At 40.4% G+C, this 53,949-nt stretch carries 50 protein-coding genes, 5 tRNA genes and 3 pseudogenes; 37 read left to right on the top strand and 21 right to left on the bottom strand.

Annotated elements, in window-relative coordinates; translation table 11 throughout:
* Positions 1-154: 154 nt before the first annotated feature.
* A complete protein-coding gene (locus tag HC723_RS10255) occupies positions 155-1,285 on the top strand; it encodes a GGDEF domain-containing protein (protein ID WP_153447280.1) in 1,131 nt (376 codons plus the stop codon).
* Between the two features lie 47 nt (positions 1,286-1,332).
* Here HC723_RS10255 and HC723_RS10250 read toward each other — a convergent pair whose 3' ends face one another.
* Positions 1,333-2,520: a sugar efflux transporter gene (locus HC723_RS10250; RefSeq protein WP_153447279.1), complete on the bottom strand. Its 1,188-nt coding sequence runs from the start codon at positions 2,518-2,520 to the stop codon at positions 1,333-1,335.
* 199 nt (positions 2,521-2,719) lie between these two features.
* Here HC723_RS10250 and HC723_RS10245 point away from each other — a divergent pair, with 199 nt between their 5' ends.
* From HC723_RS10245 to udp, 3 genes are all read left to right on the top strand, one after another.
* Positions 2,720-4,258: a bifunctional GNAT family N-acetyltransferase/carbon-nitrogen hydrolase family protein gene (locus HC723_RS10245; RefSeq protein WP_190338992.1), complete on the top strand. Its 1,539-nt coding sequence runs from the start codon at positions 2,720-2,722 to the stop codon at positions 4,256-4,258.
* Positions 4,259-4,394: 136 nt separating this feature from the next.
* Positions 4,395-4,811, top strand: coding sequence for a CBS domain-containing protein (locus tag HC723_RS10240; RefSeq protein ID WP_153447277.1), 417 nt, complete (start codon positions 4,395-4,397; stop codon positions 4,809-4,811).
* Positions 4,812-5,092: 281 nt separating this feature from the next.
* Positions 5,093-5,863: a uridine phosphorylase gene (gene udp / locus HC723_RS10235; protein ID WP_153447276.1), complete on the top strand. Its 771-nt coding sequence runs from the start codon at positions 5,093-5,095 to the stop codon at positions 5,861-5,863.
* 131 nt (positions 5,864-5,994) lie between these two features.
* Here the strand turns inward: udp and HC723_RS10230 are convergent, their stop codons facing one another.
* Positions 5,995-7,155: a Card1-like endonuclease domain-containing protein gene (locus HC723_RS10230; RefSeq protein ID WP_153447275.1), complete on the bottom strand. Its 1,161-nt coding sequence runs from the start codon at positions 7,153-7,155 to the stop codon at positions 5,995-5,997.
* Positions 7,156-7,581: 426 nt separating this feature from the next.
* Between HC723_RS10230 and hinT the strand changes: the two genes are divergently transcribed.
* The 14 genes from hinT (at position 7,582) to HC723_RS10160 (ending at position 17,054) form a co-directional block, all read left to right on the top strand.
* On the top strand, positions 7,582-7,932 hold the full coding sequence (hinT, locus tag HC723_RS10225) for a purine nucleoside phosphoramidase (protein WP_153447274.1): 351 nt from the start codon (positions 7,582-7,584) through the stop codon (positions 7,930-7,932).
* A 97-nt stretch (positions 7,933-8,029) separates the two neighbouring features.
* Positions 8,030-9,415, top strand: a complete 1,386-nt coding sequence (locus tag HC723_RS10220; protein WP_190338995.1) for a COG3014 family protein — start codon at positions 8,030-8,032, stop codon at positions 9,413-9,415.
* Positions 9,412-9,804: a YcfL family protein gene (locus HC723_RS10215; RefSeq protein WP_153447273.1), complete on the top strand. Its 393-nt coding sequence runs from the start codon at positions 9,412-9,414 to the stop codon at positions 9,802-9,804. The genes HC723_RS10220 and HC723_RS10215 overlap by 4 nt, the downstream gene beginning before the upstream one ends.
* Positions 9,805-9,815: 11 nt before the next feature.
* A complete protein-coding gene (gene lpoB / locus HC723_RS10210; RefSeq protein ID WP_153447272.1) occupies positions 9,816-10,406 on the top strand; it encodes a penicillin-binding protein activator LpoB in 591 nt (196 codons plus the stop codon).
* A gap of 43 nt (positions 10,407-10,449) precedes the next feature.
* Entirely contained in the window at positions 10,450-11,346 is an 897-nt protein-coding gene (locus tag HC723_RS10205; protein ID WP_190338991.1) for a phosphotransferase, read from the top strand.
* Positions 11,347-11,515: 169 nt separating this feature from the next.
* A complete protein-coding gene (ycfP, locus tag HC723_RS10200) occupies positions 11,516-12,055 on the top strand; it encodes an alpha/beta hydrolase YcfP (protein WP_153447270.1) in 540 nt (179 codons plus the stop codon).
* A 402-nt stretch (positions 12,056-12,457) separates the two neighbouring features.
* Positions 12,458-13,747 carry an NAD(P)/FAD-dependent oxidoreductase gene (locus tag HC723_RS10195; RefSeq protein WP_190338990.1) on the top strand — a complete coding sequence of 430 codons (1,290 nt, stop codon included), beginning with the start codon at positions 12,458-12,460 and terminating at the stop codon, positions 13,745-13,747.
* Positions 13,748-14,291: 544 nt separating this feature from the next.
* The gene (locus HC723_RS10190; protein ID WP_153447268.1) at positions 14,292-14,567 is read left to right on the top strand and encodes a hypothetical protein; all 276 of its coding nucleotides are present in this window, start codon (positions 14,292-14,294) and stop codon (positions 14,565-14,567) included.
* A 475-nt stretch (positions 14,568-15,042) separates the two neighbouring features.
* Positions 15,043-15,116: transfer RNA gene (locus HC723_RS10185), tRNA-Cys, on the top strand.
* Positions 15,117-15,142: 26 nt separating this feature from the next.
* Positions 15,143-15,218, top strand: a tRNA-Gly gene (locus tag HC723_RS10180).
* A 114-nt stretch (positions 15,219-15,332) separates the two neighbouring features.
* Positions 15,333-15,419: transfer RNA gene (locus tag HC723_RS10175), tRNA-Leu, on the top strand.
* 31 nt (positions 15,420-15,450) lie between these two features.
* Positions 15,451-15,526 (top strand) — tRNA-Gly (locus tag HC723_RS10170).
* Positions 15,527-15,607: 81 nt separating this feature from the next.
* Positions 15,608-15,681 (top strand) — tRNA-Cys (locus HC723_RS10165).
* Between the two features lie 164 nt (positions 15,682-15,845).
* Entirely contained in the window at positions 15,846-17,054 is a 1,209-nt protein-coding gene (locus tag HC723_RS10160; protein ID WP_190338989.1) for an integrase domain-containing protein, read from the top strand.
* Between the two features lie 94 nt (positions 17,055-17,148).
* Here HC723_RS10160 and HC723_RS10155 read toward each other — a convergent pair whose 3' ends face one another.
* Entirely contained in the window at positions 17,149-17,544 is a 396-nt protein-coding gene (locus HC723_RS10155; protein ID WP_190338988.1) for a GNAT family N-acetyltransferase, read from the bottom strand.
* Between the two features lie 344 nt (positions 17,545-17,888).
* Between HC723_RS10155 and HC723_RS10150 the strand changes: the two are divergent.
* A pseudogene (locus HC723_RS10150) lies at positions 17,889-18,821 on the top strand (IS30 family transposase).
* Between the two features lie 36 nt (positions 18,822-18,857).
* Here HC723_RS10150 and HC723_RS10145 read toward each other — a convergent pair.
* From HC723_RS10145 to tnpA, 8 genes and pseudogenes are all read right to left on the bottom strand, one after another.
* Entirely contained in the window at positions 18,858-20,069 is a 1,212-nt protein-coding gene (locus HC723_RS10145) for an MFS transporter (protein ID WP_190338987.1), read from the bottom strand.
* On the bottom strand, positions 20,062-20,679 hold the full coding sequence (gene purN / locus HC723_RS10140) for a phosphoribosylglycinamide formyltransferase (RefSeq protein WP_190338986.1): 618 nt from the start codon (positions 20,677-20,679) through the stop codon (positions 20,062-20,064). The genes HC723_RS10145 and purN overlap by 8 nt, the downstream gene beginning before the upstream one ends.
* Positions 20,676-21,965: an amidohydrolase family protein gene (locus HC723_RS10135; RefSeq protein WP_190338985.1), complete on the bottom strand. Its 1,290-nt coding sequence runs from the start codon at positions 21,963-21,965 to the stop codon at positions 20,676-20,678. Before HC723_RS10135 ends, purN begins: the two co-directional genes overlap by 4 nt.
* 27 nt (positions 21,966-21,992) lie before the next feature.
* Positions 21,993-22,544: a DUF84 family protein gene (locus HC723_RS10130; RefSeq protein ID WP_190338984.1), complete on the bottom strand. Its 552-nt coding sequence runs from the start codon at positions 22,542-22,544 to the stop codon at positions 21,993-21,995.
* Entirely contained in the window at positions 22,534-23,403 is an 870-nt protein-coding gene (locus tag HC723_RS10125) for a thymidylate synthase (protein WP_190338983.1), read from the bottom strand. Before HC723_RS10125 ends, HC723_RS10130 begins: the two co-directional genes overlap by 11 nt.
* A 444-nt stretch (positions 23,404-23,847) precedes the next feature.
* Positions 23,848-25,391 (bottom strand): annotated as a pseudogene (tnpC, locus tag HC723_RS10120) (IS66 family transposase).
* A gap of 202 nt (positions 25,392-25,593) precedes the next feature.
* Positions 25,594-25,803, bottom strand: coding sequence for an IS66 family insertion sequence element accessory protein TnpB (tnpB, locus tag HC723_RS10115; RefSeq protein ID WP_190338982.1), 210 nt, complete (start codon positions 25,801-25,803; stop codon positions 25,594-25,596).
* Positions 25,800-26,123 (bottom strand): IS66 family insertion sequence element accessory protein TnpA, encoded by a 324-nt coding sequence (tnpA, locus tag HC723_RS10110; RefSeq protein ID WP_190338981.1) that lies wholly within the window; start codon positions 26,121-26,123, stop codon positions 25,800-25,802. Before tnpA ends, tnpB begins: the two co-directional genes overlap by 4 nt.
* Positions 26,124-26,182: 59 nt before the next feature.
* Here tnpA and HC723_RS10105 point away from each other — a divergent pair, with 59 nt between their 5' ends.
* From HC723_RS10105 to HC723_RS10065, 9 genes are all read left to right on the top strand, one after another.
* A complete protein-coding gene (locus HC723_RS10105; RefSeq protein WP_342365711.1) occupies positions 26,183-26,485 on the top strand; it encodes a YciI family protein in 303 nt (100 codons plus the stop codon).
* Positions 26,486-26,699: 214 nt separating this feature from the next.
* Entirely contained in the window at positions 26,700-27,200 is a 501-nt protein-coding gene (gene radC / locus HC723_RS10100; RefSeq protein ID WP_190338980.1) for a RadC family protein, read from the top strand.
* Positions 27,197-27,658, top strand: a complete 462-nt coding sequence (locus HC723_RS10095; protein WP_190338979.1) for a DUF2787 family protein — start codon at positions 27,197-27,199, stop codon at positions 27,656-27,658. Before radC ends, HC723_RS10095 begins: the two co-directional genes overlap by 4 nt.
* Before the next feature lie 19 nt (positions 27,659-27,677).
* Entirely contained in the window at positions 27,678-27,938 is a 261-nt protein-coding gene (locus HC723_RS10090; RefSeq protein WP_190338978.1) for a hypothetical protein, read from the top strand.
* A 76-nt stretch (positions 27,939-28,014) separates the two neighbouring features.
* Positions 28,015-28,650: a hypothetical protein gene (locus tag HC723_RS10085; protein WP_190338977.1), complete on the top strand. Its 636-nt coding sequence runs from the start codon at positions 28,015-28,017 to the stop codon at positions 28,648-28,650.
* A gap of 220 nt (positions 28,651-28,870) precedes the next feature.
* Positions 28,871-29,131, top strand: a complete 261-nt coding sequence (locus tag HC723_RS10080) for a hypothetical protein (protein WP_190338976.1) — start codon at positions 28,871-28,873, stop codon at positions 29,129-29,131.
* A gap of 124 nt (positions 29,132-29,255) precedes the next feature.
* A complete protein-coding gene (locus HC723_RS10075; protein WP_190338975.1) occupies positions 29,256-29,714 on the top strand; it encodes a DUF2787 family protein in 459 nt (152 codons plus the stop codon).
* Positions 29,715-29,845: 131 nt separating this feature from the next.
* Complete coding sequence (locus tag HC723_RS10070) at positions 29,846-30,799, top strand: LPD25 domain-containing protein (RefSeq protein ID WP_238925448.1); 954 nt, start codon at positions 29,846-29,848, stop codon at positions 30,797-30,799.
* Positions 30,800-31,248: 449 nt separating this feature from the next.
* Positions 31,249-31,881 (top strand): hypothetical protein, encoded by a 633-nt coding sequence (locus HC723_RS10065; RefSeq protein ID WP_190338974.1) that lies wholly within the window; start codon positions 31,249-31,251, stop codon positions 31,879-31,881.
* Positions 31,882-31,949: 68 nt separating this feature from the next.
* On the opposite strand, the gene HC723_RS10060 is transcribed toward HC723_RS10065, so the two are convergent.
* The 5 genes from HC723_RS10060 to HC723_RS10040 form a co-directional block, all read right to left on the bottom strand.
* Entirely contained in the window at positions 31,950-32,543 is a 594-nt protein-coding gene (locus HC723_RS10060; protein WP_190338973.1) for a YagK/YfjJ domain-containing protein, read from the bottom strand.
* Between the two features lie 491 nt (positions 32,544-33,034).
* Positions 33,035-33,754 (bottom strand): YagK/YfjJ domain-containing protein, encoded by a 720-nt coding sequence (locus HC723_RS10055; protein WP_190338972.1) that lies wholly within the window; start codon positions 33,752-33,754, stop codon positions 33,035-33,037.
* 127 nt (positions 33,755-33,881) lie between these two features.
* Positions 33,882-34,310, bottom strand: a complete 429-nt coding sequence (locus tag HC723_RS10050; protein WP_190338971.1) for a helix-turn-helix transcriptional regulator — start codon at positions 34,308-34,310, stop codon at positions 33,882-33,884.
* 84 nt (positions 34,311-34,394) lie between these two features.
* Positions 34,395-35,294, bottom strand: a complete 900-nt coding sequence (locus HC723_RS10045; RefSeq protein WP_190338970.1) for a hypothetical protein — start codon at positions 35,292-35,294, stop codon at positions 34,395-34,397.
* Between the two features lies 1 nt (position 35,295).
* A complete protein-coding gene (locus HC723_RS10040) occupies positions 35,296-36,381 on the bottom strand; it encodes a hypothetical protein (protein WP_190338969.1) in 1,086 nt (361 codons plus the stop codon).
* A gap of 256 nt (positions 36,382-36,637) precedes the next feature.
* On the opposite strand from HC723_RS10040, the gene HC723_RS10035 reads away from it, so the two are divergent.
* Positions 36,638-37,390: a hypothetical protein gene (locus HC723_RS10035; RefSeq protein WP_190338968.1), complete on the top strand. Its 753-nt coding sequence runs from the start codon at positions 36,638-36,640 to the stop codon at positions 37,388-37,390.
* A 297-nt stretch (positions 37,391-37,687) separates the two neighbouring features.
* Here the strand turns inward: HC723_RS10035 and HC723_RS10030 are convergent, their stop codons facing one another.
* The 3 genes from HC723_RS10030 to mfd form a co-directional block, all read right to left on the bottom strand.
* The gene (locus HC723_RS10030; protein WP_153448171.1) at positions 37,688-38,224 is read right to left on the bottom strand and encodes a GNAT family N-acetyltransferase; all 537 of its coding nucleotides are present in this window, start codon (positions 38,222-38,224) and stop codon (positions 37,688-37,690) included.
* 66 nt (positions 38,225-38,290) lie between these two features.
* On the bottom strand, positions 38,291-39,055 hold the full coding sequence (locus HC723_RS10025) for a peptidoglycan binding protein CsiV (RefSeq protein WP_153447267.1): 765 nt from the start codon (positions 39,053-39,055) through the stop codon (positions 38,291-38,293).
* 65 nt (positions 39,056-39,120) lie between these two features.
* On the bottom strand, positions 39,121-42,627 hold the full coding sequence (mfd, locus tag HC723_RS10020) for a transcription-repair coupling factor (RefSeq protein ID WP_190338967.1): 3,507 nt from the start codon (positions 42,625-42,627) through the stop codon (positions 39,121-39,123).
* Between the two features lie 420 nt (positions 42,628-43,047).
* Here mfd and lolC point away from each other — a divergent pair, with 420 nt between their 5' ends.
* From lolC to lolE, 3 genes are all read left to right on the top strand, one after another.
* Positions 43,048-44,259, top strand: coding sequence for a lipoprotein-releasing ABC transporter permease subunit LolC (gene lolC, locus HC723_RS10015; RefSeq protein ID WP_190338966.1), 1,212 nt, complete (start codon positions 43,048-43,050; stop codon positions 44,257-44,259).
* A 67-nt stretch (positions 44,260-44,326) separates the two neighbouring features.
* Entirely contained in the window at positions 44,327-45,100 is a 774-nt protein-coding gene (gene lolD / locus HC723_RS10010) for a lipoprotein-releasing ABC transporter ATP-binding protein LolD (RefSeq protein ID WP_153447265.1), read from the top strand.
* Between the two features lie 2 nt (positions 45,101-45,102).
* Complete coding sequence (lolE, locus tag HC723_RS10005; protein WP_194704530.1) at positions 45,103-46,359, top strand: lipoprotein-releasing ABC transporter permease subunit LolE; 1,257 nt, start codon at positions 45,103-45,105, stop codon at positions 46,357-46,359.
* A 301-nt stretch (positions 46,360-46,660) separates the two neighbouring features.
* Here the strand turns inward: lolE and HC723_RS10000 are convergent, their stop codons facing one another.
* On the bottom strand, positions 46,661-47,170 hold the full coding sequence (locus tag HC723_RS10000; protein WP_190338965.1) for a DUF2062 domain-containing protein: 510 nt from the start codon (positions 47,168-47,170) through the stop codon (positions 46,661-46,663).
* Between the two features lie 8 nt (positions 47,171-47,178).
* Here HC723_RS10000 and HC723_RS09995 point away from each other — a divergent pair, with 8 nt between their 5' ends.
* From HC723_RS09995 to kdsB, 5 genes are read left to right on the top strand one after another with little or no spacing between them, the layout of a single operon-like run.
* Complete coding sequence (locus tag HC723_RS09995; protein ID WP_190338964.1) at positions 47,179-49,521, top strand: DNA internalization-related competence protein ComEC/Rec2; 2,343 nt, start codon at positions 47,179-47,181, stop codon at positions 49,519-49,521.
* A 30-nt stretch (positions 49,522-49,551) separates the two neighbouring features.
* Entirely contained in the window at positions 49,552-51,318 is a 1,767-nt protein-coding gene (gene msbA, locus HC723_RS09990) for a lipid A ABC transporter ATP-binding protein/permease MsbA (protein WP_153447261.1), read from the top strand.
* A 42-nt stretch (positions 51,319-51,360) separates the two neighbouring features.
* Complete coding sequence (gene lpxK / locus HC723_RS09985) at positions 51,361-52,359, top strand: tetraacyldisaccharide 4'-kinase (protein WP_190338963.1); 999 nt, start codon at positions 51,361-51,363, stop codon at positions 52,357-52,359.
* Positions 52,349-52,528, top strand: coding sequence for a Trm112 family protein (locus HC723_RS09980; RefSeq protein ID WP_153447259.1), 180 nt, complete (start codon positions 52,349-52,351; stop codon positions 52,526-52,528). Before lpxK ends, HC723_RS09980 begins: the two co-directional genes overlap by 11 nt.
* Positions 52,528-53,280, top strand: a complete 753-nt coding sequence (kdsB, locus tag HC723_RS09975) for a 3-deoxy-manno-octulosonate cytidylyltransferase (RefSeq protein ID WP_190338962.1) — start codon at positions 52,528-52,530, stop codon at positions 53,278-53,280. Before HC723_RS09980 ends, kdsB begins: the two co-directional genes overlap by 1 nt.
* A 105-nt stretch (positions 53,281-53,385) precedes the next feature.
* Here kdsB and HC723_RS09970 read toward each other — a convergent pair.
* A pseudogene (locus HC723_RS09970) lies at positions 53,386-53,823 on the bottom strand (arsenic resistance protein); the annotation flags it as partial.
* Positions 53,824-53,949 lie beyond the last annotated feature (126 nt).

The following is a 53,949-nucleotide window of genomic DNA, read 5'->3' as shown; positions in this document are numbered from 1 at the left end:
AGGCCGATTGCCTCTTCTTTAAATTCTTTCGTATAAGTTCGATATTGACGTTTTGTATTCATATTCACCTCGATTGATTATCGTATTATCCACAATCAAGGTGTCCAGATCGATTAGACCAGAATAGATACAAAGTTTAAAGAGAAGCGAAACTATGGCTCAAGTACATCAAACATTGTCTGAACAATTAAGAATTGGCGAACATGAAATTGAACGTCGTAAGTATTTTATGGGATTTACAGAACAAGATAGTGATTTACTTAAATCATCACGTTCTTGGGTAGAACCATTAGTGCCAGCACTGGTTAATGAATTCTATATATTGCAAACTTCAATTCCTGAAATCTCCTTAATTATTGGCGATAGAGAAACGTTAAGTAATTTGCATAATAGTATGAGCCAATATGTATTGGATCTGTTTAGTGGAGACTATCAATCTGAATACGTCGATAAGCGATTACGCATTGGTAAAATTCATCACCGCATTGGCCTAAGTCCGAAGTTGTATTTGTCGGGTATTAATCAGCTGCAATTATTAATTGAAGATATGATCGATGATAATGCAGGAGAGTATGATATCGATTCGCTCGCGCTTAAACGAGCGGTACGTAAATTATTGTATTTTGATAATCAATTTGTGTTTGAGACTTACATTGCGGCATTGCAAAATGAAGTTGAAATCGTCAATACCCAACTTGAAAAATATGCTGCAAGCTTAGAAGACCAAGTTGCGCTACGTACTCGTCAATTGACTGAATTATCGATGCGAGATCCATTGACCAATTTATATAATCAACGCGCGTTTTATGAACAACTTGAAAAAGATGCCGCGATAGCACAACGTAGCGAAGGTTATTTTTCACTACTATTTATTGATATTAATAAATTTAAACAAGTGAATGATACCCATGGGCATAAAGTCGGTGATGAGGTATTAGTTGCAGTGGCGAAAGCTATTGAATCAACGGTTCGCAAAGCAGAAACTGCAGCGCGTAACGGCGGTGATGAATTCTGTATTTTATTACCTAATACCAAAGTTGAAAACTTGACCTTTTATTGCGATCGCTTATTTGCTGAATTCGATAAAATCAAGCCACTCGATATCACATTAAGTGTCGGTGGGGCCGAAATTTCACCTGAGAATGGTTTTGATATTGAAAACTTAGTGCATCGTGCGGATAGAAAGATGTATGAAGCGAAACAATTAGCCCATAAATCAGGTAAGAGTGAGCTGATATTAGACTTATCATCCTTCAATAAAAATAATAGTATAACCACAGTCTAGCGCTTAAGAATAAGCGTTGACTGTGGTTTTTTTATGGCTTTTTACTGCTAGGCTTTTGCTTCTTTTACCGTCCACATCGCTAACAGGGCGACAAGAGTCATGGCTGCCGAAACAAAAAACACCGCATGAAAACCAAAGTACTCAGCTATGCTGCCAGCAAATGCGCCGCCTAATATTCCGCCGGTTTTAATCGCATTAGAGTAAAGAGTGGTAACTTGCCCCATTTTCTTGGGTTTAAGATCTTGGAAAAAAGAGATCCCAAGCGCCGCCGTTACGCCAATAAATACCCCATTCAGAATTTGCAACGCGATAAAACCGCTTAAGCTGGTGTTGACTATGATGCCAACATAAAACAAAGCACCGGCGACAATCGAGACCATCATCATAGGTTTTTTGCCAAACCGTGCCGCATAGCTGCCACATAACAACATGATTGGAATTTCAATAAATGCGGCGGTTCCCATCATCCAACCCGCCACGGCCGAGTCCATGTGTAAATTGGTCGTGATGTACAGCGGCATACTGATCAAATACATATTATTCGAGCAATACATAAACACGAATGCAATCGAGAGCAGCATAATATTTTTGTCTTTCCACAACGATTCATCGATCTCTGTTGGGTTTTTAGGGGTGGGCTCTATGGTTGGAAAAGTTTTGTGGATCACGATACATAAAATAACAAACATAAATGCAGCTAATAAAAACAGCTGAGTAAAACCAAACCCAGTGGCAATAAAGAACGCGATCGGTGGGCCAATCACCCAGCCTAAGGAAATTTGGGCTCTCAGTACGGTGCTGAATTTTTCGGAAGGTTTGGTGCTGCGATCTAGAATTTCTCGTGCTAAAGCAAAGATTTGCGGAATAGAGGCAGAAGTGGTGCTAATAAAAATAGCCGAGCAGGCGAGTAATACCCAATAATTACGGTTGAAGGCAAAGATCATAAAACCCAGTGCGCCCATGATGTTACATACTAAGATTAAGCGTTTTCGATCAATACCATGATCCGACCACCAACCGATCACTTGGCTGATTAGCACGCCAGAAATGGTCATCACCATAAAGAAAATGCCGATCAATAATGGGCGAGCGCCAACTTCTTCCGAGATGAATAAACTCATTACCGGCGCGGTAAAAGCCCCTGCAATCCCAACAAAGAAGCAACTAAAGAGCAAAGAGGTAGTGATACGATCGGGTTGAGAACCGGGAAAGAACGAATAGATTAAGCGTTTCATAATAGCAACATGTCGAAGAAAAATTCGCCGATAGTTTAGCAAGATCAATAATCTAAACCTACCACTAATTGATAAGTGTGGAGGTAATGATGATTAAATAAGCAAACAGAGAATGAATTTCTCATAAATCCTTGTTTGCTCACTGGAAATTTTTAATCTAGATTGCATAATGGAATAAGAATACAAGGAAGGAATACTAATGGACGAAAATAATACCCCGTTACTTAATCTTAGGATTGTCACCCCAGAAGATTATCACGAGCTCGCGGCATTAATGGATTTGGTTTTTCCAGATGTGGGCGGCGCTTGGCCAGAGTCCACCATTATGGAACTGGTGACCCAATTTCCTGACGGCCAAATTTGCCTAGAAGATGACGGCAAAATTATTGGCGCCGCGTTAACCATTAAAGTCGATTACTCGCGTTTCTCTTTGCCACATAAATACACCGATATCGTCGATTTAAAAAATGTTGCACAACATAATGTTAAAGGCGATGCGATTTATGGTTTGGATGTATTTGTGCACCCAGATTATCGAGGGTTGCGCTTAGGCCGTCGTTTATATGAAGCGCGAAAAGAATTATGCCGAGCCGCTAACTTAAAAGCGATTTTAACCGGTGGTCGAATTCCTGGCTTTCAACAATATTCCGATCAAATGAAGGTCAGCGATTATATTGAAAAAGTGAAACGTCAAGAACTGCACGATCCAATTTTGTCATTCCAACTTTCCAATGATTTTGATGTTAAACGCTTGATGCGCGGTTACTTACCAGAAGATGAAAAGTCACAAGGTTATGGCACGCTACTTGAGTGGGATAATATTTTTTATGAAGAAGAATTAGAATCAATCCACCAAAATGAAAAAAGTATTGTCCGAATTGGGGTGGTACAATGGCAAATGCGTCATGTGATGTCGCTAGATGATTTGGTGAATCAGGCAGAATTCTTTATTACCTCGTTAGCGAATTATCAGTCCGATTTTGCCTTATTCCCAGAATTTTTCAGTGCGCCATTAATGGGACTGGCACCAGATCTTCGCTCGGTTGAGGCTATGCGTTATTTGAGTGAATATTCAGGCGAAATTATCCAACGATTCTCGCACCTCGCAGTGACCTATAATATCAATATTATTTCTGGCAGCTTGCCGGTTCAACAAGATGGCAAGATGTATAACGTCGCTTATATGTTGCATCGTGATGGCAGTATTGAAGAGCAATATAAGATCCACATTACCCCGCATGAAGAATGGGATTGGGTAATCGAAGGTGGCAATCAAGTTAAAGTGATGGAAACCGATGCCGGAAAAGTAGGTATTTTGATTTGTTACGATGTTGAATTCCCAGAGCTTGGCCGAATGTTGGCCGAACAAGGGGTGCAAATCTTGTTTGTTCCATTTTGGACCGATACTAAAAATGGCTATTTGCGAGTGAGAATTTGCGCCCAGGCGCGCGCGATCGAAAATGAATGTTATGTAGCGATAAGTGGCAGCGTTGGTAATTTACCTAGAGTCGACAACGTGGACATTCAATATGCGCAATCGGCGGTATTTTCACCATCGGATGTGTATTTCCCCCATGATGCCATTATCGCCGAAGCCGATCCTAATACCGAGATGATGATTTATGCCGATGTGGATCTGTCTAAATTGAAGTTATTACACAGTGAAGGTTCCGTGACCAACCTAAAGCATCGTCGCCCAGATTTATATCAATTTACAAAAACCAACCCTAAAGCTTAAAACGTAAATTATCATTGATTGAGTTTGACGATAGATAAAATAGTTAAAATCCATTTAGTAAAATCAAGAAATTAGACGACACTTAAGTTAGGGCAGCAAAAATGCCCATCACAGATAATGAATGATAGGAGTGCTTATGGCATCTTTAAAAGTACGAGATTATATGCGTCCACGTGCAGTGACATTTACCGAAGATATGTCACTGTCAACGGCGATGGAAAAAGTATTAAATGCCATCAATATTGGTGGGCCTGTTATTAACGATAACCATGAAGTCGTCGGATTTTTATCAGAGCAAGATCTTCTCAATCGCTTAGTGCAAGTCAGTTACCACTGCCAAGATACTCATACAGTGGGTGATTGCATGAATAGAGAAGCGCTGACCATTAGCCCTGAAATGTCCGTTTTAGCCTTAGCCGAGATGATGGAAGTTGGCAAACCTAAAGTGTATCCAGTAGTGGAAAATAAAAAGCTAGTGGGAATAATTTCACGCCGTGAAGTGTTAAAAGCGGTCAGTGATAATTATGATACTTGCTTTAAAAAGCCAGTATAGATTTAAGCTTCGAGTCTTTAAGCTCCAACAATGCCACTGATTGTATAAGTGCCTTTAGACACAAGCCGAAATAATTATTCGGCTTGTTCTATTTTGTGGTGATGCACAGCGCGCCAATTATGAGAGGGCAACCGATTAGCTATGTATGTCATTAATGTCGCTCATTGATAGATGTGAGCATGATCACTCAATCGTCCTCGGTTATTGACTAGATTAGGGCTAAGCAATTTTTTGAATAAAACGGTTGTATTTACCAACCTATTTTTTGTAAGGAGTCATCCGTGACAGCATCGAACTCTTCAAACGTATTTCATTTAGGCATTAACCAAAGCGACTTAAATGGCGCAACCTTAGCCATCATTCCTGGCGATCCGGGTCGTGTTGAGAAAATCGCACAATTAATGGATGAGCCTGTATTTTTAGCCAGTCACCGTGAATATACTGTTTTTCGTGCCAAATTAAATGGTAAGCCAATTGTGGTCTGTTCAACCGGTATCGGTGGTCCGTCAACGTCTATTGCGGTTGAAGAATTAGCCCAGCTTGGGGTGCGTACTTTCTTACGTGTTGGCACAACCGGTGCGATCCAATCACACTTAAATGTGGGTGATATGATCGTGACTACTGCCTCTGTTCGTCTTGATGGTGCCAGTTCGCATTTTGCTCCAATCGAATTTCCAGCGGTTGCCGATTTTGATGTTGCCACTGCGATGAAGCAATCTGCACAAGAAGCTGGCGCGGTCGTACACACCGGCATTACTGCATCAAGCGATACTTTTTACCCAGGACAAGAGCGTTACGATACTTTCTCTGGTCGTGTGCTTTCTCGCTTGCAAGGCTCAATGGATGAGTGGCAGAAAATGGGTGTATTAAATTTTGAAATGGAATCAGCGACCTTATTTACCATGTGTGCAAGTTCAGGCTTACGCGCAGGTTGTGTGGCGGCAGTGATTGTAAACCGCAGTCAAGAGGAAATCCCAGATCAAGAAAAACTCAAAGCGGCAGAGAACAACTCATTACAAATTGTGATCGGTGCAGCTGCAAAGTTGATGTAAGTATCTTTGTTTAGTGTTTAAGGCAAACAAAAATGCCCTGACTTTAACTAGAAATAGAGTTAAGTCAGGGCATTTTTTCAGTTAAAATTTTGAATGGTTCAAAACGGTTGCCAAAAAAGAGTATTTTTTAGTTATAACTCTTCTTGGCCTCCTGCGTCATTAAACCAATTTGTTAAGTAAGTTTTGAGATCTTTAAGCTCATCAGGGCCAATTAGAGCTAAACCTAAATCTTGTGCCCGTGATATATCATTATGTCGCATAGGACGAAAACTGACGAGCATGGCGCGGGCTTGTAAACCACCTAATAGATCACGTAATGATTCCAGTTTATACAGAGTATCATCGCCATCATCACGCATGCCTTTGGTTTTACATTCGATAATGTGCAGCTTGTTATTAACCACAGTAGCAACATCTAGTTCATTACGAACCTCACGATCACCAATTTCACGATAGACTTGAACGTTTAAAGAGTGGTCTTGAATGGTTGTTAACTCATCTTGGATTTCGCATACAATATTGTGCACATAATTTTCTAGCCATTCACCATTAGAAAAACGACGCGCATCTTCATTATGGAAGGTGAGAGTACCGTTTTCATAAGTGGCTAATTGAATATCGACTAAATCACTCAACAGCATATCGAGTTCTTTATAACCTTGCTGCTTTTCAGTTAAGGCTACATCGAGTTTTTGTTCCTTACGACAAGTGGTGGCGAGGTAGTTAAGGGTGGCTAGACCTGGGCCGAGTTCTAAAGCATTATTGGCCCAGCGTTTACATAGAGTGTGTAACTTTGCATCTAAAGAGGTGGGGATTTCGGTGACAGGAAATTCGCAGCGAGCGCCAAAAATAGTCAGGTAATCACTGATGCGAATATGATCTTGTACTTGTCGGTCTTCAAGAGAATCAGGATAAAGCCAGCACTGTTTATCACTAAAAGGTTCGACCACAAAAATTGGCCAATTATAGCTGCGAAAAACTTCATAAACCGAGAGTAGGCGGTGTCTTAAACCACAACTGGCATTAAACTTGATGACCTTTTCACGTGTAATAAGCTGCTCGGCAAGTTTTTTAACATGACGTTTGATTTCTGAAGTATCAACAACACTTGAGATTTCAAAAAATTCAGAGGTTAATCCACGATAGCTTAAAACAAAAGCTAATCTTTCATACATTTTAAATTGGCGACGATCACCAATAAAAATCATATGGCTGCATTCAGATCGGCTATCAAGTAGTGGAGTAATTAGTCTCACAGGATCTTGGTCTATAATACCAATGCAAGTCGCCATATCATTTCCTTCTGGGCCGAGTTGGCCATTTTAATCAAAATACGGGTCATTATCTTTGCTGTACATCTAAAATGAAATTATGGAAAATGGTACAAAAAAAGATAACTACGTTTAATCAATATGGGGCTGATCTCATTGAATTACAAGTGTATTCAATATGAATTAACCCGATAGCGGTTAGGCTAATGGTGCTTATTGCTATTTCTTCAATCGAGTTAGCCAAATAGACAGCACAAATACCCAGAGGTTCAGCCTAAGAGTGAAATTATCTCAGATATTTTATCTATAAAAGTTAAAATAGCGCAAAATTGTTATAGTATATGATTAAGCTAAGCTAATAAGTTCAATCGATATTTTTTTGAGCTTGAGACTTAAGTATTAATTACTATGAGTGGACAATACAGTTCTGGTCACATGGAGAGCAACATGGCGGAAGAAACCTTATTTAGTAAAATTATTCGTAAAGAGATCCCTGCCGATATTTTATATCAAGATGATTTAGTGACGGCGTTTCGTGATATCAATCCGCGTGCACCAAGCCACATCCTGATTATTCCGAATAAAATCATTCCAACTACCAATGATGTGGAAGAGGAAGATGAAGCCTTAATGGGGCGTTTATTTACCGTAGCTAAAAAGCTAGCTAAGCAAGAAGGGATTGCAGAAAATGGCTATCGCCTGATAGTGAACTGCAATGCTCATGGTGGCCAAGAAGTGTACCATATCCATATGCATTTAGTTGGTGGTCAACCGTTAGGGCCGATGCTGGTTAATTAATTTTTGGTTTAGCAACGAAAAGCACATGAATAAATTAAAAACATCACAATTAAATGTAAATAGACATTGGTTTGGTTTCGCACTGTCACATTGCCGTATGGCGCTAGTGTTGGTGGCAACCTTGTTTTTATCTGCCTGTGCCAATTTATCTGCTGGTAATTTGTTTAGTCATTATTCGGCGCAAAATCACGATGCCTACAAAAATGTGATGGTGGGTGACTATCAAGAGGCGGCGGAAGAGTTAAAAGAGTCTGACGTCGGTGGCCCTATCTTGAGCAATATGGAGAAAGGGCGGGTGACGTTCTTAGCTGAACGCTACCCCGATAGTTTTTCTGCCTTACAACTTAGTGATAAAGCGGTCAACACCTTAGATCAACGTGCTACGGTTTCCGTCAGTGAAAGCGCCAATCAAGCCGGCTCGTTAGCAACTAATGATAATTTAACCACTTACGAACCGGCTGATTATGAGCTCGGTTATTTGCATTTGTATTTAGGCTTAAACTACTTACAACAAAATGATTTGTCAGGGGCATTGGTTGAAATGCGTCGCGCCAATCAAGTGCAGGAAAAAGCGCAAAAACGCCGCGAAAAAGAACTAAAAGAAGCTCAAGCTGATATGGCAAGTAACGGTGTAAAGCCAAATGTGGGTAGCGTGCTTTCAAAATATCCCGCTGCCGGCAATACCTTACAAGCGGTGCAAAATGCTTATTTACTCTATTTATCGGCATCATTATATGAAGCTGGCGATCAGTTAAACGATGCGTATATTGATTACAAACGAGCGCTGGCGGTTTACCCAGAAAATAAACAAATTATTGAAGCAACACTGCGCGTGGCGAAGCAATTAGGGATGCGCCAAGATCTAAGTATGCTAACCAAACAATATGGCGAGCCGAAATCTATTCCGAAAGGCCAAGGTCAAGTGGTTATTTTAGATGAGCAAGGGATCGTAGCGGCAAGAGATAACTGGCGTTTAAACCTGCCATTATTCAATAGCCGTGACCAAGTGAAAATTTATAGTGTGACCTTACCATATTATAAATCCATTCCTAACCAACATTTTAATGCTATCCAATTAGAAGGACATTCGTTAACACCAAGTTTACTTGCTGATACCAATGTAATGGCAAAAAATGATCTATCGGAACGGATCCCTGCCATGGTATTAAAGCAAGGTTTACGTTTATATGTTAAAGACCAAATGCGTCATCAAGCGGCAAAAAATGATGATTCAGGCATTGCGAATATCATCGTTAATATTTGGAATGTCGCCACCGAACAACCAGATACCCGCAGTTGGCAAACGCTACCAGGAAAAGTGTATAGCAGCAGTATTAATTTACCAGCAGGGGATCACGCCGTTACTATAGGGGCAAAATCTTATACATTACCGGTAAAAGCGAATCAGAGAATGTTGGTATGGGTTTCAAGACAGGGAAATTCAGTTACTATGTGGCATAAGCAATTAGGAGAAATCGAATGAAAAAATGGATGATTGCCTGTTTCGCTGTCATAGCGTTAGCAGGGTGCTCAAGTAATAATACTTCGGGTTTAAGAATAGACAGTAGCAGCCAACAAGTGCTTTATGGTGATAGCGAGCTTGATAGTCGTTTAAGCATCAAAGATATTAGCACCAAAAATTTGAACGGCAATACGCGCGGCGTGGTGCAAGTTGAAAGCAAGTACAAAGGTGACCAACAGCTTCAATACCGCTTCTACTGGTATGATGAAGATGGAATTGAAGTTAATGCCAAACAAGGTGCATGGCGTCAGTTTATCCTACGTGGTTCAGAATCAATCAGTTTATCTGAAGTATCGGTGAACCCGAATGCGAAAGAGTTTCGTATTCAAATTCGCCCACAAGATCAATAAGGAAGTTTGTAATGAAAAAAAGTACCATAGTATTATTAAGTCTAGCGGTCGTGTTAGGCGGTTGTGCGAATAAAGTAGAATATGGTGATGCCAATGCAGCAGAAACCACTACGGTCGATTTCGGTTCAACCGATCTACAAAAAATCGCCAATGAAATGGTCGATAGCATGTTAGCGTCAGGCTCGGTTGCCGCGATCACCAAAGACAGCCGTCCGATTGTGTTTGTCGATAACATTAAAAACAAAACCAGTGAGCATATTGATACAGAATCTGTTACCGATTCGGTCAGTACTAAAATGCTAAACTCGGGTAAATTCCGTTTTGTTGATATGGATAAAGTGGAAACCGTGCGTAAGCAACTGAACTTCCAAAATAATGATCAACTTGTAGACCAAAGCAGCGCGATCAAGTTCGGTCAAATGGTCGGTGCGCAATACATGCTGTACGGCAATCTGTCTAGCATTGTAAAAGAAGCCGGCAGCGACAAAGATGTTTACTACAAAATGACCATGCGTTTAATGGACTTGAAAACCGGTCTGATTGAATGGGCGGATGAAACCGAAATCCGTAAGCAAGAGTCTAAAAGCTTCTTTGGCATGTAATGTCAGTGCTTAAAGATGTCAGAAGTTGTCGATAGACATGGTTATGAATAGTTGGCAACAAGCGCTTAAACAAGAGCCAAATTTAAGCGCGCTACTGCAACATCTGACCAAACCACCGGTGAGCGCGATAGCTCTGACCGGTGGTTTAACCAATCAATGCTGGAAAATAACCACCGATTGCGGCAAACACTTTGTATGGCGACCTTACTCAGCCTCTACCGCACAACTGTCGTTAAACCGTACCGATGAATACCAGATATTACACGCGTTGCAAGCTGCCACATTCTCTCCGAAAGTGGAGTGTTTACTCGAGCAAGGGTTATTACTTGAATGGGTAGAGGGTGAAAATCTAAACTGCGCTAGCCACGATGAATCGCAGCGTCATGTTATGCACTCGTTAGCCAAACTACATCTCTATTCAATCCCTGATACATCTTATTTAGCCTCAATTAATACATTTGATTATCAAGCCTGTATTGAAGGTTATTGGCAACAACTTCCGCCACATCAGCGCACATCACTCCAGCGACAACGATTAGACTATTTCTCTTCTAAAGTGAATGTTTTATACGCGCGGAGCTTAGCGTTCGCACCACAGTGTTTATGCCATTTTGATTTAGGGATCTATAATATGATCCAACAGCCAGATTCGAGCGTGGTGGTAATTGATTGGGAATACGCTGCACTTTCAACCCCGATAGTCGATTTAGCCACAAGCGTATTGGCGGGGCAGTTTGATGTACTAAAAAGTGTTGAAAGCTATGCAAGTCATCAAGATATCGATAAAAAGCAGTGGTTTAATTTAGTCAATCAATGGATACCGTATTTACGCTTTATGGCAATGTTATGGCATCAACTTGCACTTAATCTTCATGCTAGACAATCGGATAAAGATGCGATTAAAATATTGAATCATCAATTAGAATTAGATGGTTATTGAGTTTGGGCGAGTAGTTTTAGGTTGTCGTTTAAACCAAACAAGCAACACAGATCACTTTTTATTACTTTATAGAAAAATAAATACACAATCAGCCGTTTAAAACCTTAATAATCATGGTAGATTGAAGTGATTAAAGGAAAGTGCACATTCAAGAACTGAGGATGGTTCAATGATAATTTATTTACATGGCTTCGACAGTACAAGCCCGGGAAACCACGAAAAAGTACTGCAACTTCAATTTATTGATAGCGATGTGCGATTTGTAAATTACAGCACCCAACATCCAAAACACGATATGCAGCACTTACTAAAAGAAGTGTCTAAATTGGTTGAAGAAAGCAAGGATGATGCGCCATTGATCTGTGGTGTAGGCTTAGGTGGATACTGGTCGGAACGCATTGGCTATTTATGCAATATTAAGCAAGTGATTTTTAATCCCAACTTGTCACCAGAAGATAACATGCAAGGACGAATAGATCGCCCTGAAGAATATACTGATATTGCCACTAAATGCATCAGTGAATTCCGAAGTAAAAACAAAGACAACTGTTTGGTGATTTTGTCTAAAACCGATGATATTCGTGATAGTAATCTAACCAATGAAGCGCTTTCTCCGTATTACACTATCGTATGGGATGAGAAAGAAGGGCATAAATTTAAAAAAATCTCACAGCACCTACAACAAATAAAAAACTTCAAAGCAAAATAGAAAATCATCTGTTTTCGTACAAAAAAAGAGCTGGCATTGGCTCTTTTTTTGTTTCTGCCATATTATTCATACCGATTTCCTCCTTTTTTATTGATCCTAATTTTTGTGTGGATATAATGAGCCAGATCAAATTTTTGATGTTTACTATGATAACTTAATAAAATAACGATCTATATCAATCAATACGACCCATTTTCTTTCTCAGTTATAGGTTCTTTACTTATCGTTATGTTGCTGCTGTTATCGAAAGCAAAATGGCGAAACAAGATGAAGACTGTAGACTGGAATACTCCTTTTTAGTATTGAAAGACCCAAATTTATTGGATTGGCATTTGTCGGTTACCGAGATAATCGATTAATGCCAAACAAGCCTGTTTTATTATTATCATTTAGGAGTGTCAAATGACGCGGATTGTAGTTGTTGGTGGAGGCGCTGGTGGTTTAGAGTTAGCGACAAAGCTAGGTCGTACATTAGGACGTAAACGTCGTGCTGAAGTTACATTGGTCGACCGTAAAACCAGCCACCTTTGGAAGCCATTATTGCATGAAGTTGCCACGGGTTCGTTAGATGAAGGTGTGGATGCATTAAGCTACCGTGCGCATGCAAAAAATCATCATTTCGATTTTCAAATGGGCAGCCTCAATGCTATCGATCGTGATAGTAAAAAAATCACATTGAGTGAAATTCGTGACGAACACGATGAATTATTAATTCCAAGTCGAGAAATTGAATACGATATTTTAGTGTTGGCGATTGGTTCAACCTCTAACGACTTTAATACCCCAGGTGTACGTGACCACTGCATTTTCTTGGATAGCCCAGAACAAGCGCATCTTTTCCGTAAAGAAATGAACAATTTGTTTTTAAAATTGCATGCACATCATGGTGAAGGCAAAGTTGATATTGCGATTGTAGGGGGCGGCGCAACCGGCGTTGAACTTTCAGCAGAACTGCATAATGCCATTAAAGAATTACATACCTACGGCTTTGAAGACCTTGATTCTAGTAAATTAAACATTAATTTGGTTGAAGCGGGTGAGCGAATTTTACCTGCATTACCCACGCGTATATCGGGCGCAGCACATAACGAACTGGTGAAGCTAGGGGTTAATGTTCGCATTCAGACTATGGTCACTCAAGCGGATCAACATGGTTTAACCACTAAAGATGGTGAGCATATTCCTGCTCAGTTAATGGTGTGGGCAGCAGGGATCAAAGCGCCTGACTTTATGAAAGATATCGCAGGGCTTGAAACAAACCGCATTAATCAATTGGTTGTTAAGTCTACTCTGCAAGCCACACGTGATGAAAATGTGTTTGTCATTGGCGATTTAGCCTCTTGTCAGCAAGCCGATGGATCTTTTGTGCCGCCACGCGCGCAAGCTGCCCATCAAATGGCCAGTCGAGCTTACAATAATATCGTAGCTAAAATTAACGACCATGATCTTAAAGATTACGTGTATAAAGATCATGGCTCATTAGTCTCATTGAGCCGCTTTTCGACGGTAGGCAGTTTAATGGGCAACTTAACTAAAGGTTCGATGATGATAGAAGGGCGTATTGCTCGTGTTGTCTATATTTCATTATATCGGATGCACTTGGTGGCATTACATGGTTGCTTTAAAACCGGCTTAATGATGCTAGTTGGCCGTATTAACCGGGTATTAAGACCAAACCTGAAATTGCACTAAATGTTAAACTAAGCTTCATTATAAAATATCTAATCATATATTTGATTAATAAGTTAGGGGGATCTGTGAATTACGCAGCCCCCCCTTTTTTAATTTTGACTTTTATTCTTTTGATATGGATTGTCGATGGAATAGTTACCGTTTTATAAAAAGCAATGAGTTTATCGCGACTGTAATAGTTAAAAAGTCCCTCGTCACAAATGTAAAAGTAAAGTAAATTCAATGTTGATAAATTGTTTTGATTTCGGTAGTGTCATTGCGTTTAAATTAAGGGTGATATGATAAAATGCAGTAAAAACAAGGATGAAGCTAGAGAGAGTAATGCTATTGTTAGCGATGTTAATAGGATTGACAGCGTGTACATCTCAGGATGATATAGTCGAATCAAAAGAACCTAAATGGGAAAATATCGAAATAACAGGTGATGGCACAGGTTACTATTACTGGGATGAGGGAAAGCCGGCAATAAAAATAAAATGGCACTATTTATAAGGCCAAGTTTAAAAAAATTGAGATTGGCGGTAATTTTGGCAACAAGTGTGAAATGTTTATATTCGATCATAAAGTGTTCGGTTGTTATGTTTTGCATCCAAAGGAAATCATCAATAAAGATATCTATATTGGAATGTGTGATACAGAAAATTTCGATCCTGATATATTAGCTTGCGAGTTGATGGAAAATTATAACATCAAAAAACTACGAATTAAGTCCGTTTCTCGCTCGGGAGGGATAAAAGAAGTGTGGTTTGCACATCCCCCAGAAATTATTCCTGAAAAATATCTTGATGGGCGAATAAAAACCTTATCTGTATTTAGGTAGATATTTATTGCTCACTAAAGGCTTACTCGCAACTCAAATTGGTCATCTTCTGCTTTAGGGGAAATGACCTGTTTTCCGTGTGAATGTTTGTGTTAAAGAGTGATAGCTAAAAAAGCATGTTAGATATTGATAACCAGAGCTGAATCGATATGCTTGGATACAGATAATAAGTGTAGTACTAGGATTACACGGTGATCTAAGAGGTAGGGAAAACGCTAGAATTCGTGTTTAACCTGTTTTTAACCAGAAAGACGTTGGAAGCAAAGCAATATAATTTTCATATTATAAGCTGTTAACACCTCGTTTTTGCTAGAAATTTGACCAAATTAACGGTTTTTGTTTATAAAGTCGGCAAACGAATTAAAAATTAAAAAATAGTGTTGACGTACCTGTCGGAATCCGTAAAATGCCACCCCGTACTCAAGAGGAACTTCACACAGTCTGAATGGTTGTGAAAAGTGAATCTACAAGGTAAGGCGCCTTGGCAGAGTGGCTATGCAGCGGATTGCAAATCCGTGGACCTCGGTTCGACTCCGGGAGGCGCCTCCAATTACTTTGATGAGTTACAACGGAACGCGACACTAGCTCAGCTGGTAGAGCGCAACCTTGCCAAGGTTGAGGTCACGAGTTCGAGCCTCGTGTGTCGCTCCAAAAATTAATATGTCATTGCGTAGCGATGGTAGAAGTTTGCGATATTGAATGTGAGTTCAATATCAAGATGGTGTCTTAACTTTTCAGTTAGGCGCATCGCAATAAGAATTGCGTGCCCTGGTGGTGGAATTGGTAGACACAAGGGATTTAAAATCCCTCGGCGTTCGCGCTGTGCCGGTTCAAGTCCGGCCCGGGGCACCATCTATTAAAAAGTCTGTAGCAATACAGCAACGCGACACTAGCTCAGCTGGTAGAGCGCAACCTTGCCAAGGTTGAGGTCACGAGTTCGAGCCTCGTGTGTCGCTCCAAATAACTAAGCCCTAACAGTTATGTTAGGGCTTTTTAATTCAAACACTATGATCAAATTATCATGGTGAGTAAAAAATAATGGCGCCTTGGCAGAGTGGCTATGCAGCGGATTGCAAATCCGTGGACCTCGGTTCGACTCCGGGAGGCGCCTCCAAACTCATAAATATAGACGTCTTAGAACGTCTTTTTTTATGCCTAAAATCTAGCAATATCAGGCTCTAATGTCTCTTAATGTCTTAATTGCTTGCTGTAGTGCTTAGATTAAAAGGTACATCATTGGGTACATTGTCGTTATCTTAAACGACTCGGTGTACCATCATGGCAAAACAAGTAAAACCACTAAACGAAACCCAAATTAAGAACGCAAAACCAAAAGAGAAAGAATATATCTTATCGGATGGTTATGGCCTACGCCTTCGCATTAAAGTAAATGGAACCAAAACATGGCTCCTTAACTACACCCATCCTATTTTGTCTAAGCGTGTCAACTTTACGCTTGGAAGTTACCCCATCACTTCTTTGAAGTTAGCGCGTGAAAAAGCACGAGAAGCTCGCGAATTAATTGAACAAGGTATCGATCCTAAAACCCATCGTGATCAATCTAATCATCAAGAAGAAATTCGCTTAAATACAACCTTAAGTCATGTTATGCATCAATGGCTTGAGATAAAAAAGGCCATGGTTTCTTTAGATCATGCTGCTAGCATCCAACGATCTTTAGAGCTACATGTTCTACCATCATTAGGTGCTGTACCTATTTCAGATATTACCCCACAACTTGCCATTCGAGCCCTTAAGCCTCTAGAGCGTAAGGGTAATTTAGAAGCACTACGCCGTTTATGTCAGCGTTTAAATGACATCATGAAGTTTGCACGTAACAGTGGTTTGATTCAATTTAATCCATTAACTGACATTAAAGAGGCGTTTAAAAAGCCGCAGACGGAAAATATGAAAACCTTACCACCAGAAGCGTTACCCAACTTAATGCGTGCGCTCTCACGCGCTCGTATTCACTTTACCACGCGTTGTTTGATTGAATGGCAACTTCATACCATGGTGCGCCCGGGAGAGGCCGCTGGGGCGCGTTGGGATGAAATTGATTGGGATGACAAACTATGGCGGATTCCAGCAAAGCGTATGAAACGTAAACGTGATCATATTGTTCCTTTAACTAGACAAACTTTGACTATCTTACAAGAAATGAAAGCGATTAATGGACATGGTCGCAGTGACTTTGTATTTGCTTCTTATAAAGATGCCAGTCGTCATTGTTGTAGTGAAACCGCTAACATGGCAATCAAACGGATGGGATTTAAAGGAGTGTTGGTTTCTCATGGCTTACGAGCATTGGCGAGTACAACACTCAATGAGCAACCTCAATTTACAGGGGATTTGGTGGAAGCAGCATTAGCGCATGTTGATAAGAATAAAGTGCGAGCCGCTTATAACCGCAGTCAGTACGTTGAGCAACGTCGAGACATGATGCAATGGTGGAGTCATCATATTGCCAAAGCTATAAAGATTTAACCAGTATCAATAAAAACCCAACAGTAACCGATCTTTAGGGAGGGGTATTAACAGAATATCCCCCCTTCAAACACACATTATTTAGAACTATAAATTATCGGCTTCTCTTTAAAATAAATGCATTGTCAGCTTTCGATAAACCGATATGTGGATAATAGTTTATAGCTCCAGCGGCTGAAAGCAATATTAAAGACACTTCTTCACCAATAGCTTCTTGAACCATGCTAATAAGATGCTTACCTATACCTTTTCCCTGGTACTTTGCGTCTACAGCTAGGTCGGATAAATAACAACAATAGCTAAAGTCTGTTAGTGCACGACAGACACCAATTAGTTTATCTTCATCCCAAGCCGAAAATGTTAAGTTGGCCCCATTTAACATCCGTTTTATACGAGGAATATCATTGCTAGGTCGGATAATACCTGAAGAGTCGAAGAGTCTAGCAACGTCATGAGGATCTAAAGGATAGTTATGACGATAATTAATCATGAGGAACTAACTCCTGAAATTACGTGATCTTGTTCACTTTACATTTTCCTGAATAGATATATGCCCAGTACAGGAAGAACTATATAGCTTACTCCTAGTATTTCAACAGCATTACATACTATCGAGTTCACCGCAAATGCTAACGCCATTTGTGAGCATGAATATACCGCACCAGCTTAGCCACGTTTGTCTGTGAATGGGGTCATTGATATTGCGGAAGCGCAAAGTACAATGAATGTGCCTGATTTCAGATAATAACTACGACATTCATGGAATGGTGTAGAAGAGGAAGCCAACTGCTGAAAGTGGTACGCTCTTCTCGCCAAAGAAACAAGCGGACTACAATGAATTATCAGCAGTTGACGAGGGAAGACGATACCAGATTTCTGCCCTTTTAGAACAGGGAATTTCAATTTCTGAAATTGCCAAAACCATAAAATGTCACCGCTCAACTCTCTATAGAGAGTTGAGACGATGCGGTACAAAAGAACAGTATTCGCCAGATACAGCCCAGCAACTATCTAAGGTAAAGCGATTAAACGCATCTAAGTATCGAATACCGCAACAACGTGTGGAATTTATTGAGTTTTTAATAACGCAAGACTGGAGTCCAGAGCAAATATCTCACGTTCTTACTCGTATTGGAGAAAAAGTCAGTCATGAATGGATTTACCGTTTTATTGTCTGCAATAAACGTCAAGGCGGTAAACTGTTTCGTCATTTACGCCAAGGTCATAAACGCCATAGAAGAGGCAAGAAAGATAAAGCTCCCGCAATAAAAAATGCCATTTCAATAGATGAAAGACCCAAAGATGTCGATAATCGTACACGTTTTGGTGATTAGGAAATTGATACAGTTCTTGGTAAACATGGTACGGGCGCTATTGTCACAATCTTAGAGCGAGCCACACGGTTTTATTTAGTAAAAAAAGTGTCTTCAAAATCAGCAGAAGATGTGACCAGAGCGACGATAGACTTCTTACGGCCATTCAAACGATTTGTTCATACTATAACGGCCGATAATGGCAGAGAATTTGCTGTTCATATGGAAATAGCTCAAACCTTAGAAGCCGATGTGTATTTTGCTCACCCTTATAGTTCTTGGGAGCGCGGTGCTAATGGCCTGTTGAGACAATATATCAGGAAAGGAACAGATTTACGGTCGGTGAGTTATGATGAAGTTGAGCGAGCCCAACTTCGGATAAATTATCGTCCAAAGAAGTGTTTAGGGTTCAAGCAACCAACATCATTTTGCTAAAATGATGTTGGTTGCTTGATATTACAAATGTCGCAGTTCGGAGTTGAATTCGGGTCTATACCAAAGTGGGTTTTGGCTTAGATGTAGTATCAGGTTCTGATAAAGAAACCTGACGATAAGCAAGTATTGCGAAATACAATCCCATTATGCAACATAAAAATGCGAAGATAAATACTGCGGAATATCCAAATAGAGATACAATTATTCCACCTATAAAACCTGAAAATAAAATACCAATATCAAAGCAAGATTCATAAGTACTAAGAGCAAGTCCTATATTTTCATCTGGCATGCTTTTTAAAGCTGGAAGAGCAAGTAATGGGTATACCATAGATAAGCCAAACCCCGTAAGGAACGATCCTAACATTGCCATATAAGGTTCATATGATATACCAATCAATAATAATCCACCTGCTTCAATAAGAAGTGAAAATAAAGTCATTTTCAAACCGAAACTGTCAGCTTTCCAGCCAAGAGTCAATCTTGATATTACGTATCCAATTCCAAATAACGCAAGTGCAAGAGCAGCGTGCTCTCCCCAATTATTTTCTATAAAATAAAGAACTAGGAATGTTGTGATAGCGGCATAACCAATATTAGCTAGTGAAAACCCTGAACCAGCTTTCCATATTCTCTTAACTGCAAATAAGAGCGTCGCATGTTTTTTTTCAGGATGGACATCTACAGGTCTTACAAGCATAACAATAATAAAACCTAATAAAGGCAATAAGCTCATGATTAAAGCAGAGAAATTGATTCCTGAGTTATAATAAGACCATGTGCCTAAGTAATTTCCAATCGCCAGACCAAGAAACATTGCGATGCCAACCCAAGACATAATTTTTCCAGCATGTTTCTTTCCTACAAGACCAATGGGCCAAGTCCCACTACAAGTAAATATCAGGCTTTCCCCGACCCCCATAATAAGTCGTGAAAAAATAATGATAGCAAATGAAGCTTTTCCAGGAACTAAAAATGCAAACGCTAGATAGCATGATAAACCTGCAAAGACTGTTAAGAAAAGTCCAACAATCATTCCTTTTTTAGGACCATGATTATCAGAAAAACGACCAGAATAAGCACGAGAAAGTAGAGTTGATATTGATTCGGTGGCTACGACTAGGCCAACATAAAATGCAGAGTACCCCAATACTTTATTTACATACAAAGGTAATATAGCAAGAGATAGTCCGAGGCTTACAATTGCAAGAAAAAGTATACTTGCAATAAGACTTGCAGCAATTATATCATTTTTTATTTTATACATTTGTACACTCTTCATAAATAACTTGATTGTCAATTAGCTCTATTTTTCCTTCAAGAAAAGCATAAACTGCTCGGTATATCATTTCTTTTTCTGCATCTATAATTACTTCACGAAGACTAGACTCTGTCATGTTACTAGTAATTCTCACAGGTTCTTGATCTATGATCGGGCCAGCATCCACTTCATCATTAATAAAATGTAATGTTGCCCCTGTTACCTTAAGGCCAGCTTGTAGTGCTTTTAGTTGTGCTTTATCCCCAGGAAACGCCGGAAGTAGCGAAGGGTGAGTATTCATTGTTTTATGACCAAATTTTTTAACAAATCCTGGTGAAAAAATACGACGAAAACCACCAAGAATAATCAAATCAACCTTAGACCTATTTAGATATTCTGCAATTTTATCTTCAAATTCAGAGCGCTCCATAAAATCACGGTGACTGACTTTAATAGTTGTTAAGTTTGAAAAAATTGGATTATCATCTGATGAAAAATTATGATTATTTGTTAAAATAAGACTAAGCTCAGCATCAACATCACAATCCTTAATTGCTCTTTGCACAGATGTTAGAAGGCTCCCTCTTCCTGAGAATAAAAAAGCAACTTTTTTCATGTTATTATCATCCTTCTTAATTTAGAAAATTTCAAATCATTATTGTTTAAAAATTTATTAGTGAATATTCCGTGATTAATAATTGTTTCACCATTTACAATTACCTGACTAGGTTTTTCATTTTTTAACATATTTAGCAATGATATTGGTGTATTTATATAACCGGTATCAATTTCATTTATATTGAAAAAAATAAAATCTGCTTTGAATCCTACCTCAATTCGGCCAACATTTGATATACCTAAAGACTTAGCACCCCCTTCTGTTAATATAGAAAGAATTGTTGAGGCATCAACTTTTCGACTAAAATCAGAATCGCCATGATGATAAAGACTGAAAAAGGCATCAAAAATTAGATCATTTGCAGGATTAACCATTGCAGCATCAGTACCAATACCAACTGTAACATCCGGTAATAAAGAACTTAAAGGTAAAGTCCCTGCCCCAACAAAGCTATTACTTACAGGGCAGTGTATGATATTACATCCACTTATTTTTAGAAGTTCTAAATCTTTATCTGAAAGATAGCAACTATGAATTAGAGTCGTATTTTTGTCGAGGATATTTAAGCTATCTAATCGTTCAATACCACTAATATGATATTCATTTTTATGTGACTTAACTTGGTGTAAACCTTCATGGATATGCAGGGTAAATTTTTTATTTTGGATGTGAGCAAGCTCATGTAGCCTTATTAAAAGAGTATCATCAGCAGAAAGTTCGGAAGCCGTTGCTGGAGACAAAGTAATCAATTCTTGTTGATATTTATTTTCAGCTTCTAAATATTCTTGAATAATCACTTCCACGGGTTTATTTTTCGGGCTCTTTCCACTACCTATCCATGTATTATTCTGACAAAAATTTATAACACAACGACACCTTATTTGACGTACTGCTAGAACATCACTTTCAATTCGGCTAGTAAACACACCAAATGTGGTTACTCCATTTTTTAAAGCGCTCATTAGAGATTTAAGAGAAGAAATATATTGCCCATCTGAACTTTCTAATTCGTTGTTTTTATGAACGGAATCGAGAACAACATCAATAGGAGAAGAATCTAAAGTAGAACCATAAATTTCTTTACTAGGGTGCAAATGTGCATTTACTAAACCTGGTAACATGATTGTATCTTCAGATGAAATAATTTTTTCATTTTCACAAGGATTCAGACATTTATCAATAGAAACAATATATCCATCAATAACTCTAACATCTCCTTTAGATAGCTTCATTGTATTTGAATCAAGGTAACTTATGTTTTTTAATAAAAAACTTTTAGGCATAGGTTAATCCTATAAATACTAAATGTATTAACTGAATGATTTATCAACGGAAACAGAACCAAATGCGCACTTTAGGGCAGTTTCAAACTCATGAACACGCGTATATAATCCATTTGTCAAAACACCATTAGTACCTAGTTTATCCATATTTGATTTAGTGATACTAGGGTATGCTTCTAATACTATATCTGATAGTTTTATATCCCTTGAAAGGCGTGATGATATTATTTTAGGAAGCATAACCTTTCCACTACAACCATAATAATATTGATTGTTTTTTATATTTTTTATAACTGCCCATCCATAAACAAAACTTCCAAAAGATTTTTTTTCTATTAATCCTTCAAGAGCAATAATAAAATCAAATTTATCTTCATAGTTATTTTCCATGTTTTCTATTCGTACATGGCACCCCTGGATGGCCTCTTCATCAGTTTCAGGTGTTTCACTCACTCCAGAAGACACATTATGATGAATGAAACTAAAATTAGCATATAATTCAGAGCAAATACCTCTTGCTGCTGAAACCTTTGCTTCATTATTTGAACATAAAGCGATAGATAATTGTTTATTCTGCATGAGACTTAATCCATTTTATAATATTTGTATGATCACTACCTGTGAAAATATCAGATAATGTTTCACTTGCAGAATCAATAGGAGGCATTCTTTCTGAGATATTATTAGTACTTTCTACAACCTCATTAGCCTTTAAAAGCGTCTTGTCATATATTTGAGTAAATGTCGTTTTCATAACAGTTGTTCCAAGCTCAAGATTAGGCATTCCACTTTCGATTAAGTCTTTCCACAACAATTCGTGAATAAAAGAAAAAAATCCCATATCATAAGGTAAGCCAGTTATGACATCCGTACTACGAGATATTGTTTCACAAAATAATTTATTTCTTTTTATATAAAATTGTATGCCAACTGTACAAGGGAAATCTTTAGTTTCTGATTTATGATAATTTTGATTGATGTTAATAATTGCTCGCCTAGAGTCTTTATTTTTTAGGAGTACTTCTTTAACCCAATTATATTGATTTCCATATGATTTTACAGGCTCATAGAAAACATAGTATCCATAATTAGAATTTACATTTCCATCTTTATCAATGAGAGTCATCCAAAATTTTGAAGCTTTTGCAAGCCCATCATTAGCTTTAAGGCTTCCACTAAAATAAGCTAAAAGTTCACGAGAAAGATATGTAACAGCACCTTGTCTAATATTATGAAGGCGGTTTTGAGGATCGTTTAATTCATAAGTAACTCCATATGCCTGTAGGGCATCTCCTGCTCGTGATGATATTTTCTCACCTAACGTTAATATATGGTAAATTCCATTTTTCACGAGTCCATCAATTGAATCACTATTTATAGTTGTAAAACAAGATGTATTTAATATTTCTGTTTTTTTCTCTGCAATAGTTAAGTTCATAATTTTCCTTTAATATCAAGTTTGATACTTATGCCTCACAGAAGAGTAAAGTATTAAAAAACAATCATACGTGACATTAATCACAAATTTAAACACAAGGGGTTTATTTGAAAATGGAATCTTAAATTTCGAAGAATAATGGTTGATTTGGTTTGAATACATGATAATCGTTGGTTTTTTTTAAACTTATACTAATAGGAAGAAAATGAGGCATCTATAATAATTATGTGTATTTGGTTCAATATAAAATAAAGCTTCAACTCTCTTTAAAGCTACTTGGTAATGGTTCTTTGATGGTTCAAATTCCAATGCAACGCATGTAACAGTTACATGCTAATCAGTATGGGCTGTATATGGTGATATTCCATCGACTAATTCTTTTTCTTAACATCATTTTTTATTCATCACCTACTTCGTAAGCGCCCCATAATCTCACGGGGCGTTTTAGCGTGAAAAATTCCAAGGAAGAAGTGAATCGATGTCAGGGACTGGCTTTGCTAGTTCTTTCATACACTGAACCATGTAATCATAAATTATCAACCCGTTTGCTTTTGCTGTCTCGATAATGCTGTACAGCAAAGCACTAGAGTCTGCTCCATTTTTATTGTTGGAAAATAACCAATTCTTTCTACCTATCACCAGCGATTTTATTGCACGCTCTGCTCGGTTGTTATCGATAGATAAATGACCATCATCGATGTAACGAACCAGCTTAAGCCATTGGCCTAAGGTATACTTAATCGCTTTCCCCAAAGGACTGGATTCGATAACTTTTTGCGTCGTTAACCACGCATGGAATTTATCAAGCATAGGCTTGGCATGCTGTTGCCTCTCTGCCCACCGTTTATCGACCGATTCAGTTCTTAATCTTGACTCAAGTGCGTACAACTTTTGGATTTGAGCCAACGCCATATCTGCTTTGCCTGCCTTACCTTTGCCTTGAAGCTTTTTCGCATCCATAAGTTTTCGACGAGCGTGGGCAAAGCAGCCAACATTAACCACTTTGGATAAACCATCATAAGCCCCATAGCCATCACTTTGCAGATAACCGGAGTAATTCCCTAAAAAGTCCATAGGGTACGCTCTAGCTCGACTATTTTGATAGTCGAACAAGACGATATTTTTTGTCTCTGCCAATGTGGCTTGTGGGGAATCCGCTCCTGAGCAATATAACACTGCTTGTTTTCTCTAAGTACATTGAGCGGTGTTTCATCCGCTTGAATGACCGTTTGAGCTAGCAAGTGGTTTCTCAAAGCTTGATAAAGCGGTTTGAATTTCTCGCTTACTTGGATTACCCATCTTGCCATCGTCGTTCTCGACAAGTCGATGCCCGATTGATTGAACAAGGTCTCTTGGCGGTATAACGGCAGTGCGTATTGGTATTTTCCTAAAATGATATTGGTCAGTAGGCTTTCTGTTGCAAAACTTTTAGGGATAATGCTATTCGGAGTTGAATGTTGATAAATCTGGCTTGTTTCAGACTTCTCTTCACATTAGCGACAAGCGTATTTCGGACGAACTATCTCGAGCACTTTTAATATTGCTGGGGTGAATTCTAACTTTTCACTGCGGTCTTCACCGATCCGGTGAAGAGCATGCTGACAACATGGGCATTGTTTATCATGTTAATCAAGATCGAGAAGAAGGGTTTCACGAGGTAAGTCTTTTGGTAACGGTTGACGTTTACCTCGTTTTTTTGTGGTCGTTGCCGTGGTAATGACAACATCACTTTCCGCTTTGGCAGCTTCACACTCGACCTCATTAAAGAGGTCACCTTGTGCTTCATCATAAGGTTTCAATGATTCTAAGCGTTTAGCAAACTGGCGGTCAAGCGCCAGTTTAAATTGTTCAATTAAGGATTGTCGCTCCTGTTGCCACTGCGATTCCTTTTCTTGCCAACTTTTTTGTTCCGACATTAAAGCCTTCACCATCGCTTGCAGCTCGGTGATATCTTGGCTTTCAGGGTTAATGTCGGTCATCTTTTTCATGGGTTGATTATACTAAAAACATCATGAAAAACCTTGGTTTTTCTTACTGCTATTCAGATTAACTCATTGTGAAATTATAGATTTTTATTGATTTATGGCCAATTATAGTAAAGCCAGATAACAGCTGTTCTGAGTCAAAATCAGTCAGTGAAAATATCTGATTTTTCTCCTGAGATGGCCATTTGAACTTGGCTTTTCCCAGTCATTTATACCACAGTGCAAACCCTGTTTTATCCCAATATAAGACTTTGATTTTATCGCGTTGCTTATTAGTAAACAGGAATAGTGCCCCAGAACTTAAAGGGAAATTGGTATCAGATTCGATAATAGCCGTAAGGCCATTAATGGATTTTCTAAAATCGACATACTCTCGATACAAATAAATATTGGGCGCGCTGAGCATTCTTTTCATGTTAATGCTCCAATAAGTTCTGCAAGGTAAGAGGCTGGCGTACCTGTCGGTACGCTCAGTTCAATATTATGATTCACCGATAACGTCATAGTAGCGATAGGGGGTTGAGATGCTTGATAGTGTGTTCTGGTTTCAACAATCTCGGCTTGCACAAAACCACTATGAGTTATTTCGTTAATCCGTCGTAATTGTTGACGTTTGGCATGAAAAGTAGAAAGGCTCAGTTCGTGACGTTCGCAGAACACCTTCTGCGATAAATTCGCCGACTCATATTGTTCGAGCAAAGATTGCCATTCTTGATTAGTGCGTCGTTGTGCCATATTCAAATCTCCTAATAGTTTGAGATCTGATCTTATGATTAGCAAAAATAAATGAACATGTGGGGTTTATAGGGCGCTTACTTTCTTTAACGTATCAAGTAGAGCTTGATAAAATTGAAAAGCACTTAGATGATAATATTAAGTATTTAGATCACCATTATGACTTAGGTCACTTTTTAGCATCTGGACGTAAGGTTCCGAGAAGTGGTGGTGTGATCTTAGCAAATGTACACACTCGAGAAATACTTGATGACATTTTATCGGAAGATCCATTTAAACTTAATGATATTGCTGATTATGATATCATTGAATTTATCCCAACTAAGACGTCGAAAGAGTTATCACACCTCAAACAAAGCTGATTCGTCGACAAATCTTTTCTAGATAGTCTAAGCTGGGTACCGAGCTGTAACGTCCGTTCAGCTATTGATGAGCGAATAGAGCGTAGAATGCCTTTCCAACTTGGTGCTATGTCAGATCTACTTAAAACCAAAAAATCACACCTCTATATTCTCTTAATGAACCTGCCCGTGAGCCTTGTGCGTGCGGGCTTTTTTCATTCTAGGAGAATGTATTATGAATCAACCATCAACTACGCCAACCGACAAAGCAACCCCTGTTTACTATCACTTCCCAAAACCCATTACCGCGCTGGAGTTACTAGAAAAAGCCGCTGAAGTGATTAGCGAATCTTTAGTGGGGATGGATGTATACAGCAATCCAACGGTCACCATGGAGTTTTTAAGTTGCAAGCTGGCGAAACAAGAGCGAGAGATTTTCTCTGTGATGTTTTTGGATAACCAGCATCACTTGATTGAGTATCAACCATTGTTTTATGGCACGGTGAATGCGGCGTCTGTGTATCCACGTGAAGTAGTAAAAGCGGCACTTGGGCTCAATGCCTCAGCCATTATCGTCGCGCATAATCATCCATCTGGTGAAACAGAACCATCACGCGCTGATATCGCCATTACTGAGAAACTAAAGCAAGCTTGTGAGCTGGTGGATGTTCGTCTGCTTGACCACATTGTTGTCGGTCATACTTGCGTATCACTCGCTCAAAGGGGGTTAGTATGAATCAGTTTGTGATTGAGTCTGAATTGCTCCCTGTCTCTTATCAGTTAAGTCAGGCTTTAGAAAAATACGTTGAGCGTGAGTTTTGTGATGTTCGACAAGATGAATTGGTCAGCGCTAAGGCGTTGACCTTTCACTTTCGTGATAGTAGTTACAATGCCGAAGATGGCGGTTTTCATCCGGTAGAAATTCGCTTAACCCGCACCTCGACCAAGTGCCCTCAATGGACATTAGCTTACGTCACCACCTTTGCCTATATCGGTAATGTCTATCCAGAGCTTGAGCGTAACCTGGATTTTGACTGTGTATCTAATCGCTGTCTTGTCCATCCCTATATTCAGTGGGCGTCAATAAAAGATAACTCTGATGCTATTGAAATGTACCAGCTATGGGAGAGCAGTTTTTTAACCTACCTCAACAGTCAAAGTTATGACCAACAAACGATTAGCGTTAATGAATAATGAAACAGAGGAATGAATAATGAACAATCAATTTCAACCAATGGGCATCGATTGGAATGGCACACTGGGCAAAATGGTGACCAATACCACAACGGTCGCGGGCTTGCTGACCGCTTCACCTATCTATGGCCCGATGGGGCGTTTAAATGGTAAAGGGATCATCGTTTCTATTGCAGTGGGGAGCGCGCTTGCCTTAATGGGTAAAAAAGATAACGACGATCCATTGCTTTGTTATGGTGAGCATTCAAGTATCACCAATGGTTATCATGACGATGAATAATAATCGTGTAGCACAAGACCGCATTAATGCGGTCTTGTGCTATTTCTTTCATCCATAGACTTAAGAAGGTTTTCTTATGCGCCAATTTGAATCCATGTTAACGCTTTATCATTTATTGTCGTCTCGGTCATGGAGCACATTACAATCGCTACACCAACAATGTTTGTCTCTTGGTATTGAATGTTCAAGTGATACCTTGCGGCGATGGTTAAAAGCGTGGATCGCTGCTGGGTTTGTTGAAGAGTTGGATGAGAATAAAGAGTATCGATACCGACAATCAACACATCAGCCCTTTATTAGTCCAAACCAGGATGCCCTGTTATTACATTGGTTAATACGATACTTCGCACTGCTGTTGCCCGATGAACTAAGGCGATTACTTGAAAAGCGCTTTAAACAGTCAGAGAAACAGCTCCAACAATCACACCACTTACAACAATACTTAAACCATATTCACATTGAATTACCATGCCTGCCACCTTACTACCTATCCACACTCACTCCACTTAAACAAGCCATGCTAAATCATCAAATTATCCAGTGTGTTTTTATCGGTCAATCTGTCGTACTCGTGCCTCATACTTTGGTGCTGAATAGCCAAGGTTGGTGGCTGCGTTATCACATTAATGCTTCTTTGAACAATGAAGGCTCAGAGGTGAATACGATACACATACGCTCTCTGCTGTGCCTGTTATGGGTTGAGACTAGATAACCCATCCCTTTTACCTAAAGAATGAAATAACTCAATATTCACTCATTGATGAAAGAATGCTTTTTACTTTGCATCCTATGCAAACATCGTGAATAAGCTGTTTTATCACTTAATCAACTAAGAGATAGGACGTTGAGTGATTACCCCCTAACTCTGTTCAATATTGAAAGTCACTTCGACCGATTAATTTTTCTATTTACAATCTATAAGGAATAAACCAATGAAGACAACCATCAAAACACTGTCATTACTTGCTATAGCAATGTCGATTAGCTTACCAAGTTTCGCAGGTGGCACCATGGGTGGCTCGACCATTGAAATGTGCCAAAGTGGTGCGATTAACTGCGGCTATCCGGCTCGCTCTCACGATAACTCAAAGTCATTACGTGATAATGATAATAAGGGTAAACGTGAAGACAAAGACGATAGTGCGAACAAGGCGTCGCAAAGCGCTCAAGTAAACCAGAAAGCAAATAAATAATCTTCATTTAATAACGCCTTTATTGATGTTACTTAGCCACCTATCACGGGCGGCTTTTTTATACCGGTTATTTTCTTATCCATCGATTTCCTCTCATTTATCATTCAAACCTAGGAGGCACGTTATGGCCGTGATGACCATAAACCCCATTTCAGTGGTTGATATTCACCATGACTTAAAAGGTCAGATTATCCAATCCGTTCATGAGCAGTTAGCGAAAAACTCAAAGCAAGTATTGGACAATATTCATTACGTGACAATACGTATTAAAGATAGTCAATACAGTGCTCAATTAGGCGGTCTACGGCCTGTAGAGATAGCACTAAAGCGAAGAGGGGCCCATCAATGGGAGCTGGCTTACATTAGCGTTTATGGCTATTTAACGTCTCAATCCATCGCACTGACAAGGTGGCTAGATTTTGATTTTCAATCTGGTAAATGCTTATTAGCCCCTAAGGGGGATTGGCAAAAAATGGATGGTAACCCAAGAGCGGTTAAGCTCTATCACCAGTGGGAAAGCGCATTCTTAAACGCGATGGCTGATAGCCAGTTTGATGATGTTAAAGTGATGTTGATTGGTTAGGTGCTGCGATAAAACCAAGAGAAACTCTCACCTCATCTCGTTCCCCACAATCCACTTTAATTGACGATTAATCGCCGCCTAATAAGGGCGGCATTTTTGTACCTGTTGTTTATCTAATTTGATAAGGAAGCATGATGAAAGCATTAGATATTCCATTACCCAAACAAGGCGTAGCAAAGACAACAAGCACACCACGTGCATCCAATCCACACCGCCGCATTACGCCCATCTGGGTATTGGTTCACAGCTCTGAATCGAAGCAGTTTCAAACTAACGATATTTGGGGTTTTGAAGACTTTGAGCAAAAGGCGTTAGAAGTGGCCTTGGATAATCCCGAAGGTGGCTATGACAAAACTTTTATCACGGTGACTTTTAGTGATGAAAGTGAGCATCAATGTCGTTTGGACTTAGGTTGTAACGTCAATGATTTAGGTTTTAGCGACCATTGCTTGTCAGTGTATGACTACCATCAACAGAATCACAATAAGCCTGAAATGACGTGGATGCGTGAAGACCACCAGCTTGAGTTAATAGGGCTCATTGAACACTACCAACTTGACCGAATTCAAGTGCAGCAAGCAAGAGCTAAGGCGAGCGAAGTGATAAAAGAGGTTAAACGAAAACAAGAAGAGGAACAGCGTCAACAAATAAAGGAAAGAGAAGAAAGCATTCGAGCACACCAGCAAAAAGAACAAGCCTTTCAAGAAAGCCTAAACATTCCTGAATGGGCACAGGCCGCTATCATTGCCACTAAAACGGAATACGACAGTGAAAACAGTTGTCCGCATACTGGCGTTTATGAATCCAAGACACTTAAAACCATCATCTTAGCGTGGTCTAAACATACACAGCAACGCTTTCCTGAGATGCGTAAGGCTTGTCTTAACCATCCCGATACGGCGTTCTTGCATGATAAAACTCAAAGCAAGGAGCAACGGGAAAACTATTCGATGGGCGCAGGAAATTACTTAACCGAGAATAACTACCTGTATCACGGATGGAAGGTTTATAAACAACGGTTTTGGGATGAAACCAATAAGGCTAAGAGTGTTCCGTTGGGCGAGCTGGCTGTATGTTGCCAGTAAACCTAAATCCAAAAGACACAAGTCGTGTCTTTTTTTATCTCGTGATGTTTAGTTATTTAACGTCATGTTATCGAAGTAATATATTGTGGTTACGTTAAATGTTGTAGTATTGATGTAATGTTCAACTTGATCTTTACCATTGGCACCAAGCTCATTACTGGAACCCGAATAACCCTTGATATGACAACGGCTCTGAAAGACCATATCCAATGCCAATATATGGAGGGGCAAAAATAGGACCGCTCAGTAATGCCGTTAAAACAATGGCTTTTCATTGGCTTTTGCCCTAATGAAAAGTTCATACACGATGCTTCTTTCATACAGGGGGAATATACCAATATTACAGTCAAGTAATTGTGAAAAATGAAATCGGATAAAATTCTTTTTAATTCATTTTTTATTTTTATTGATGTTAACGTAAAGGCGTTATTTTTATTGAGGAAAGTAAAATGATAAAGCTGTCTGATAGAATCGGTATATTTAGTTTACTCACCATTTACTTGTATTGTGCTCAGAGAGCTTCTAACGATGGTTTTCTTAACAGTTTAGGGCTAGATACTGATGTGCTTAGTTTGGAGTTCTATGCAATATTATATTCAGGTTTTTTAGATAGTATTCAACACATCTTTTTGTTCTTAGCTGGATATGCAATCTTTTACATGTTCGTTGACGTTAAGGAGAGCTTTATACGTAGTCGTAGAGGAAGACGTTGTTTAGTCACCATGAATAGAATCTATAAAAAAGTGTTTAAAAAAGTCAAAGTTAAACCGTTAAGAGATTCCAAGGAAAAACAAATTAACTTCCTCATAAACTTGATAGTTGCTTTGTGTTTATTTCTTGCTTTAATGGTCGTGAATGAACAATCAGGAAAAAGAAAGGCCGTTAAGTTAATGACTCAGATTCAATCATCTGATTATACCCACTTTTACGTTAATGGGATTCAGGACGATCTTGCCTTTCTTTATTGTGGCTCAAAAGTATGCGCCGCTTATAATGTCCAAAAACAGCGCACCGAATACTTTCCTAATAGCCAGTTTTCGATTGATAACAATCAAGTGAAAGCATTTTTAGATAATGAATAAAAAATACAGAATATAAACATGAAAAAACACCATTTCCCTGCGATAAACTGTATGCTATTACGTGTTCACTAGCGATTATAGCTTTGTGCGCTTTTTCCCCAACACCGTTGTCCTTGAATTTTTGAATAACGTTTCGCTAAGTAAGAAAGCATCTTAACGGCTTCATTGTATTTTTCGGTACAATCCCGATTCGCATATGAATCAATGGTAACTGTAGAAGCGAATTGAATGCCTCTTTTGCAGTCTTCAATCGGATAGTCAAGAGCACTGGCCCAAGCTTCCTCAATGCAGCGTTTAAGACTCGAACCTTGATAGTTATAATTACCCCATGATCTAAAATGATTACCATCCATTATTAACGCAAAGTGATAATGCTGCATAGACGCACCACTGGTAACGTTGTGCTCTTTACACCAGATATAATTAAAATCAACGGTTTTACCTGTCATGCTTTTCAGCTTAGCATTGAGAGACCCTAAGAAGGCTTTAGTGAATTGTGTCACTCGGTAAATCCTAGGATCATCTAAATCAACAAAAGGAATATGCACATCAAAGCGAAAGAGAGTAACTCGTTTGTATTTGGCTAGGCTGTGGTTAAGTGTGTTGTATATATCTTGGATATGGCTAGGGTTATAGTCTTCGACTGAATAGCATTGATGCATGATTGTGCTCCGTTATGAATGTTTTCATAACAAACACGTGCATTGTTTTTTTTAACGAATAGCATCATCTACATGAAGCTTCACTTCTCCTATTCATGTCATAAGGTAACCATAGGGTTACTTATCCATTTTACTGTTTGTATCGGTGTTATTGATGTTCTTACTTGATAGTAGTCTATTGATAGTATGGATATTATTACTAATGATCATGGTGGGTATTATTAATATATCCGAGTATTTGCTCATTGTTTTTAGTTGGCTTCATTCTCGCTGAGCTCAGAAGTTACTTAGCGAATAAATGATAATTAAGCTGCGAATGACATAAATAATCACTCGGAAGTTAGTATTGCTTATGAGCTTAAAAATATGACGCTTTTAAGCTGTCATTGACAGTGAAAAGGTTAGAATAAATAACACTTCAAACGGTCACTTTTTCTAACCTTATCCATTTGAGTCCTGAAATACCTTTTTTACCCTTCTATACTCCTCAATTAATAATGCCAATAGGTGATTGGGAAATCGCCTAACGACGCATGCGCCAACCACGATAATTGGTTATGCATGGCATGAAGATTATCTTTGGAGCTATCCACTTTTGCATTAACCGCCAGCCCTTCGCTGATGCTTATCCATGGATTGAGCTCACAATAATTATCACACTCAATACCAATCGTGCGATGCCACGCATTAAAGATGCAGGTTCTAAGATAGCGACTATGCCCTGTTCCACGGCCAAGGCTCGCGTAGTCTGATTTATTGAAGAAAAACACGACGATGGTGCAATGGGGCGTCAGTCTTTTGGTGATGGCATGGTAAGGCTTGTTGGACACTCTTTGTTTTAGTTTTACTCTCTGGCTGAGGAAGTTTTGTTCTATTTGAATATTTAATCGTTCAAAAAAGCTCGCGATTAAGGTATCGGGCTCTTGTTTATTCGACCATGGTTGAGTTAAGTGCTCCCGGTTAGGCACTTGCTCCCAGCAAAACTCTACTGGGCGGTATTCATTTGGGTGATAGAGTAAGACGCTTGTCATGAGCCTTACCGGGTGTTGTCTGACGGTGTCGTCTAATGCCTTCTGGCATTCGAATAAGATAGCGTGATTGGCTTCGCTTGATGGGTATGGCATGGGTTTATCATTCATCATGTCGACTTGATATGGCTCGTGACTAAGCGGTACGTTAAGCAGTTGACGAATAGCGGGGAATGCGTTCATGAGGTGTGCTCCATCGTGTTTACTTGCAATCGGCTCTTTGAGGCGAGTGCCATCGCACCGATTGCTTCGGTGTGTTCAAAAATTAAAGGCGGAATGTGCTTGTTTGAGTGCTGAGGCGAAAAGAGGATTATTCAGGAGTGAGCGCATCACGCTCTTGGATTTTGCTCGCAAGCCAACCCATTACATCGTTATAGTCCCACCGTGTTTCACGAAAACCTAAAACTCTTCCTTTCGGGAATTCGTCGCGTTCTATCATTCGATAGAGGGTGTCTTTTTTCACGCCAATAATGTTGAGTACGTCACTGCGACGCATTAAGCGTGGTAGATCTAAAAGTTGTGGACTAAAGGAATCGCCTTCTTTCCAGTTTTGATTAATCCAAGCCATGATCTCAGGTAATAGCCAAGCGCTAGCACGCTTACCAATTTTTAATTGTTCAGGAAATTTACCTTCACCAATCAGAAGATGAATGTGGCTTTTGTTATATCCCACCAGCTTAGAGAGTTCTTTCATGCGAATGAGTTTAAGTGGAAGTTTTGAAGAGTTGTTAGAGTTCATGTTCATTGCTCCGTAGTTGATTACAAAGCAATGGGTTTCTTGTATTTTTTTGTTGTAATTGGCGCTTAAAGTCGCATAAATGTTTTATACGCCTTCCATTAAACAAAAAGCTAATGCTGCTTCTTTTTTTATTTCAGGGATGGCGTTTGTATTGTTGAGTACTTTTTTGTATTCCTCAGTGAGTCTTCTCATTAGAGCCAAGTGATTGTGATAGGCATATTCTTTTAATGGGAAATCGATTGTCTTTTGAAAGGGATCTTGGTTCGATATTTTGGTATCAATATCGGCTTCATCTTCCGATGCCTCATTTGAAATCAACTGCCTTTTGCCATCATCGGTAAATTCTAGAGTTTGCGTTTTACATCTTTCGACTTTCTTTAGTTGGACAAAGGGCTTGAGTGAGGGAGAAGCTAATTCTCGCTTGATTATCTCTGGTGATATTTCCGTCATTCGGCTTAATTCAGCGCAAGTGATGTAGGTGGAAAGGTCAACATTATCTGTTCGACACTTCATGGCATTAATAATGTAAAGAGCAGTCAATGAAAGTTCATGATGAAAATAAGTGTGACCATTTTTGAAGTTCGGCTGTGTAAATGGTGGTAGATATTGAGCGCTTACAAGCGCATTTTTTTGCTGGAAATAATCAGAGTGTAGAGCCACAGGAAGGTGAACAATTACACCAATGTCATCAATGTAGTTTTGAACGGCAAAGCGATTATCTTTTCGACGGCTTAAATTTGGAGAGTGGTAATGTAAAACACTCAAAGCATGCTCATTCATCTTTGTGCGGATAGATTGGATAATGCTTAATACATTATTGGATTGAAATAATAGTAGGCATTGTTCGTTTGAATATAGGTAAACGTCATTCAAAACAATATATTCCGTATCAAGCTCTCGTGCAGCCTTCGCATTGAGTTTGATGAACAAAGAGTTCGATACGGCGTTTGTCTCACCGCCCTTAAATACGATGCTGTATTTCATGTTAATGCAAATCCTTAAATAGTGTTGATGTCATCAGATGCACGGCAAGTCTTTTTTGACTGAGCTCAAACTTTAAAGAGGCCTCACCAGATAATACTTTTTCTTTCAATTCGTTAAATTGGCGTAGATGTGTTTTATAGGACAAATTTCTTGCAGATTTCATTTTGCATTCATTCTCATCATGCATTTTGACTGTGTATTGCTCAGCAAGGTAGCGGAGTTTTCTATTGAGCTTACGGCGCTCCCATCTCTCATTTGGGTATAGAGGGAATTGAGTGTATTGAGGGAAATTACAATCTTTTGGCCGTTGTTGGTAAAAGCTTGAGAAAAAAGCCGCTCTTAAATACAAGTTTTCAGACGGTATTTTTTGTCTGATAAATTGATGTTCAATAAACCAGTGGAGCGCGAGTTGAATTTTGCTCAGTGGAACCCCGAGTTTTACTGCTAAGCGTTTAGGCGATATTGAGACTAACGAAATATTAGGTAATCGGTGGATGTGAAAATATTGAATAAGCTTGATGAGCACTGGAATGTATTGCTCAGGACAGTTTTTTTCGTGAAGTGTGTTGAACAAAGTCGGTATATCTAAAAGCTTTCCTTGCTCCTGAGTGTTTTTCTGTATCAATGAAACTGTTTCGTTACTTGTTGCTTCGTACAAATATTGCATAGCAACTTCGTATTTCTTAGGAGTGACCGCTATTAAGTAAGCTCGAACGGAGATTGTTTTTTTACCCTTATCCGTGCCACTCGTTTTAGGAACATCGCTAACTTCTTTTTCTTCTACCAAGGGTGATGGTGTGAGCTTTTCATATTGCAATATAATCTCATGTTGGATCATATCATTAAGCTTGCTTTCACAGATCCCCATGAATTCATCTGCCACTTTATCATCACTGATGATTGAACTGATATCTCCGATGTGAGGCCAGCCTATTTCTTCAAAGTAATATTTATCATTGGGAAAAACCATCAACAAGCTATCAACCCCTTCATTGTCATCAATTGACAATGGGATGAATGGCGTCCGAAAATCAACCTCAATCCCCATATCTTTTAAAACTGACGTTTTACTTTTACGCTTCACCATAATAGTCCTGTAATTGCGCACAAAGTAGGTTTAACACCCAACGTAATAACTGGGGGTTAAAATGTCCAACTCAATAAATTCAATGTTAAATAGGTTTTATATTTAATTCAAATAAAAAATTAACCGGGTGTAAAGTGGGTGTGAAAACCATTTCAGGTGTAAGTGGTGATTTGGGTGTGACAAGTCAATTGGGTGCGCATTTATACTTAGTGTGATATATAAGTTACAATGTTATCTTTGAACGGAAATTGGAAGAATGAGCGAACGAAATACCTACCACCCAAGAAAACCTAAAGGTGCTGAGTTAGTCAGTGAAGCAATGCCCTTTGCATCAAAAGTGAGCGTTTCAAAAGAAAGAAAAGAGGTCGATAGAAGACCTAATCCGATAGAGCGGTATTTAGATAAATTTAAATTCACCAATGAAAAGCACATTGCATGGCTTAAAAAGGAAGCTGTTTTTTACCAAATAAAGCATGATGCTTATTCGCAACTACGAGATGTTGATTTTAAATTTTGTGTAGAAGTGGCGGATTGGTTTAAGTGTGAGGAGGGGCAAAAAGAGATTGATGAAATTCGTCAAAAGTGGGCGAAATATTATTCATCTTCAAAAAAAATCAATTACAGCGTTGCGATGCCAAAACTTATTTATTCTCACCTTCAAGCATTGGCAAAGGATAGTGCTATCAGTATGAATGCAGTTGTATTTAATTTGATTGAGCAAGCGTACATCGACAAACAAAATGGTTCATCTTTTGAAGAAGATGTGCGTAATCGTTTTGATGAATTAGAGAAATTGATCTTATCAAGTCAAAAGAACAATACAGCGAGTGATTCTCAAGTCTCTATATCTGAACAGAATAAGGCTTGCTCTTTGGAAGAAAAAATTATCTCATTGACTAGCGAATTAAAAGAAGCAAAGGATTTCAATATCAGCATTGAAAGTATTGCAGCTTTATCAAGTTCGGCACAGAGTTTTAAATCGCACTTAGAAAAGAGACAGAAAAAGTGATTATTAATGTCATTTGACGGCTAATTCACCAGTCAGTACAAAAAATATTCAAACGATTTAAAATCGTAATTTAAGGCGTTGACTTTGGGTACACCCGTGGGTACACTGCCTGCAAATCGAAAGGGGAAACCCCTTCCGAACTCAAGTAAGACAATGCATTCAATGCTGTTGGTTCGCCTCCGGGAGGCGCCTCCATTATTCTGTAAAATGCTTGAAAATTATTGCAAAAAAGCCCTAACAGCAATGTTAGGGCTTTTTTACGTCGGTATAATATCGTTCGATTTTGAGATGGCTGTTTTAAGGTACGATAGCGAAGACGAGAGCGTCTTTGGGTTTTCCTTGGAATATGTATCGATTTCTTGCTATTCCTTCATCTAGCGCTCCACAGGCGAGTGCTAGTTTATGGCTGACGGTGTTCTCAGGATCGCAAATCAATTCTAAACGCGTCAGTTTTAATTGCTCAAAGCAGAACTGGATTAAAGCTTGCATGGCTTCTTTGGCATAACCACACTGTTGAAAATTATCACACACCCAATAGCCGAGACTACCAAGGTTAAACCCTACTCTTTGGTCGGTTAATGCTGCCATACCAATAAACTGGTCGGTTTCTTTATCAAAGATGCCAAAGCCATACGCGAGGTTTTTTACCCAGTTTAATCGGGTGCAGGTTAAGAATTTTTGCGCTTCATGCAAGCTGAAATCAGCATGGCACCAATCAAGCCAAGGATACAAAGACGCAGAGCTTTGAATGGCAGTGGCGAAAAGGTTAGCTTGTTGAATATCAATCAATCTTAAAGTCAGGCGAGCAGTGCTAAGTGAGAAGTCTGGAGTCATGATCTGGATATTAAAACGTGTTGTCTTGGCATAAAAAAAGAGGCTCATCAGAGCCTCTTAGCGAGATTATCTTGCTTTGCTTACTTTGATTATCATACCTAAATATGGATTATCAAGGTAGTGAGTCTCACCACTGCGCATTTGGCGTTTTTGCTGCATGCGGTAGCTGTTTAAGAAATCTTTTACTTCAGTCTTAGGTTTAATCGGTTCAAGATTGCCGACCTGAACTTCTGCATCATCATCGTTATCATCAGAAGCGGTATCGGTGACGGCATCTTGTAGCACTACTTCATGTTGGCCTGGGATCTTTAAATCTAAGTTGGTTTTAACATATAAGTAATGCTGGACGTAGACTTGCATGGTTCCATCAAGTTCGTTAACCGGACCTTTGGCAAGGGCTGGTGGCACGGTGCCGTCTGGTGACTCATCTTTTATTTGAGACAAAGAGCGTCCGTCATTAGCAAAGGTGCCAGAAAAATCTTGTCCAGCTTGAATATGGAAGATTGGTGCACGGCTAGGTCCACGGTCGGTTTGACGCCATGCAACGTGCACTAATGGTTTAAAACCGGCGTGACGATCTAATGCTTGATACTGTTTATTTAGGCGATAGTAGCCACTTGGAAGTAAAAAAGCGCCATTAGATGACATCATCTTTTTGTCACGGTAAGAAAATGAACGATCAAAGTCGATAGGCTCAATCGAACTTGGCCATGCTTCATTCACTTGTGATGGCTCAACATTGCGTTTAAAAATAATCACTTCGATATCAAATGATCGTGCAAAGGTTGGTACTGAAACAAAAACCAATAGAAGTAGGATCAGCTTTTTCATTGTTGCTCCGTTATAAAAGATACGCCTGAAAATAAGAGTATCTTTGTTAATTTAATAATTATTGTTTATTTTTGTGCTTTAGGCAGTTGGTTTTGCTTAAACTGCATTAATAAATCATTTATAAAAGCGATACGGTCACGTCTATCTGCTAATGGTACAGTAAACTTGAACTTTGTGGGGCCTTCCATACCATATTTTTTGGGTTCGGATTGCAGCAATTTGACCAAAAATAGTGGGTTAATATCCGCAGTTGGTGAAAACTCGATGTAACCGCCTTTTTCATGACCTTCAATTTTTTTCGCTTTTATCTGCGCGGCTTGCAATTTCATTTCGCCGATCACCAGTAAATTTTTCGCCGCATCGGGTAGTGTACCAAAACGGTCAATCAGTTCTACTTTCATTTCAGCCAATTCATTTTCGTTGTTCACACTGGCAATACGCTTATACATGGATAAACGCGTATTGATGTCAGGAATATAATCATCGGGCAGTAAAGCTGGTAGGCGCAATTCTACCTCAGTTTGTTGGCGTAAAAGTTCATCTAATGACAATTCTTTGCCTTGTTTTAAGGCTTCGACCGCTTGTTCGAGCATTTCCATATACAAAGAAAAACCCACCGATTGAATTTGACCACTTTGATCGTCACCCAATAATTCACCCGCGCCACGAATTTCCAGATCGTGTGTGGCCAAAGTAAAGCCTGCCCCAAGATCTTCAAGAGAAGCAATCGCATCCAAACGCTTCACCGCATCTTTGCTTAATGCTTTAGGATGAGGGGTGAGTAAATAAGCGTAGGCTTGATGATGAGAACGACCGACACGACCACGGAGTTGATGCAATTGAGCAAGGCCCAGTTTATCGGCCCGATCCATAATGATGGTGTTGGCGGTTGGGACATCGATACCGGTTTCAATGATGGTGGTACAGACTAAGAGATTAAAACGCTGATGGTAGAAATCATTCATTATGCCTTCTAGTTCACGCTCTCGCATTTGCCCATGAGCGGTAGTCACACGCGCTTCAGGGATCAATTTGGCCAGATCTTCGGCCACTTTATCTATGGTATCCACTTGATTGTGTAAGAAATACACTTGGCCACCACGCATGACTTCGCGTAGAACCGCCTCACGGATCACCGCGTCATCATTTTGACGAACAAAAGTTTTAATCGCTAAACGACGAGCTGGCGGGGTGGCGATGATGGACAGATCACGCATACCGCTCATAGCCATATTTAAGGTTCTTGGAATTGGGGTGGCGGTTAAGGTCAAAATATCGACATCGGCGCGCATTGCTTTCATTTTTTCTTTTTGACGCACCCCAAAGCGATGCTCTTCATCCACTACTAATAAACCTAAATCACCAAACTTGATATCATCTTGCAGCAGTTTATGCGTGCCGATGATAATGTCGACTTTGCCTTCAGCCAGATCCGCTAAGATCTGCTTTTGCTCTTTGGCTGATTTAAAGCGTGATAACACTTCCACTCGTACTGGGAGATTGGCAAAGCGGTCACGGAAGTTTTCAAAATGCTGCTGTGCTAACAAGGTGGTCGGAACTAATACCGCCACTTGTTTGTTGTTGTCAACCGCAAGGAATGTGGCGCGCATGGCAACTTCTGTTTTACCAAAACCTACATCGCCACACACCAGTCGGTCCATAGCTTTAGCTTGGCACATATCCGACAAGACGGCGTTAATCGCCATATCTTGATCATCGGTTTCATCAAACGGGAAGGTGGCTTTAAAGTTGGCGTATTGTTCGCGGTCTTGAAGAAATTTAAAGCCTTTTTTGATTTCTCGTTTGGCGTAAATATCCAATAGTTCGGCGGCAACATCACGTACTTTTTCAGCGGCGCGTGTACGGGCTTTGTTCCACGCGTCACTGCCTAATTTATGCAATGGGGCGGTTTCTTCTGCGCCGCCAGAGTAACGGCTGATCAAATTAAGCGATGAAACGGGCACGTACAACTTGGCATTGTTTAAATATTCTAAGGTGACGTATTCTGTCAACATCCCGCCGGCTTCAAGGGTTTGCAGCCCAATATAACGGCCAATACCATGATCAAGATGCACCACTGGTTGGCCTGATTTTAGTTCAGCCAAATGGCGGATCACGGTATCGCTATTGACCGCTTTACGATCTTTTTTACGGCGTTGAATCACCCGATCGCCTAATACGTCGCTTTCACAAATAAAGGCAAAGTTTGGCAGCCTAGCATCGCTGGATTGATGAATAAAACCGTGTTCGGTCGAGCCTAATACTAAACAATAGGTGTCTTTATTAGTCAAAGCATCTTCGAGTGATTTGGCGGCTTTCGGGAGAACTTTACTACTTTTCAGTAGCTCGTTTAACGCTTCGCGACGACCTTCCGATTCGACCGAAAAAATCACTTTTGCAGTGGCGTTTTGTGATAAATCGTTATTTTCAGACAAATAATGCTCTAAAAATTTACGCAGCTCTGCTAACGGCTCTTTTAACTGATGTTGTGCATGTAAATTCGGCAGGGCGCTGACACTGGCATTCACCCGTCCGGTTTTTTCTTGCAACGCTTCAATGCTCAGCGTGACTTGCGGCATGGCTTTGAAATGGCCAAATAGCTCATCTTTTTTCAGCCATAACTCATGCGGTTCAAGTAATGGACGTAATGGGTCGACTTTGCGTTGATCATAGCGATAATCGACATCGGTCAAAAAGGTATCGATCTGCGCTTCCAAATCACCGATAGTCAGCAATAAGGTATTATCGGGCAGATAGTCGAATAGGGAGTCAGTGTGATCAAAAAACAAAGGCTGCCAGTACTCAATACCACCAGGCCAAGTCGCTTTTGATACCTGCATATAGACAGATTCAGGTTCACGACGAGCTTCAAAACGTTGACGCCAGCGAATACGGAAATCTTCAATTGCGCTTTCTGTGGTTGGAAATTCATGCGCGGGCAGTAAACGGATCTCATTAATATCTTCAATGGTGCGCTGTGATTCGGCATCGAAGGTGCGAATGCTGTCGATCTCATCATCGAAAAAATCAATCCGATAAGGGTTATCACAACCCATTGGGAATAAATCGATGATCGAACCACGATGGGCATATTCGCCCGGACCAAAGACCTGATCCACATGACGATAACCAGACTTTTCTAATTGAAGGCGCAGCTTTTCTAGCGAATATAAATCGCCATTTTTGACCATTAAGGTACTTTGTAGCAAATATTCTTGCGGAGATTGGCGTTGCAATAGGGTACTAATTGGGATGATCAATAAGCCTTGTTGCTGAGTTGGCAATTGATACAGTTGAGCAATACGATCGGAAATAATATCTTGGTGTGGCGAGAAATTATCGTATGGCAAGGTTTCCCAATCAGGAAATAGCGACACCGATTGTTGAGTAAATTGGCCGACTTCGTGTTGCAGTTTGATCGCCATTTGGTGATCGGGAACCGCTAATAAGGTGACGCCTGAATGCTGTTGAGTGTATTTGGCGATGGATAATGCCAGCGCGCCACCGACCAATTGGCCTAGGTGTTTTTTATCTCCCGCTTTGGTTGGCATTGGGATATTTACTAAAGCCATGGAGCCAATAGCAGAGTTTGACGAAGTCTTAGTCATAATTTTGATTGGGCTTTTTTGATTTAGGTCGAACCAGAATAAATATCTGGCTTGAATAATCATTTGATTATCGTCATGTGGCATAACTAATCAAGTATATCCAACAAATTGAGGTTATTTTCTTGCCAAGTTTAGTTGAAGTGGCAATAGCAATAGCAGAAGTGGCCACTTTGTGCTTTCGCCACCTTTTTACCTTTCATCGTTGTCTGGTTAATCTCTTCTCAATCATTTGGTTATCGGCCAATCGAAATGCATCAAATACGCTTAATTGACAATAAAACATTCAAAATGACCAAAAAGTGACGTTTGAGTTATCGAATATTGGTAAATCCATGTCACAATCGTTATTCTTTGTTTTCTTTCTTGTTTGTAGGATCTTTTCTCATGTTTCATCCTGTCTCGGCCTTTATTGGGTTACGTTATTTACGAGGTCGTTCCGGTGATAAATTCAGCCGTTTTGTGTCTTATATGTCCACCGCTGGGATTTCTATCGGCGTGTTGTCTTTAGTCACGGTCTTGTCGGTTATGAATGGCTTTGAAGGGCAGTTAAAACAAAAAATCCTTGGCGTATTACCACAAGCAGTGGTGAGTCAAGCCGATGGTAAAACCCAGTTTGATTCCCAGAAACCGCCCGCATTTTTAAGCAAAATCCCCAATGTTGAACAGATCTCGCCAGTGGTGCGCAGTGAAGCGATTATTCAAAGTGCTTCGCGTTTAAGTGCGGGATTGATGGTTGGGATTGAACCTAAGTCATCCGATCCGATCGCCGAGCGCATGATGATGGGGCAGATCTCAGAATTGCAATCGGGTACTTATCGCGTTTTTCTCGGTCATACCCTAGCCAGAACCTTAAATGTTACTTTGGGCGATAAAGTCCGCTTGATGGTCACTGAAGCCAGTCAATTTACCCCGTTAGGCCGTATACCGAGCCAACGTAACTTTACCGTGGCAGGAATTTTTAATACCGGCTCTGATGTCGATGCGATGTTGATGGTGACCAATATTGAAGATGCAGGCCGTTTGCTGCGTTATTCTCCTAATACTATTTCAGGCTGGCGCTTATTTTTTGATGACCCGTTTATTGTGTCAGATTTAGCCCAAAAACCGTTACCGACTGGTTGGCATTGGTCTGATTGGCGCGAGCAGCGCGGAGAATTATTTCAAGCGGTGAGAATGGAAAAAAATATGATGGGTTTAATGTTAGGGCTGATCATCGCAGTGGCAGCATTTAACATTATCTCAGCCTTGATCATGGTGGTGATGGAGAAGCAATCTGAAGTCGCGATCCTAAAAACACAAGGCATGACTAATCATAAAATTCTCGCCATTTTTATGGTGCAAGGGGCGAGCAGCGGTGTGATCGGCGCGTTGGTTGGCGGCGCTCTTGGTACGCTATTGGCGTCACACCTCAATCAAGTGATGAACACGGTCGGTTTATCTCTCTTTGGCGGTGGCATGCAGCTGCCCGTCGTTATCGAACCGATGCAAATTGGACTGGTGATCTTTATGGCGATCATGCTGAGTTTGTTAGCCACCTTATTTCCTTCTTATCGCGCGGCGTCAGTCAAACCGGCTGAAGCGTTACGTTACGAATAAAAACCTTGTCGATACTTATCGTCATGCTGCTGAGTTTAAGTAGCTGTTAAAAAATAGAGTAGTCATTATGAAACCGTTAGTCAGTAGCCCTTTATTAAGCAGTCCTTTGTTAAGTTGCAGTAATATCTGCAAAACCTACAAAGAAGGTAGCCTTGAGACTGAAGTGCTTAAAGGTGTGAGTCTTGAAATTCATCAAGCCGATTTCTTGGCAATTGTCGGGTCATCGGGCTCGGGAAAAAGTACTTTATTGCATATCTTAGGCGCGTTAGACAACGCAAGCCAAGGCGATGTGACCTTATTAGATCAATCTTTACTCCGCCTTTCTGCCAACAAACAAGCTAAGTTACGCAATCAGCATATTGGTTTTGTGTATCAGTTCCACCATTTGCTCGCCGATTTTACCGCGCTGGAAAATGTGTCGATGCCTTTATTGATTGGTGGCATTAAACCGGTGCAAGCGAAACAGATGGCCACCGAAGTATTAGAAAAAGTCGGCTTAGCTCATCGATTAGAACATCGACCTTCAGAGTTATCGGGTGGGGAAAGACAACGTGTGGCGATAGCGCGTGCGTTAGTTAATAAACCAGATTTGGTGTTGGCGGATGAACCAACCGGTAACCTAGATCAAAATACTGCCTTGGGCATTTACGATTTGATGCGCCAGTTAAATCAAGATTTTGGCACTGCGTTTTTGGTGGTGACTCATGATAACGATCTGGCGCAAAAAATGGACAAACAATTTACCATGCAAGATGGCATTTTAGATTGGCACTCTCCAATCAATAATGCAGCAAGGAATAGTGCTGTAAGCGATCTCGTTTCGACTACGGTAGGTGAATAACCATGTTGTTATCTCTTTTTATTGGCCGAAAATTTAGCCGCGCTAAAGAGCGTAATAAGTTAGTGTCATTCATCTCATTGTCGTCAACCTTAGGCATTGCAGTTGGCGTTGCCGTGATCATCATTGGTTTATCGGCCATGAATGGCTTTGAGCGCGAATTAGAAAATCGAGTATTGTCGGTGATCCCTCAAGCTGAAATTGAAGGAGTGCGAGGTCCTATCGAGGATTGGCAGCAGGTGGTCAACATTGCCACTAAAAATAAACAAGTAAAAGCCGCCGCGCCTTATGTGCGTTTTACGGCGTTAGTTGAGCGTGGAAGTAAATTAAAAGCGGTAGAAGTGCGTGCAGTAGATGCCGATTATGAGCGCGCAGTATCTCAACTGTCTCGCTATGTTGAAGGCAATGCATGGCAAAACTTTCGCCCAGATCAAAAGCAAATCATTTTAGGCAAAGGTGTTGCCGATCAACTTAAAGTGAAAGTGGGGGATTCGGTTTCAGTGTTGATCCCGCCCACTCATGTTCAGCAAAGAGGCGGCAGTGTGGCTCAATTAAGCACGCCTAAAAGAGTTCGTCTCACCGTGGCAGGATTACTCAACCTGGGTGGACAAATTGACCATGGTTTGGTGATGGTGCCGTTACAAGATGGTCAGCAATACATGAAAATAGGTGACGGTGTCACGGGTGTGTCGTTAAAAGTTGATGATGTCTTTAACGCTGATACCATTGTGCGCCAAGTAGGTAGTCAACTGCCGGTTTACGCTTATTTAAAAAGCTGGAAAGAAAAATACGGCTTTTTGCATCACGATATTTTAATGGTGCGCAGTATTATGTATCTGGTGATGGTGTTAGTGATTGGGGTGGCGAGTTTTAATATTGTCTCAACCTTGATGATGGCTGTTAAAGATCGCGCTTCGGATATTGCGATTTTGCGCACCATGGGTGCCAGTGACGGTTTGATAAAGCGGATCTTTATTTGGTATGGCGTGTTATCTGGCGTGTTGGGCAGTATTGTTGGCAGTGTGTTTGGGGTATTGGTGGCATTGAACTTAACGCCATTGATCAAAGGCTTAGAAAGCTTACTTGGCCATCAGTTCTTATCGGGTGATATCTATTTTATCGATTTCTTACCATCACAGGTAGTGTGGTCAGATGTGATGTTGGTTTCCGGCACCGCGATAACATTAAGTTTATTAGCGACTTGGTATCCCGCTTCGCGCGCCAGTAATCTTAATCCTGCGACAGTGCTGAGTGCGAAATAGTGATAACAATTCCAAGATGCAATGATCTATTAAGGCAGGATACGCAGAAAAGTATCAAAGGCCATGGACGTGCTTTATCAAGCGCCCAAGGATGGGACAGCGTATTCAAATTGATCAAATATTAAATGGAATTGGAATGACTTAGTTCCGTCTTTGTCTCAAAAAAAAGAGTGCTATCAGTTTGGTTCATTAAGAACGTTAACTGGATAGCACTTTTTTTATGTTTTCAATTTATTGTTGAGCGGCAGACTACACTGATATCGGATGTTGGATTGCGGTATACATGCGTGTGGGTATCGAGTTAGCGTAAACGTCGCTTTTGCCAACTGCGCACCACCGAATAACGCCATAAGCCTTTAATGCCGAAGTAACCAACACATGACAATACCGCGCCACAAACAAAACAACCTAGTAATAACGGCGGCCCAATAGTGTGGATTTGTTCAACAAAAAAGCTCCACGATAATTCAAAATGAAAACTTTGCGGCGGGGTGTGGATGATCCAAGTGCCAACTCGATAAGCAAAATAAAATAATATCGGCATAGTCAGCGGATTACTGATCCAAACTAAAGCGACCGAGAGTGGCAGATTAACCCCACACATAATAGCAGCGCCGGCAGCCATGATCATTTGGCTTGGCAAAGGGACAAAAGCAATAAACAGTCCAACCGCAAACGCACCGGCAGCGGAGCGACGATTCAAACACCATAAGTTTGGGTTATACAATACATTACCAAATATCTTTAAGGCTTTTTGGCGTTTGATCGTTTCATGATCGGGCATGAAACGTTTAATTAATTTTTTTGGCATAAGTCAGGATGGCTCATATTAATCGCAATTGGAATTGGCTCTGTTTTATTCTCACTGTCGCAAGTGGCGCGTTGTGGCCATGGATGCCGACAGGATTCTGGCTAGTGCCTATTGTGTTTCTTTTTATCATTATCAGCCTCGTCCACTCGTTTAAGTGGGGGCGTGGCATCATTCTCGGTTGCTTGATTGTGGTACTGCAAGCAAATTACTTTAGTTTAATGACACACACACTGTTTCAAAGCGGTGAGAATATTAGCATAAAAGGTCAGATTACCGACTTTTTTAAACCACAAGAACATGGTGGCAGGCTAATTCTTCGTGTCGAGCAAATTAATCAGCAACAACTCGCGTGGTGGTCATCGCCTAAGATTAACGTATTTTTACCGCAAACTCCTACCAGTTTAATGATTAATTCGAGTCCACAGCTTGGAGAGCAGTGGCAATTTAAACTAAAGGTTAAACCTATTATAGGACGTTTAAATCAAGCGGGCTTTGATAGTGAACAGTATTACGTTGCGAATGGTTGGCATGCCAAAGCGGTTGTGGATGCGAGTCACGCCGAAAATAAGCGGCTTAAAGATAGCGGATCACTGCGTAATACGCTGCATAAACGTGTGAAATCAATGATTACAGATTTGGCGAGTCAGCCTTATTTATTAGCATTAAGTTTTGGTGATCGCTCGTTAATGTCTGCGCAAGATTGGCAATGGTTAAGAGATAGCGGTTTATCCCATTTAATGGCGATCTCAGGTTTGCATATCGGGCTGGCATTTTTTATTGGCTGGTGGCTCGGCAAGCGAGTGATGAGTATCATGCTGATGTTGAGCCGCTTTGATCGTTTAGCGGCGTCTATTCCTTACCTTTTTGCAATTTGTTGCGCTGGCAGTTATGCCTATTTAGCCGGTTTTTCATTGCCAACCGAGCGAGCTTTTATTTTTGGTTTATGTTTTTTATTACGTCATTTCTTACACGCACATTGGTCGTTATGGCAAGTGCTGCTGTATTCTTTAGCCATCATTCTTATTATCCAACCTTTTGCGGTTTTACTCGCCAGTTTTTGGTTGTCTTTTAGCGCCGTGATCGTAATTTATCTCTGTTCGTGGTTTTGGCTCAAAGCTCAGAGTACTCGCTATGTATGGGCAGTCAAAATGATCAATATCGCGCTGCTCCAATGTGGTTTATTTATTGGTTTAATGGCGATCACGATATTTATTTTTGGCGGTTTTAGTTGGGTATCGCCAATGGTTAATATTGTGATCATACCTTGGGTCAGTTTATGTACTGTTCCGCTCATTTTTATGGCGCTAGTGATGAGTGCTTTAGTCGAAGTTGGCGTGCCGTTGCAGTGGGGAACATCCTTATGGCAATGGGCCGATTGGAGCCTGTCGTGGGTAATAATGGTAATGCAGTGGGTACAAGGAAGTTGGCTGCTGGTATCAGAACTCTGGGCTTACGGCGCATTAATTTTGATGATGTCTCTGCTGATGAGCCACTATTGTGGTTGGTACCGTAGCGCAGTGGTATTTATGGTGTTGTTTGTTGCCGCCTACTTTGGGACGCGGCCAGCCCCTAAATGGCAAGTGGAAATCTTAGATGTTGGACAAGGTCTGGCGATTTTGATTGGTCAGCAAGATAAATGGTTATTATATGATACCGGTAATAAATGGCAGGGCGGCAGTATGGCACAATCGGTCATTCTTCCTATATTGCGACAACAAGGCATAAGTCAATTAGACGGTTTTATTGTCAGTCATTTTGATTCCGATCATGCGGGTGGACGCGATATTATCGAGCAACAACTTCAACCCAAATGGCAACGAAGTAGTCAACAATTAACCGGATATTTACCTTGTGTGGCAGGAGAAGTTTGGCAGTGGAAAGACCTAACTTTTAATGCGATTTGGCCACCTCGTTTAGTGAATCGAGCCTACAATCCTCATTCTTGTGTGATCCAAATAACCGATGGTCAATATAGCGTGTTATTAACCGGAGATATCGACGCGATTGCTGAAATGATCATGGCAAGAAAACACTATCCTTGGCATTCAAAATTAAAATCAGACGTAATGATTGTACCGCATCATGGCAGTAAAACGTCGTCAACCGCTTCTTTTGTGCAACAAGTGAATCCCGAGATCGCGATTGCCTCTTTGGCACGCAATAATCAATGGGGTTTACCCAATGCTTTAGTGAAGCAGCAATATCAAAAACTCGCGGCAAAATGGCTCGATACAGGTGAGCAAGGACAGATAAGTTTGCGTTTTAATGCCAACAATTGGTCTGTTCGCTCATTAAGACAGCAGCAATATTCGCCTTGGTATAGGCAGATTGTGCGTAAGGGGTTAGAATGACAGTAATTGTCTAATAAATTATAAGCCGATATGACTAAGAAAAAAGACGCGCCATTACAAAACGATGAAACGACTTTCCAAACCTTTAAAAAATTATGGCCGATGGTCAGCATTTATAAAGCCGGTTTGATTGTGGCAAGTATTGCACTGGTGATTAATGCCGCCAGTGATACTTACATGGTGTCATTATTGAAACCGCTGCTCGATGAGGGTTTTGGTAAAGCAGATTCCAATTTCTTAAAGATCCTACCATTTATTGTTATGGGCATGATGATTGTGCGTGGCTTGAGCGGCTTTGTGTCGACTTATTGCTTAAGTTGGGTATCGGGCAACGTGGTGATGCAAATGCGTCGCAGATTGTTTAATCATTTTATGCAAATGCCAGTCAGCTATTTCGATAAAGAATCAACCGGTTCATTATTATCGCGCATTACTTATGATTCTGAGCAAGTCGCCTCGGCCACCAGTAAAGCACTGGTCAGTATTGTGCGTGAAGGTGCTAGTATTATCGGTTTGTTGTTCTTAATGTTTTATAACAGCTGGCAGTTATCGCTAGTATTAATTGCTGTCGCGCCCGTGGTGGCGTGGGCGATTGGTATTGTTTCGAAGCGTTTTCGTAAGATCAGTAAAAACATGCAGAACATGATGGGTAACGTGACGTCATCTGCCGAGCAAATGTTAAAAGGCCATAAAGTTGTCTTAAGCTATGGCGGCCAAAGCGTTGAAAAGGAACGTTTTGATAAAGTCAGCAACAACATGCGTCAGCAATCAATGAAAATGGTGTCAGCGCAAGCCGCCGCCAACCCAATCATTCAAGTGATTGCCTCTATTGCACTCGTCGTGGTGTTATATCTTGCCAGTATCGATTCGATTAAAGATCAGCTAACTCCTGGTACTTTCTCTGTGATCTTCTCGGCCATGTTTGCCTTAATGCGTCCATTAAAATCATTAACCAACGTAACGTCTGATTTCCAAAAAGGTATGGCAGCTTGTCAGACTTTATTTGGTCTGATGGAGATGCAAGCAGAAGTCGATAACGGTAAATTTGAAAAGCCAAAAGCGGTGGGTGACATTAAAGTTAAAGATGTGACGTTCTGCTACCCAACCAAAGACACGCCGGCGCTGCGTAATGTCAGCTTTGATCTACCCGCCGGTAAAACAGTGGCATTGGTGGGGCGTTCGGGCTCGGGTAAAAGTACCATCGCCAATTTATTTACCCGTTTTTATGATGTCAATGAAGGTGAAATTTTCTTAGATAATACTGAATTGCGTGATTATACCTTGTCTAATTTGCGCACTCAGTTTGCTTTGGTTTCACAAAATGTGCATTTATTTAATGACACTATTGCTCATAACATTGCTTATGCCGCGCAAGATCAATACAGCATCGAGCAGATTAAGCATGCCGCAACCCTAGCGCATGCAACCGAATTTATCGAAGCGATGGATAACGGTTTTGATACCATGATCGGTGAAAATGGAGTTAGCCTTTCTGGTGGTCAACGTCAACGTTTAGCCATTGCGCGTGCGTTATTGCGCGACTCGCCTGTGCTTATTTTAGATGAAGCGACTTCTGCGCTGGATACAGAGTCCGAGCGTGCGATTCAAGCTGCGCTGGATGAACTGCAAAAGAATAAAACGGTATTGGTGATCGCGCACCGTTTATCGACCATTGAAAGTGCTGATGAGATCTTAGTGGTGGATGAAGGTGAAATTATTGAACGTGGTGATCATGCGCAATTGATTGAAAAAAATGGTGCTTATGCTCAATTACACCGTATTCAATTTGGTGAATAATAAACGCCGGCTTGGCAATTTAGCGAATGGATGGCGCATAAGATGATCGAAAAAATTTGGTTTGAGCGCCATTGGCTGGGTTGGCTGTTGTCACCGCTTTTGTGGCCATTAAGTCGTGTATTTAAATGGATAAGCGAACGTCGTCGTCAGCAATATCAATCCAATGCGAAAGCCAGTTACCGCGCTAAAGTGCCCGTGATTGTCGTGGGAAACATTACCGCCGGTGGTAATGGTAAAACGCCGGTTGTGATTTGGCTGGTGGAAACGCTGCTCGAATTAGGCTTTAAACCGGGCGTGGTGTCACGTGGTTATGGCGGTAAAGCGCCGCAGTATCCCTTTATGGTGCAGCAAGAGTCAACTCCCGCACAATCGGGTGATGAGCCTTTACTGATCAAGCGTCGCACGGGAGTGGCGGTGGTGGTCGATCCTATTCGCAGCCAAGCAGTACAAGCATTGGAAGCGCAAGGGGTCGATATTATTGTGACCGATGATGGTTTGCAGCATTATGCCTTGCAACGTGATATTGAATTTATTGTTATTGATGGTCAAAGACGTTTTGGCAATCAACAATTTATCCCATTTGGTCCTTTGCGCGAAGGCTTAGAGCGTTTATCGCAAGTGGACTTTTTGATAACGAATGGTGGTCAAGCGCAAAATCAAGAAATTGAAATGAGTTTGCAACCTAGCATGGCCATCAATTTAAAAACCGGTGATAAAAAATCGGTCAGTGACTTAACGCGTTTGGTTGCTTTTGCTGGTATTGGTCATCCTCCTCGATTTTTTAATACCCTGAGCGAGCTTAACGCTGCGGTGATCAAGACCCAAGGTTTTGCCGACCATCAAGATTTCGAACAAGCTGAACTTGATGCACTGGCAAAACAAGGCGATCACCTCATTATGACTGAAAAAGATGCGGTAAAATGTCACCAGTTTGCCCAAGATAATTGGTGGTACTTGCCGGTGTCTGCCAAGATCAGCGACCAGAACAAACAATATATTATTCAAAAAATTATTAAGGTAAAAAGCGGTTATGGATCATAGATTACTTGAGATTGTGGCGTGCCCTGTGTGTAAAGGCAAAGTGGTACTGGATAAAGAGAAACAAGAACTGATTTGTAAGTTTGATCGTCTTGCTTACCCGATTAAAGATGGCATTCCTATGATGCTTGAAGTGGAAGCTCGTAAGATGGGAATGGACGAGGGTCGATAATGTCTTTTACGGTTGTTATTCCTTCTCGCTATCAATCTTCGCGCTTGCCGGGTAAGCCTCTAGCCGATATTGGCGGAAAACCTATGGTGCAATGGGTGTACGATCAGGCAATGCAATCTGGCGCTGAGCGTGTGATTGTGGCAACTGATGATGCACGGATTAAATCGGTGGTGGAGAGTTTTGGTGGTGAAGTGTGTATGACCTCGCCCGATCATCAATCCGGCACGGAACGTTTAGCCGAAGTGATCGAAAAAATGGCGATTGCCGATGATCATATTATCGTCAATGTGCAAGGTGACGAACCTTTGATCCCGCCAAGCATTATTAAGCAGGTTGCGCATAATTTAGCCAACAGCATTGCGCCAATGGCGACATTAGCGGTTGAAATTGATCATGAAAGTGAAGTGTTTAACCCCAATGCAGTTAAAGTGGTGACCGATCAAAATGGTTATGCTTTGTATTTTAGCCGCGCCTCTATTCCGTGGGATCGTGATGCGTGGGCAACCGAGCCTAAAACGATTGTCCATCCATTAATGCGCCATATCGGAATTTACGCTTATCGTGCTGGCTTTATTAATACTTACATTGGTTGGCAGCCAAGTGCGCTTGAACAGATTGAATCATTAGAGCAACTGCGCGTTCTTTGGTATGGTGAGAAAATTCATGTTGCAGTGGCAAAAGAAGCGCCAGCAGCAGGGGTTGATACTCCAGAAGATTTGGAAGTGGTACGACAGATCATTGCACAAAGGTAAGTGTGAGCGCTCGTTGTTGTACGGTATTTAAGCAATAAAAAAGCTCAGTTCTGTATTCTCTTTCTCGTTGAAAGAAGATAAGAACTGAGCTTTTTTGTGTTGCTATTATTTATTTACGCGGTAGTTTTGCTTCATTTTCAATACCATGTTAACCAAGAAGATCAGTACTGGGACTTCAATTAGTGGTCCAATTACACCCGCAAATGCTTGGTCAGAATTAATCCCAAACACGGCAATCGATACCGCAATGGCCAATTCAAAGTTATTACCGGTCGCGGTATAGGCGATAGAGGCATTTTTATCAAAATCGATACCGAGCTTTTTACCAATAAAGAAACTGCTAAAGAACATCACTACAAAATAAATCGTCAACGGAATCGCAATTAAAACCACATCCATTGGTAATTCAAACATCATTTCGCCTTTTAGGCTAAACATCAATACGATGGTCGCCAGCAACGCAATAAGCGTAATGGGTGAAATGCGCGGAATAAATACTTGGGTATACCATTGTTCTCCTTTCGCGGCGACAAGCCATTTACGGGGCTTTGTTGCGTAATTCGATGGAACTAAATGTGAAACTGACGATCAGATCGTTTACTCCCCACTAAACCATCGATATTCATGCCAAAACCTCGTTATAAGACCAAAAACTGGAAGTTATATAAT

The organism is Vibrio sp. S11_S32 (assembly GCF_014694465.1).
Taxonomy (GTDB): Bacteria; Pseudomonadota; Gammaproteobacteria; order Enterobacterales; family Vibrionaceae; genus Vibrio; species Vibrio algicola.
Note: the sequence above shows the minus strand (reverse complement) of the source record. Positions and strands in the feature narration are given on the sequence as shown.

Excerpts from the sequence above, each read along its gene's own strand:
- HC723_RS10130 (WP_190338984.1), bottom strand. The coding sequence starts at position 22,544 with ATGCAGAATAAACAATTATCTATCGCTTTATGTTCAAATAATGAAGCA.
- HC723_RS10080 (WP_190338976.1), top strand. The coding sequence starts at position 28,871 with ATGAAGACAACCATCAAAACACTGTCATTACTTGCTATAGCAATGTCG.
- msbA (WP_153447261.1), top strand. The coding sequence starts at position 49,552 with ATGACTAAGAAAAAAGACGCGCCATTACAAAACGATGAAACGACTTTC.
- HC723_RS10215 (WP_153447273.1), top strand. The coding sequence starts at position 9,412 with ATGAAAAAATGGATGATTGCCTGTTTCGCTGTCATAGCGTTAGCAGGG.
- HC723_RS10095 (WP_190338979.1), top strand. The coding sequence starts at position 27,197 with ATGAATCAGTTTGTGATTGAGTCTGAATTGCTCCCTGTCTCTTATCAG.
- HC723_RS10155 (WP_190338988.1), bottom strand. The coding sequence starts at position 17,544 with ATGATTAATTATCGTCATAACTATCCTTTAGATCCTCATGACGTTGCT.
- HC723_RS10125 (WP_190338983.1), bottom strand. The coding sequence starts at position 23,403 with ATGAACTTAACTATTGCAGAGAAAAAAACAGAAATATTAAATACATCT.
- tnpA (WP_190338981.1), bottom strand. The coding sequence starts at position 26,123 with ATGGCACAACGACGCACTAATCAAGAATGGCAATCTTTGCTCGAACAA.
- HC723_RS10135 (WP_190338985.1), bottom strand. The coding sequence starts at position 21,965 with ATGCCTAAAAGTTTTTTATTAAAAAACATAAGTTACCTTGATTCAAAT.
- lolC (WP_190338966.1), top strand. The coding sequence starts at position 43,048 with ATGTTTCATCCTGTCTCGGCCTTTATTGGGTTACGTTATTTACGAGGT.
- hinT (WP_153447274.1), top strand. The coding sequence starts at position 7,582 with ATGGCGGAAGAAACCTTATTTAGTAAAATTATTCGTAAAGAGATCCCT.
- HC723_RS10255 (WP_153447280.1), top strand. The coding sequence starts at position 155 with ATGGCTCAAGTACATCAAACATTGTCTGAACAATTAAGAATTGGCGAA.
- HC723_RS10240 (WP_153447277.1), top strand. The coding sequence starts at position 4,395 with ATGGCATCTTTAAAAGTACGAGATTATATGCGTCCACGTGCAGTGACA.
- HC723_RS09980 (WP_153447259.1), top strand. The coding sequence starts at position 52,349 with ATGGATCATAGATTACTTGAGATTGTGGCGTGCCCTGTGTGTAAAGGC.
- HC723_RS10060 (WP_190338973.1), bottom strand. The coding sequence starts at position 32,543 with ATGCATCAATGCTATTCAGTCGAAGACTATAACCCTAGCCATATCCAA.
- lolE (WP_194704530.1), top strand. The coding sequence starts at position 45,103 with ATGTTGTTATCTCTTTTTATTGGCCGAAAATTTAGCCGCGCTAAAGAG.
- HC723_RS10230 (WP_153447275.1), bottom strand. The coding sequence starts at position 7,155 with ATGGCGACTTGCATTGGTATTATAGACCAAGATCCTGTGAGACTAATT.
- HC723_RS10075 (WP_190338975.1), top strand. The coding sequence starts at position 29,256 with ATGGCCGTGATGACCATAAACCCCATTTCAGTGGTTGATATTCACCAT.
- HC723_RS10070 (WP_238925448.1), top strand. The coding sequence starts at position 29,846 with ATGATGAAAGCATTAGATATTCCATTACCCAAACAAGGCGTAGCAAAG.
- HC723_RS10065 (WP_190338974.1), top strand. The coding sequence starts at position 31,249 with ATGATAAAGCTGTCTGATAGAATCGGTATATTTAGTTTACTCACCATT.
- HC723_RS10025 (WP_153447267.1), bottom strand. The coding sequence starts at position 39,055 with ATGAAAAAGCTGATCCTACTTCTATTGGTTTTTGTTTCAGTACCAACC.
- HC723_RS10160 (WP_190338989.1), top strand. The coding sequence starts at position 15,846 with ATGGCAAAACAAGTAAAACCACTAAACGAAACCCAAATTAAGAACGCA.
- HC723_RS10030 (WP_153448171.1), bottom strand. The coding sequence starts at position 38,224 with ATGACTCCAGACTTCTCACTTAGCACTGCTCGCCTGACTTTAAGATTG.
- tnpB (WP_190338982.1), bottom strand. The coding sequence starts at position 25,803 with ATGAAAAGAATGCTCAGCGCGCCCAATATTTATTTGTATCGAGAGTAT.
- HC723_RS10220 (WP_190338995.1), top strand. The coding sequence starts at position 8,030 with ATGGCGCTAGTGTTGGTGGCAACCTTGTTTTTATCTGCCTGTGCCAAT.
- HC723_RS10085 (WP_190338977.1), top strand. The coding sequence starts at position 28,015 with ATGCGCCAATTTGAATCCATGTTAACGCTTTATCATTTATTGTCGTCT.
- mfd (WP_190338967.1), bottom strand. The coding sequence starts at position 42,627 with ATGGCTTTAGTAAATATCCCAATGCCAACCAAAGCGGGAGATAAAAAA.
- HC723_RS10190 (WP_153447268.1), top strand. The coding sequence starts at position 14,292 with ATGTTTATATTCGATCATAAAGTGTTCGGTTGTTATGTTTTGCATCCA.
- lpxK (WP_190338963.1), top strand. The coding sequence starts at position 51,361 with ATGATCGAAAAAATTTGGTTTGAGCGCCATTGGCTGGGTTGGCTGTTG.
- kdsB (WP_190338962.1), top strand. The coding sequence starts at position 52,528 with ATGTCTTTTACGGTTGTTATTCCTTCTCGCTATCAATCTTCGCGCTTG.
- lpoB (WP_153447272.1), top strand. The coding sequence starts at position 9,816 with ATGAAAAAAAGTACCATAGTATTATTAAGTCTAGCGGTCGTGTTAGGC.
- lolD (WP_153447265.1), top strand. The coding sequence starts at position 44,327 with ATGAAACCGTTAGTCAGTAGCCCTTTATTAAGCAGTCCTTTGTTAAGT.
- HC723_RS10205 (WP_190338991.1), top strand. The coding sequence starts at position 10,450 with ATGAATAGTTGGCAACAAGCGCTTAAACAAGAGCCAAATTTAAGCGCG.
- HC723_RS10000 (WP_190338965.1), bottom strand. The coding sequence starts at position 47,170 with ATGCCAAAAAAATTAATTAAACGTTTCATGCCCGATCATGAAACGATC.
- HC723_RS10195 (WP_190338990.1), top strand. The coding sequence starts at position 12,458 with ATGACGCGGATTGTAGTTGTTGGTGGAGGCGCTGGTGGTTTAGAGTTA.
- HC723_RS10145 (WP_190338987.1), bottom strand. The coding sequence starts at position 20,069 with ATGTATAAAATAAAAAATGATATAATTGCTGCAAGTCTTATTGCAAGT.
- HC723_RS10040 (WP_190338969.1), bottom strand. The coding sequence starts at position 36,381 with ATGGTGAAGCGTAAAAGTAAAACGTCAGTTTTAAAAGATATGGGGATT.
- HC723_RS10245 (WP_190338992.1), top strand. The coding sequence starts at position 2,720 with ATGGACGAAAATAATACCCCGTTACTTAATCTTAGGATTGTCACCCCA.
- radC (WP_190338980.1), top strand. The coding sequence starts at position 26,700 with ATGAATCAACCATCAACTACGCCAACCGACAAAGCAACCCCTGTTTAC.
- HC723_RS09995 (WP_190338964.1), top strand. The coding sequence starts at position 47,179 with ATGGCTCATATTAATCGCAATTGGAATTGGCTCTGTTTTATTCTCACT.
- ycfP (WP_153447270.1), top strand. The coding sequence starts at position 11,516 with ATGATAATTTATTTACATGGCTTCGACAGTACAAGCCCGGGAAACCAC.
- HC723_RS10035 (WP_190338968.1), top strand. The coding sequence starts at position 36,638 with ATGAGCGAACGAAATACCTACCACCCAAGAAAACCTAAAGGTGCTGAG.
- HC723_RS10250 (WP_153447279.1), bottom strand. The coding sequence starts at position 2,520 with ATGAAACGCTTAATCTATTCGTTCTTTCCCGGTTCTCAACCCGATCGT.
- HC723_RS10045 (WP_190338970.1), bottom strand. The coding sequence starts at position 35,294 with ATGAAATACAGCATCGTATTTAAGGGCGGTGAGACAAACGCCGTATCG.
- HC723_RS10050 (WP_190338971.1), bottom strand. The coding sequence starts at position 34,310 with ATGAACTCTAACAACTCTTCAAAACTTCCACTTAAACTCATTCGCATG.
- purN (WP_190338986.1), bottom strand. The coding sequence starts at position 20,679 with ATGAAAAAAGTTGCTTTTTTATTCTCAGGAAGAGGGAGCCTTCTAACA.
- HC723_RS10055 (WP_190338972.1), bottom strand. The coding sequence starts at position 33,754 with ATGAACGCATTCCCCGCTATTCGTCAACTGCTTAACGTACCGCTTAGT.
- HC723_RS10090 (WP_190338978.1), top strand. The coding sequence starts at position 27,678 with ATGAACAATCAATTTCAACCAATGGGCATCGATTGGAATGGCACACTG.